This window comes from Acinetobacter sp. P37 (assembly GCF_057480965.1).
Genome location: NZ_JBLIYY010000001.1, coordinates 1 through 57,671, shown reverse-complemented (window position 1 = coordinate 57,671; position 57,671 = coordinate 1). Strand labels below are relative to the sequence as shown.

The window sequence follows — 57,671 nt, the reverse complement described above, 5'->3', positions numbered from 1 at the left end:
GTGTCTAGTGCAGATATCCAAGCGTTGAATAGACATGATTCAAGTTTGAAACCTTTAGGGCCAATTGTAGCGTATACAACAGCATCTCAATGCAAACAATAAAAGCCCGAATAATCGGGCTTCATCTGTACAGTGTTTAGATTGATAGAATCTACTGTTTATTTGCCGACTAAACCTAAAAAGGTACTTTGGGTTTGGCACATTTGAATGGCTTGTTCTTTAGATTGTTTTTTAATACTTTCTTCAAACTGTTTTTTCTGTTCTTTGATTTGCTCTTCGTTTAAGCCCATTTGTTTCGATAAGGCTTCGAGTTGGTCCCAAGATTCTTCGCATTCTTTGGGAATTTGGCTACAAGCACTTAGACTAAGTATGCAGCAGGCGATTAGGCAACTTGTTAATTTATTCATGTTCATTCCTTTAGTTTTTATATCAATCCAGTTTAGTGGTTATCTGCTTTTTATTTGATGCAATATTAGGTTTTATTGTCGTGTGTTTAAAAATTAGACATCACTGAGTTGCCTTGGAGCATAGCATAAAAGCTGTAAATAGCGATGTGGCCAATCCACAAAACCTGATCTGTAAATAAGCGGCATATTTTTGATTAGACCAAAAAAAACAAGGCACTCTGTAAAACAGAATGCCTTGTTTGAACATTGAATGTTCAGACTCTACTGTAGAGGTAGATGCTGGATTTCATTTAATTCCTTACGGCTATAACCGCGCGAAGCGAGTACTTTTTTGATACCGAGGATAACATCTTCATCCGTTGCCTTTGTAAGAGCAGCAATAAGCTGTTCATTGGTTTTACAAGAGCAATCATTTTCAACACAGGCAATTTGATTCTTATGCCCGTTTTGCTGTTCTGTAGCGAACAACTTATGCCAAAAACTCATAGAGCCTTCATTTGCGACCTAACATAGGACGAAATATAACCAATCCAATAAATAAAGCAAGACCACTAAAGTGATATTTTAGCCAGTTGAATGATCATTTTTTCGATTGGACTTTTAGAATCTTTGCCTAATTGATATAGAAAGGCATCCATTACACCGCATGTGGCGAGAAAATAAAGCTTTTTTAGCATATAAAAAAGGAGCTTTTAGAAAGCTCCTTTTATGACAACAACATGTCTTGAAATAATTTGTTTAAATCTTCTCAAGAAACACACCAGACTCTACATGGTGTGTATAAGGGAATTGATCAAACAAGGCAAATTTACTGATTTTATGCGTTTGTGAAAGCAGTTTAAGATTGTCATGTAAAGTATCTGGGTTGCATGAAATATAGATAATGCGTTCAAAACGTTGCAACAGTTTTAGTGTTTCATCATCGATACCTGCACGCGGTGGATCGACAAATACCGTATCGAAGTTATAGCTTGAAATTTCAATCTCAGCTTCTTCAAGGCGGCGGAATGTACGTTCAGCATTGTAGGCTTGGGTAAACTCTTCAGCTGAAAGACGAGCCACTTGGATATTATCAATGCCATTTTGCTCAATATTCCACTGCGCGGCATAAACTGAAGACTTGGCTAATTCGGTTGCCAAAACGCGATTAAAGCGTGTTGAAAGAGGCAGCGTGAAATTACCATTACCACAGTAGAGCTCAAGTAAGTCTTTGTCTGAATGATCGGCAGCCTGACACGCCCATTCCAGCATTTTTTGACATACGCCGGCATTGGGCTGCGTGAAGCTACTTTCGATTTGTTTGTACTGATATTTACGGTCAAACACTTGGAGTTCTTCAATCACATAGTCATCAGTCAAAATCACGCGCTGACCACGACTACGACCATAAATCTTGATATTGAGCTTTGCAGACAGCGCTTTGGCAGCAACTTCCCATTCAGCATTTAGCGGGCAGCGGTAAACCAATGAAACCAGCATTTCACCTTTCAGCGTCGCTAAGAAATGAACCTCAAATAAACGGCTCGATAAGATCTCTTGCGCCTTGAGTTCATTTAATAATATTGGCATTAAATCATTAATGCTTTTATCTGCAATCGGGAAATCTTTAATTTCGACAACTTGTTTTTCATTGTCTGCATTGCGTTCAAACATTGCATAGAACATATCATTTTCAGTATGCCAAATTCGGAATTCCGCTCGCATACGAAAGTTTTGTTCAGCAGAAGGAAAAACTTCTAAAGAGGGAGGGTTATATTCTGAAAATTGAGCCGAAATGCGGGCAACTTTGGCATCAAGTTGTTGCTGATAAGTTGAAGTCATATGCAGTAAAAAATCGCAAACATATTAAAAAAAGTCATGTTAGCAAAATTCACCTTATAAGACTAAATTAATTCCACTTTTGGCTGTATTTATCTGTCGAGAAAATGAGTCTGAATGCGCTAAACAGAATATTTATCTAGGGGTAGTTAAAAAAACGCTCAATCTTTATGGAACATTCATAAAGATTGAGCTAAGTGAGGAACTGATTAGTTGGAGTTCAATTCAGTGTTTAATTCATCGTCATTAAGCTGGCATTACCACCGGCTGCCGCAGTATTGACACTGATTGCCCGCTCAATCACGAAACGCTCTACAGGGATGTCATATTGGCCTGAAGCTAAATGCGTAATGCCAATAATTGCACCTTCACGAGACGCGATGACTTGTTGAATTTTTAATAACTCAGATTTTTCACCATGATGTAAAACCGCATCAAAATTACCATGATAAAGATCAGTGATCACTTTAAATTGGTCCACGAGGATTTTCGGCATGCTATTTAAGTGTTTCAACACAAAAGTATTGTCTGCAAGTACCACGGGTTGACTACCCACCGATAAAATCGCAGCAATTTGATTCAGTTGATCTGCATCATTATTAGCTAATGAAAGCACACCCTTACGTGCCAAAATGGCATATTGGTTGTTTTCACCGGTTGGTCCTTGCAGTTCAAAACTTTGTCCTGCGGCTATGGCCTGTGGTGTTTGAATCGCAATGCCTGAAAAATGCTGCTTCGCCCAAGCGTTAAAAGCTTCATATGCAGGGAAGTGTACAGCTTGTGTTTCTGCCTGAGCCGCATAAGGTGTAGCCAATTTTTTCTCAGAAATTTGATGCATTAAACGGTAAAGATATAAAGGACCGCCAGCTTTTGGACCTGTACCTGATAAGCCTTCGCCGCCAAAGGGTTGTACACCAACCACAGCACCTACAATATTACGGTTAATGTACAGGTTGCCGACTTCTGCATGACCGATGACTTTTTGAATCGTGTCATCAATACGTGTATGCAAGCCCATGGTTAAACCATAACCTTTGGCATTAATTTGTGTTAATAGGTTTTCAATCTCACCATATTTGTAGGTGATTAAATGCAATACTGGCCCAAAAACTTCGCGTTCTAAATCATTTAAATTTGGCAGTTCAATCAAAGTTGGTGCAACGAAAGTTCCCGTACTTAAGGCATTGTCATCAGCATTAAACATGATTTGATGTACTGGATAGCCTTTGCTACGCATCTTCTCAATATGTTTTTCAATATTTTGCTGTGCTTCAAGGTCGATCACTGGGCCAATGTCAGTTGCTAAAAGTGCAGGATTTCCGACACGAAGTTGCTTCATTGCACCTTGTAACATGGTACGGACAACGTCCACATTATCTTCTTGTACACAGAGAATACGTAGGGCAGAACAGCGTTGACCTGCACTGTCATAGGCAGAGTTAACGACATCCAATACCACTTGTTCTGTCAATGCTGATGAGTCAACAATCATGGCATTCTGACCGCCAGTTTCAGCAATCAAAACCACGCTCTCGTCAAATTGGTTTAAGCGCTGTGCCACGGTTTTTTGCAAGATACGTGCGACTTCCGTTGAGCCTGTAAACATGATGCCTTGGACACGTGAGTCCGCGCTGAGTTTGGCACCAATGGTTTCGCCACGGCCAGGAAGGAGTTGCAATACATCAAACGGAACACCTGCTTCCCATAAAATATGTACAGCTTGAGCAGCAATTAGCGGTGTTTGTTCAGCAGGCTTGGCAATCACGGTATTACCTGCAACCAAGGCCGCAGCAATTTGACCTGTGAAAATAGCCAACGGGAAGTTCCACGGGCTAATGCACAGCACAGTACCAAGGGGTTCAATTTGCGTATTTTCAGCTAGATCAATCATTTGAGCCGCATAATAACGTAGAAAATCTACAGCTTCACGGACTTCAGCAATAGCATTGGCGTAGGTTTTACCGCTTTCACGTGACAATAATACCATCAGAGATTGCAATTGTGCTTCCATCAAATCCGCCGCACGGTTTAAGCATGCTGCACGCTGGTCTTTGGCTAAAGTTTTCCATGAAGCTTGGGCATTTACCGCATTATTGAGAGCGATTTCCGCTTGTTCTAAACTGGCTTCGCTGACAGTGCCGACTACATCACTACGGTTTGCAGGGTTCGTAATGTTGATGGGTGCGGTGTGAATTTCATCTAAATTAGCACCCATTGCACTGGCATGCCATTGGGTATGCGCATGCTGTACTGCCGTGGTATTGAGCTGAGATAAGTCGCGATCATTGGCTAAATCGAGTCCTTTTGAGTTGCGACGTTCTGTGCCATACAAATCTTGCGGAAAAGGGATAGAAGGATGCTTCGCTCCAGTGATACCTTCTTTTTCAGCCGTCGCTAATATCGTCTGTCTTGGATTTTCAATTAAATCTTCAATTTTTAAATTTTTATCTGCAATACGGTTGACGAAAGAGGTATTCGCACCATTTTCCAGTAAACGTCGAACCAAATAGGCCAATAAGGTTTCATGGTTACCCACTGGTGCATAAATACGACAAGGCACACCCAGTTTGTTTTCAGACTTCGAACCCACCACTTGTTCATAGAGGGGTTCACCCATGCCGTGAAGGCACTGAAATTCATACTGGCCTGGATAGTAAAGCTCTGGCTGTGCTAATTGGTAGATCGTAGCAACGGTTTGCGCATTGTGTGTTGCAAACTGAGGATAAATTTGCTCAGGTGCTGCTAAAAGTTTTTTAGCACATGCAATATAAGACAGGTCGGTATGAACTTTGCGCGTAAATACCGGATAGTCACTCATACCTTCAATTTGCGCTTTCTTAATTTCGCTGTCCCAGTATGCACCTTTCACTAAGCGGATCATTAAACGTTTTTGGCTACGCTTAGCGAGGTCAATAATATGGTCGACCACATAGAAACAGCGCTTTTGGTAGGCTTGAATCACAAATCCAATACCTTTCCAATCCGCTAATTTAGGCTCAAAACACAGGCGCTCAAGTAGTTCCAAAGAAATTTCTAGGCGGTCAGTTTCTTCAGCATCAATGTTTAGACCAATATTGTAATGCTTGGCTAATACTGCAAGTTCAAGCACTTTGCCATAAAGTTCGTTATGTACACGGTCGATCTGTGACCGTTGGTAGCGTGGGTGTAGGGCAGATAATTTGATCGAAATGCCTGCTCCGTTATAAACATTCTTACCTTCAGAAGCTTGACCAATCGCGTGGATCGCATCGGTATAGTCTTGATAATAACGTTCTGCATCAGGTTCAGTTAATGCTGCTTCACCCAACATGTCATATGAATAGCGGAAGCCTTTGTCTTCTAATACTTCTGCATGTTTAAGCGCTTCATTGATGGTCTCGCCTGTGACAAACTGTTCGCCCATCATACGCATAGCCACGTCGACAGCTTTACGGATAATGCCACGTCCACTGCGTGCTAAAATACCCGTCAATAGACTAGAAAGACTTTTTTGTTGAGGGGTTTCCATTAGTTTACCCGTCAGCATTAAACCCCAAGCAGCAGCATTTACGAACATGAGGCTACTTTGGCCAACATGATCTTTCCAGTTACCTTGGTTGATTTTATCTTTGATCAGTAAATCACGTGTTGCTTTGTCTGGAATACGGAGTAGCGCTTCGGCTAAACACATGAGCGCGATGCCTTCCTGAGAAGACAATGAAAACTCTTGTAGCAAGCCTTGCACAATGCCTGCTTTACCTGTACCGCTTTTACGTTCACGTAATGAATGGGCCAAGTCAAAAGCCAATTGTTGAATTTGATCGCTGATCGGGGAAGGGATTTCACTGTGTGCTAATAAGTTTTCAATGCACTCAGTTTCAGCACGACGCCATGCTGTATTAATCGATTGTTCAAAGCTATTCTTGTCTTTAAATTCAGTGATGTAGTCATCGCTTCCCGTGACTTCAAATACTTTTCCATTCATGTTTCAATTTTCCGTGTCAAAGTTCTATGACGAGCAAATAAATCTTGAGCTTGATCCTTTATTTAATTTATCATCACAGAATATTTAGCAAATAACTCACTATAGTTTTAATAATATTTAGAGAAAAATTCAGATGAGTAGCCCATATTTGAGCTTAGACCGTATAGATATTCGAATTTTAGAGCTGCTGCAAGAAGATGGAAAATTGTCCAATATTAAGCTTGCAGAAATGGTGAATTTATCACCGACTGCGGCGTTGGCACGTGTGCAAAAATTATCGAAAGAAGGCTTTATTTTAGGCTATGAAGCACGTTTAAATCCGGTCTTACTCAACAATGGATTTGTGGTTTTTGTGGAGATTTTACTAGATAAAACCACGCCCAACGTATTGGAAGATTTTTCGGATGCAGTGCGTCAAATTCCAGAAATCGTAGAATGTCACATGATCAGCGGTGGTTTTGATTTTGTGGTGAAAATACGCTGCGCAAATATGGAAGAATTTAGAAAAATTTCAGGGCAGGTGCTTTGGCAATTACCTGGTATCAAGGAAACGCGTAGTTATCCTGTGATGGAAGTGATCAAAGAAAGTATGCAAATTAAGCTGAAACCTGCGGCTCGGCCGAAGTAGCTAATCATCAATAATTGAGTACTAAAAAGGGGCATTTAGCCCCTTTTTAGTGTCAAAAATTTTAGATTTCAGACATTTCTTTTTGATATTGCGCTTCGGCTTTTTCAAAGCGTTCAACCACATCCGCCTCTGGTGCTTTGCCCAATAAGCTCACGACAACGATACTGATTGCAGAGAAAATAAAGCCTGGAATGATTTCGTATAAACCAAGGTGGCCTAAGTAGTTTTTCCACACGATGACAGTCACTGCACCCACGATCATACCAATGATTGCTCCGTTAAGCGTCATACGTTTCCAAAGCAATGAAAGAATAATCAGTGGGCCAAATGCAGCACCGAAACCTGCCCATGCATAAGCCACTAAGCCTAAAACTTTACTTGCAGGGTTCATTGCAAAGGTGATTGCAAATACGGCAATTGCCAAGACCATCGCACGTCCAATCCAAACCAATTCTTTTTGCGATGCATTTTTACGAATAAATCCTTTGTACAAATCTTCCGTCAAGGTGGTTGAGCAAACCAATAACTGACAGCTAAGTGTGCTCATCACCGCAGCTAAAATTGCGGCTAAAATAATCCCAGCAATCCACGGATTGAATAGAATTTTAGTCAACTCCATAAATACCGTTTCAGGGTTGGCATTAACGACACTTGCCAGTTCTGGGTGGACTTGGAAGTAAGCAATACCGATATAACCCACTGCTACAGCACCGCCTAGACACAGGATCATCCATGTCATACCAATGCGTCGTGCATTCGGAATGGATTTAACAGAATCGGCTGCCATAAAGCGAACCAAAATATGCGGCTGACCAAAATAGCCTAAGCCCCATGCCATGCTGGATAAAATCGCAACTGTACTTAAACCTTCAAATAAATTAGAAGCTTGCGGGCGAGCTGTTTCCAAAATAGCAGCAAGATTTTGACTGTTATCACCTAAAGCAAGGTAGGTGATGATCGGTGTGATCAGCAGTGCAAAGATCATCAGACCGGCTTGGAAAGTATCGGTCCAACTAATAGCTAAAAATCCACCAATACAGACATAGCTGATGGTTGCAATTGCACCAATCCACAGTGCTGTTGTGTAGTTCCAACCGAATAAACTTTCGAAAAGTCGTGCGCCAGCCACCATGCCAGAAGCACAGTAAATCGCAAAGAAAACTAAAATCACTACAGCTGAAATGATACGTAAAATCTTTTTACGGTCTGCAAAACGGCTTGTGAAATAATCGGGCAGGGTCAGGGCATTATTTTGATATTCGGTATGAACACGCAAGCGTCCGGCAACGATCAGCCAGTTCAACCAAGCACCGATAATTAAGCCGATTGCAATCCAAGCTTCAGAAAGACCAGATAGATAAATTGCACCAGGGAGACCCATGAGTAGCCAACCACTCATGTCGGATGCACCTGCTGAAAGTGCGGTCACAACACTTCCTAAACTTCGTCCACCTAAAATGTATTCGTCAAAGTTATGCGTAGCTCTGTAGGCATACAAACCAATGGCAAGCATTGCAAGAATATAAAAAATAAAGGTGACTAATGTCGGGTTTAAATGGCTCATAGGCGGTTCGTCCTTAATGAAAGCAAATCATCTCTGTCCTAGATGAAAATTTGTACTTCTGTCGTAAGTCGCAGATTCAAGCACGATTTAAAAATTACACTCTGTAACCTTTAAGCATATTTTATGTATATTTTGTGTAAACACTATTTTTTCTTATTACAAATCGAATTTTTTATTGTACTGCTGAAATGTTGTCCAGAAGGGAATTTAAATTTTGTTAAGTAAATCTACCTAAGACTTTTCATCACAAAAAGAGAACTAATGAAAATATGTAAAAATTACACAATGTTACATATTGAACAAGAAATGTGCATTTGAAATATTTGGTTGCAAATGTGCATCACATCATCTGTAGTGAGATGATTTGAACAGGTCGAATATGAGGTATGCACAGTCTTGGTGCGTAATTAGAGGGAATGCGCAGTGACAACGGTTCAAATGGAAAAAACGAGAATAGAGCATGATTTACTGGGGGATAAGGCAGTCCCGCAGTCATGTTATTACGGCATACACACATTGCGTGCCATCGAAAACTTTCAAATATCAAAGCAGCATGTCGGACAAAATTTAAACTTTGTACGCGCTATTGCTCAGGTAAAAAAAGCGTCAGCAGAAACCAATTATCAATTTAACTTAATACAAGATGATATTCGCCAAGCGATTCAGCAGGCGTGTGATGCATTGATTGATCATCCAGAACAATGGTCGGATTCATTTCCAATTGATATTTATCAAGGTGGAGCAGGCACTTCTATTAACATGAATGCCAATGAAGTCATTGCCAATATTGCCCTTGAGTCGCTCGGAGATGCTAAAGGCAGTTATCAACGGATTCATCCAAACGATCATGTTAATAAGTCGCAATCCACCAATGATGTCTATCCAACAGCGCTGCGTCTAGCAACATTTAGCGCTTTTGATGCTTTATTTGTGGTTTTAAATCAGCTAATTGGAAGCTTACATATTAAAGCCGATGAGTTTAAACATGTCATCAAAATGGGGCGTACACAGTTACAAGATGCTGTTCCGATGACTTTGGGGCAAGAGTTCCGAGCATTTGCAACATTATTAAAAGAAGATTTGAAGTTGATTGAGCAAAATCGACAGCTTCTATTGGAAATTAATTTAGGTGCGACGGCAATTGGCACTGGCGTGAATTCTCCTGCGGGTTATGCAGCGAAGGCCGTTGAAAATCTAGCTCATTTGACCGGTCTAAAATTGCAAGGTGCAGAAGACTATGTCGAAGCAACCAGCGATTGTGGCGTATTTATTTTATTATCAAGTTGCTTAAAACGTTTAGCTGTCAAACTTTCTAAAATCTGTAATGACTTACGTCTTTTAAGTTCGGGGCCACGAACAGGTTTAGCGGAAATTCGTTTACCTGAGTTACAAGCAGGTTCGTCCATTATGCCTGCAAAGGTCAATCCTGTGATCCCTGAAGTGGTCAACCAAATTGCATTTCGAGTGATGGGCAATGATTTAACCATAACTTTAGCCGCAGAAGCAGGGCAATTACAATTAAATGTCATGGAGCCGGTCATTGCATTGTCCATGAATGAATCGATTGAGCTTTTGGTGAATGCCGTAAAAACATTAGATAGCAAATGTATCCAAGGAATTCAGGCAAATGAGCAAGCATGTTTTGATGCTGTGATGCGTAGTGTAGGAATCGTGACCTTACTCGATCCATATTTAGGTCATGCAAAATGTGATGAAATCGGTAAGCAATGTATTGCCGAAAATAAAACCATTCGCCAAGTGGTTTTAGAGCAAGAGCTGTTAACTGTAAGTCAATTGGATGAAATTTTCTCGATTGAAAATTTAGTTTCTGAAGTGACACCATTTAGTATGCCACTCGCTCAAGTGAGTTAAATGCTTATTTAAGACTTTTAAATAGCCCCATGATGAGTAAATGACGAAGGTTAATCCTTCGTTTTTTATTTGAAGAAATCAGTGGTAAAACTAGAGAACTAATCTGAGCAGTGATGTATTAAGTCTCTAATAGGAACTTAATTTCTAAAAGAAAGTATTGGGTTGAAAAGAAAACGCTATATTTGCTTAGGATAGTAATTATAGTTTTATATATAGTCATGAAGGTTTGGATGAAAAATTTAGCGCATAGATAAAGTCAGAAATACTTTAACTTGCCCAAAAAAGGATGTAATCGAAGTACAATAGGTTTTTTATCATGTTGTAGATAGTCAGATGTTTAATAAGTTAGTCGATTTATTCAAAGGCGCTAAAGAGTCGCCTGAGCAACTTTACTTAGAACAACACCACATTCAATATGATGAAACTCAGGGCTATATCATTGAAGGCGTAGTTTTAAATACTTTGTCTGAACGTATGGAATATCTGTCGAATAGAAAAATGACAAATTTCGATGATTTAAAACAGCTCTATGCGACTGCAATGATTATCAATGAAAAAATAGACTTGGAAATTGCAAGTCAACGCTTTGTTGCACGATTAGGCAATACTGAAGAAAATCTGTTGCAGTTTAAACTCTATGTCAAACTATTGAATGATTATTATCGTCAATTCATCCGTGATCGTAAGTAAGTGAATGGACTGCAGTGTTTGAGTTTGATGGGTGCGTTAATGGTACTCATCAATAGAAAATACAATCGCAAATCCATATTGGTTAAAACACTGTATATAGTTGCTTAAATCTCGGAATGTAAAAAGCATCGTGTTAATATGATCACCAAGTGATTAAAACATTAAAAGCTATTTACATCATGTTCCAGCAAGAAATTTCACAACTCAATCTTAAACAGCTCAAAGCTGGCGAAAAGCGGTGGGTCGGAAACTTACAAGGCTCATCTGCTGCATTATTATTTAAAGAAATTAGCAAACAATCGAAACAGTTGTTTGTGATTGTAGCACGTAATAATCAGCATCTCGGGCAGTTAGAAAGTGAGCTGGAATTTTACGGAATTAAGCCGACTATTTTCCCAGATTGGGAAATTTTACCTTATGACCGGCTGTCGCCACATCAAGACATCGTTTCTGAGCGCTTGGCGATTTTGTCCAATATGCCACAGCAAGGTGTGTTGTTGGTTTCAGCAACAACTTTAGCGCAGCGAGTTGCGCCTGCATCTTGGGTATTAGGTGAACACTTTGATATTAAAGTAGGTCAAAAATTTGATATAGAACAACAAAAATTAAGATTAGTACAAGCGGGCTATCACTTGGTGGATACCGTTTATGATCATGGTGAATTTGCAGTACGCGGCAGCATCATGGATATTTACGCTTCGGGGCAAAGTTCACCGATTCGTATTGACTTATTTGATGATGAAATCGATACCCTCAAATTCTTTGATCCTGAAACTCAGCGAACCACCCAAAACTTAGATCATTTTACGGTTTTACCTGCAAAAGAATTTCCATTAAAAGAAGCGCGCTCACTGTTTCGTGATCGATATGCGGAAAATTTTCCGACGGCAAATCCAAAGAAAAACCCAATTTATCAAGATGTACAAGATGGCATAGCTTCACCGGGTATTGAGTTTTATTTTCCGTTATTCTTCTCTGAACAAGCCATGAGAGAGCAAAGTACGCTATTTTCGTACTTACCAGAGAATGGCATTGTCATTACAGATAAAGCTATTGATGACACATTGATTCAGTTTTGGTCAGACATTGTGCGTCGTTATGAAGACCGTCGTCATAATGTCGACCAACCGATTCTGCCGCCAGAGCAGATTTTCCTACAACCAAATCAAGTGTTAGAACAATTAAATCTTTGCCGTCGTATAGTGGCTTCACCTGAGGCTTTTGATGAACGCACTGGCGTGATCAATCTTGCAGCTGAGATTCCACCCCGTTTACCTGTCGATCCAAAACGTGAAAAGCCATTTTCTGCGGTTAAGCAATATATAGATGCGGCAAATTATCCAGTGCTATTGGTGGCTGAAAGCGCAGGTCGACGTGAAACCTTAAAAGATGCATTGCGTCCAAGTTTGGGTGATATCCCGACGGTCGAAAGTTTTGATGATTTTATGCATTCTATGCACGCGATTGCGATCACCAATGCACCCTTAGATCGTGGTTTATTGCTAACTGACAAACTCAGTGTAATTTCTGAAAATCAGCTGTATGAACACCGTGTGGTTCAACGTCGTCGTAAACGCCAACAGGAAGTATCAGAAGAGTTTCTTGTTCGTAGTTTAACCGAGCTAAGTATTGGCGCACCTGTGGTTCATATTGATTATGGTGTGGGGCGATATGCAGGTTTAATTACCTTGAGTATCGATGACCAAGACCATGAGTTTTTGCAGTTAGACTATGCCGATGCAGCTAAGGTGTATGTCCCTGTAACAAACCTGCATTTAATTAGCCGATATAGCGGTGGTGACCCTGATCTAGCACCATTACATAAATTAGGCACAGATGCATGGTCTAAAGCCAAACGCAAAGCTTTAGAGCAGATCCATGATGTGGCGGCAGAACTTTTGCATATTCAAGCACGTCGTCATTCGAAACCGGGTTATGGTTTTGAACTGGATCAGAGCCTCTATATGCAGTTTGCAAGTGGCTTCGCCTATGAAGAAACTTTAGACCAAGCCAATGCTATTGAAGCGACACTGTATGACATGCAACAAGCGAAGCCGATGGATCGCTTGGTTTGTGGTGATGTCGGTTTTGGTAAAACAGAAGTGGCCATGCGTGCTGCATTTGTGGCAGTACAAAATAACAAACAAGTGGCTGTACTTGTTCCAACGACGCTGTTGGCACAGCAGCACTACGAGTCTTTCAAAGACCGTTTTGCGGACTGGCCTGTACGTATTGAAGTCCTATCACGCTTTGGTTCATCAAAATCACATACCAAAACCATTGAAGACCTCGCAGAAGGCAAAGTGGATATTGTGATTGGCACACATAAAATCTTGCAGGAAAGTGTGCAATTTAAAAATCTCGGCCTCATGATCGTGGATGAAGAGCACCGTTTTGGTGTACGTGATAAAGAGCGAATTAAAGCCTTACGTGCCGATGTTGATATGCTAACGCTAACTGCAACGCCTATTCCACGTACGCTGAATATGGCTTTTAGTGGCATGCGTGATCTATCTATTATTGCAACGCCGCCTGCACGTCGACTTGCTGTGAAAACCTTTGTACAAGAGCATACTGGAGATTCGATCAAAGAAGCCATCTTGCGTGAATTGCTACGTGGTGGACAAGTGTATTTCTTACACAACGAAGTCGAGACCATTGAACGTACGGCAGAAACCTTACGGGAATTGGTCCCTGAAGCACGTGTTGCGGTAGCTCATGGTCAAATGCGTGAGCGTGAACTAGAGCAAATCATGCAACAGTTCTATCATAAAGAATATAACGTGCTGGTGTGTTCAACCATTATTGAAACTGGGATTGATGTGCCAAACGCCAATACCATTTTGATTGAACGTGCAGATAAACTGGGGCTGGCGCAGTTGCACCAATTACGTGGTCGTGTCGGCCGATCGCACCATCAAGCATACGCCTATTTACTTGTACCTTCGCTCAAAGGCTTAAAGGGTGATGCTGAAAAACGCCTAGATGCCATTTCGCGTGCATCAACTTTGGGCGCGGGTTTCATGTTGGCTACAGAAGACTTAGAAATTCGTGGTGCAGGTGAGTTGCTGGGTGAACAGCAAAGTGGCTCAATGCAAACCATCGGTTATAGTCTATATATGGAAATGCTTGAAAAAGCCACCAAAGCCATTCAAAAAGGCAAAACACCTAATTTTGACTCACCATTGTCATTAACGGCTGAAATTAGCATGCATATGCCAGCCTTAATTCCAGATGATTATTTGGGTGATGTACATCAACGGTTATTGTTCTACAAACGCATTAGTAATACGGATACTCAAGAGAAACTCGATAACATTCGTATGGAGTTAATTGATCGTTTTGGCTTACCACCACAAGCAGTTAAGCAGTTATTCTCGGTCCATCAGTTGCGTTTAAAAGCGGAACAATTGGGTATTACTAAAATTGATATCAGCTCACATGGCGGCAGTATTGAGTTCTCGCCAGATACACCAGTTCAAGCCATATCCATCATCCAAATGATGCAAAAGCATCCGACTTTCTTCCGAATGGAAGGTGGACAGCGTCTAAAAGTGATGGTCATGCTCGAAGAATATGACAAACGCATTCAATTTATAAATGACTTATTAGACAGTTTACTGAAGGAATTAGCGCCAAATCACTAGATTTGGCGTATAAATTGCTTGTTTAGAATGAGTAGATTTTATGCGTGTTTTTTATATAGAAGAAACGCTTGATTTTTTTGAAAAATTTATTAGAGTCATAAGCAAGCAACGTTTTATTCAAATGCGGTTTATTTGTAATGAAACGTTCTGTACAGAATATTCACACCCATAAGGATGTGATAGTATTAGCCATCATTCTAATTTTGCATCATTTATAAAGATATGTTTAGTTTACATCCACAACTTGCTCAAGATACGTTTTATGTAGGCGACTTTCCTCTGTCAACATGTCGTTTGATGAATGATATGCAATTCCCGTGGCTTATTTTGATTCCACGTGTTCCGGGAATTACAGAGCTTTATGAATTAAGTCAGGCAGACCAAGAGCAGTTTTTACGTGAATCAAGCTGGTTATCAAGCCAATTGTCACGTGTATTCCGTGCAGACAAAATGAATGTAGCTGCATTGGGTAATATGGTTCCACAATTACATTTTCATCATGTTGTTCGTTATCAAAATGATGTGGCTTGGCCGAAACCAGTTTGGGGTACGCCAGCAGTTCCTTATAACAATGATGTCTTGGCACACATGCGCCAAACACTGATGCTTGCACTACGTGGTCAAGGTGATATGCCTTTTGATTGGCGTATGGACTAATCCCGATTTACGGACAATATCAGGATAGTAGAAGAATGAGTGTCCGTATGGGGGCGATCGAGTGCCGTTAGACAATTTAATCAGCAAAGAGCCTAAACAGTTTGAATATTTTCATCGTTTGATGGGATATATCATGCTGTCTTTGGTGATTGTTGTCTATCATTACACTCAGCCAGATACGCAATATCAAATCTATATTCCTGCATTTTTATTTTTTCTGATTTTAGTCGTTCCTAAGTTTTCTCATTGGTTAATTTATCGATATAGCAATCAAGTTAAGCGCAATGTGCTTTTTCTGATCGATATCATAGTAATTGCTGTACTAATGTCTGCAGTACATTTAAGCCTCGTTTTAACCTTTCTTGCGGTTTTTGCGCTGCTATATACAACCATTTATAACAAAATTAATTTCTTAATGATGTCCTTAGCTGGGATTGTTGGTGTCACTGTATTTTATTTATGTAATATTTATATCTTTGGTTTTCAAGAATATTTTGAGTCAACCAGCAGTGAGTTAACCGTTCTAGGTTTTTTGTGTCTTATTACATATTTCAGTGTGGGGACATTTTATCAACACACCCAAGTTCAGTCTTTGAGCAATAAAAAGAACCACTATTATGATCAGATGAATCGTTATATGGAATTCGCTAATCAATTGAGTCGTTATGCGCCAATGCAGCTTTGGCAATCGATTATGAAAGGTGAGTCTGAAGCTAAAATCGAATATAAACGGAAAAAACTCACGATTTTCTTTTCAGATATCCAAGGGTTCACAGAACTTTCTGAAACATTAATCCCAGACGATTTAGCATTTCTACTCAATGACTATTTGAGTCATATGACTGAGATTGCCAAACAGTATGAAGCGACTGTCGATAAATTTATGGGTGATGCAATTCTAATCTTCTTTGGTGATCCACATAGCCAAGGTGTAGAGCAAGATGCAAAAACTTGTTTAGAGATGGCAATGGTCATGCGTCAGCAAATGAAGTTGCTGCGTGAACGCTGGATTAAAATGGGTTATCCGCCGCTACACATTCGTATGGGTATTTCTACAGGGTATTGCCACGTTGGGAACTATGGTGCAGCTCACCGTATGGCATATACCATCGTGGGTCGTGATGCGAATTTGGCTGCACGATTGCAAAGTGCGGCCGAAGTCGATGAAATTTTGATTTCAGACGATACGCATCATTTAGTGAAAAATGACTATTTATGTGCACCTAAAGCACCGATCTTCTTAAAAGGCATCAAAGGCCCAGTACGTACTTGGCAAGTGATGGAAAAATACACCTCACAGAAAACAGATTATCAACGTTGGTTCGACTACGAATATAAAGGCTTTAATCTATTGTTGAACTTAGATGAAGTACAAAACTTTGAATATCCTGAACTAATACATGTTTTAGAACGTATGATTAAACGCTTACAAACTCAGCAAAAAATGACTAACTCTGCTGGTATTGTTAAACTGAATTTAGAAGACGAAGTGATCGAAGAAGTCAAAAAAACTGAGTCTCACTCTTAATTTCACATATACATTATAAAAATTAGATCTAATCGTATTGCCTTAAATTGTAAAAATAACTCAATTCATGTTTTTATCAAAACGACGTCTTTTTTGAAATGTTGTATATATTTATGCATCAAAAAGCCAGTTACGATGAACTGGCTTTTTGATTATAGAAAATTATCTATAAATTAATGATTTTCTGAAGCATGGTTGATGGTATATTTAGGAATTTCAATCTCCAAATCTTCATCTTCAATTTTTACTTGGCATGACAGGCGAGAGTCTGGTTCTAATCCCCAAGCACGATCGAGAAGATCTGCTTCGACATCATCCATTTCATCTAGACCATCAAAACCTTTACGTACGACCACATGGCAAGTGGTGCACGCTTTAGACATATCACATGCATGCTCAATTTTGATGCCGTTTTTTAACATGCTTTCGCAAAGGTTAGCATTTGCTTCGACTTCAAACTCAGCGCCGTTTGGGCAGATTGTTGCGTGAGGCAGTACTTTAATACGTGGCATAATCTTGACCTATAAATTAATTTGAGTTTGACCAGTCATCGAGTTTTGTGCCTTTCAGTGCGGCATCAATGTGCTGATTCATACGAGCTGCAGCAAATGCATCGCTATGTATTTTAAGCTGTTCTACAGCATGTTCAATAGCTTTGATATCTGTCGTTTCCAGTGCAGCATCTAAAACAGTGCGTGCAGCAGTGAGGGAACTATGTTGCTCTTGGCTGAGGAGTTGAGCATCTACTTTAAGTGCTTGATCAAGTGCTTCAAGTTCACGTTTTGCTTCAACTTTGGTTTCTTGAAGATGACGTAAGTTTTTGTCTTCTTCAGCAAACTTATAACCATCAATTAGTAAGCGTTCGGTGTCGGCATCAGATAAACCATAAGATGGTTTGATGTCAATTTGAGCATGTACTCCAGAAGTGGTTTCTTTGGCTGACACCGTGAGTAAACCATCAGCATCGACCTGAAAAGTCACTTCAATGCGTGCTTGACCCGCAGTCATCGGTGGAATTCCACGAAGAACGAAACGACCTAGACTACGGCAATGTTCAACCAGATCACGTTCACCTTGTACAACATGAATCAACATCGCTGTTTGACCATCTTGATAGGTTGTGAATTCTTGGCGACGCGCCACTGGAATGGCTGTATTACGCGAAATAAGGCGCTCAACCAAACCGCCCATGGTTTCTAAACCTAAAGAAAGCGGCGTGACGTCTAAAAGCAATGAACCATCTTTAGAGTTACCAATAAGCTGGTTCGCTGTAATCGACGCGCCAATGGCCACAACTTCATCAGGGTTAATAGTGCAGAGCGGTTCTTGATTGAAGACATCTTGAACAGCTTTTTGTACAGCATACGAGCGAGTAGAACCACCGACCAATACCACATTTTGAATATCGCTAAGCTCAAGCTTGGCATCACGCATGACACGTTTACAAACGCTGATGGTTTTATCCAAAGCAACTTTAATGATTGATTCAAAAGTAGGGCGGTCTAAAGTCAATGATTGATCAAGAACTTTAAGCTCTACAGATTCAGCCTCGGTTAAAGCTTCTTTTGCTTTACGAGCAGAAACGATGAAATGTGCATATTCCGCATCATCTAAAGTTTCAATATTTAGTTGTTTTTTTGCCCATTTTACAATCAGGCGGTCTAAGTCATCACCACCAAGCGCCGTATGGCCACCCGTTGCTAGAACTTCAAAAACACCTTGAGAGAAACGTAAAATTGAAACGTCAAAAGTACCGCCACCTAAATCATAGATCACATAGTTCTGATCGTGTGCCAGATCGGTGTCTTGGTCTAAGCCATAAGCCACTGCAGCAGCAGTCGGTTCATTTAAAAGACGCAGTACATTTAAGCCTGCAAGCTGTGCTGCATCACGCGTTGCTTGACGCTGTGCTTCATCAAAATAGGCAGGCACAGTAATGACAGCACCATTTACTGGATTATTTAAGCTGCTTTCTGCACGGTCTTTGAGTTGTTTTAAAATTTCAGCAGAAATTTCAACGGGTGTTTTACGACCTTGTGCAGTTTCAAAAGCAGGCATTTCATTCCCTTCACCGACTAAGTTGTACGGGTGTTGGAATTTAATATCTGCTTTAGAGCGCCCCATAAAACGTTTTACAGAAACGATGGTGTTTTTAGGATCAGTCGTTAAGAATGCCTTTGCGTCGTCACCATATTGCGTAGTGGATTCGCCATAGTGTGCAATAGAAGGGAGTAACACACGACCATGTTCATCGTTAAGCACTTTCGCTTTACCAGAAAGTACCGTGGCTACTAAAGAGTGTGTAGTCCCAAGATCGATACCAATTGCGATGCGGTGTTCATGCGGCGCACTTGATTGACCAGGTTCTGCAATTTGCAAGAGAGCCATGTGTGTTACATCCTTTGAACGTCAAATATAAAAAATAAATTAAAAATCATCGTCTAAATCAAAGCTATCGTCGTCTAAGAAGCGATCTTCAGCTTTATCGATGTCAGCCATTACTTTTTGGAAGAAGCGTAATTTGCGTACAGTATCACGTGCTTCAGCCCAGTCTTCGTCGTCATAATCAATTTTAAATTCACGAACCAAACCGTCAATCCATTGCTGAACTTCAGTTTTAAGTGAAGTGAGGTCATCAGCAGAGCCTGCCTCATCTAACTGTTCACGAATTTCTAAGGCATCTTGTAGGAACTCAAAATCACTAATCGATTGATCAAGGTGATAATCTTGTTTTTTGAGACTTAAAAGATATGCAGCGCGGCTATCAACATTGGATAAAGCTTTAAATGCTTGATTAATCTCACTAGATTTTATCAGGGCTAGATCTTTGTCTTCGGCTTTATCTGGATGATATTGTTGCTGCAACTTTAAAAATTCAGCTTTTAAAACTGCTAAATCAATATCGAGTGCTACAGGTAAGTTAAACAACTCAAAATGATTCATGGGAGATGGTGTCCGCAATAGAGGTGCAAAAAGTGTTGCTTTAAATGCAATTAAAACAGTGAATTGTACACTGTTTTAATGCGAAAAAGGAGCGTGGAAATGGCTTAAACCGTAAACGATTCGCCGCAGCCACATTCGCCTTTTTTATTTGGGTTATTAAATTCAAAACCTTCGTTTAAACCATTTTTCACATAGTCCATCTCCATACCTTCAAGATAAACTAAGCTTTTTGGATCAACGAATACTTTTACGCCAAACTGATCGAATACTTGGTCATGCGTGTCAATATCATCGACAAACTCAAGTACATAAGCTAAACCAGAACAGCCAGAAGTTTTCACGCCAACGCGAATACCTTCACCCTTACCGCGATTCTTGATGTAATTGCTGATATGAGTTGCAGCATTTTCAGTTAAATGAATCATGAAAACTCCGTTAATCTTTTTTAAAACACGTAAACAATTAAGCTTTTACTTTCTTGCTACGGTAGTCTTCTACAGCAGCTTTGATTGCATCTTCAGCAAGTACAGAGCAGTGTACTTTTACTGGTGGAAGTGCAAGTTCAGTTGCAATATCAATGTTCTTAATTGCTTGGGCTTCATCAAGAGTTTTGCCTTTTAGCCACTCTGTTACTAATGAGCTAGATGCAATTGCTGAACCACATCCGTAAGTTTTGAAGCGAGCTTCTTCAATTACGCCGTTGTCATCAACTTGAATCTGTAGACGCATAACATCGCCACAAGCTGGTGCACCGACCATACCTGTACCAACGTTTTCTGCATTTTTGTCTAAAACACCAACATTACGAGGGTTTTCGTAATGATCAATTACTTTTTCGCTATAAGCCATGATGCTTCTCCAAACCTCGGGGTCAGCCTTAAGATTAATATGGGGGTGAAATTACGTTAATCAATGAGATAGCCTTAAAATAAAAGCTATCTCACCGGGATGAATTAGTGTTCAGCCCATTCTACAGAATTAAGGTCGATACCTTCTTTGTACATGTCCCAAAGCGGTGAAAGATCACGTAGTTTTTCAACTGCTGCTTTGGTAATTTCAAGCACGTGGTCAATATCGGCTTCAGTGGTGTATTTACCAAAGCTGAAACGAATCGAACTGTGAGCCAATTCGTCTGAAAGACCCAATGCACGAAGTACATAAGATGGTTCTAAAGTTGCTGATGTACATGCAGAACCAGAAGATACTGCGCAATCTTTAAGTGCCATCATTAACGATTCACCTTCAACAAAGTTAAAGCTGACGTTTAGATAGTTTGCAACGTTGTATTCTGGGTGACCGTTCAGGAAGACTTGTTCAAGATCTTGCAAGCCATTCCAAAGTTTGTCACGAAGTACACGAATACGAGTTTGTTCAGCATGCAGGTTTTTGCCGGCAAGTTCGAACGCTTCGCCCATACCCACGATTTGGTGAGTCGCTAGCGTACCTGAACGCATGCCACGTTCATGACCGCCACCGTGCATTTGCGCTTTAATTCGTACACGCGGTTGACGACGTACATAAAGAGCACCAATACCTTTAGGACCATAGATTTTGTGGCCAGAGAAACTCATCAAATCAACTTTCATTGTTGAAAGATCAATTTCTACTTTACCAGCAGCTTGCGCAGCATCTACATGGAAATAAGTTTTGTTTGCACGAGTCAATTCACCGATTGCAGCTACATCTGTAGTTGTACCGATTTCATTGTTCACCATCATCAAAGATACAAGAATTGTATCTGGACGAAGGGCAGCTTGAACCATTTCAGGTGTAATTAAACCAGTTTTTGCTTCTGGCTCAAGATAAGTAATTTCGAAGCCTTCTTCTTCAAGCTCGCGGCAAGTATCAAGAATTGCTTTATGTTCAATTTTACTTGTAATAATGTGCTTGCCTTTAGATGCATAGAACTGAGCAATACCTTTAAGCGCAAGGTTGTCAGATTCAGTTGCACCAGAAGTCCAAACGATTTCGCGTGGATCAGCTTTTACTAGATTAGCAACTTGTTCACGTGCATATTCTACTTTTTCTTCTGCCTGCCAGCCGTAAGCATGAGAACGAGAAGCTGCATTACCAAAAGTACCGTCAAACGTTAGACATTCCATCATACGTTCTGCGACTTGAGGGTCTACAGGTGTAGTTGCTGCATAGTCAAGATAAATAGGACGCTTCATGTCAAATACCTGTAACCGATAAAAGGGCTGAATCAAAGTTTGCTGAATTTTGACGAATTGATACGGTTTGAACGTTATCGCGTGCTACAAGGTCAGCAAGGGTGATTTTTGCAAGATAATCGGCAATGTGGTGGGAGAGTTCCTGCCATAAATCGTGAGTCAAGCACATTGCACCATTTTGGCAGTTGCCTTTGTGGTCACAACGGGTTGCATCAACTGTTTCATTTACAGCTTCAATAATTTCCAAAACAGTGATGTCTTCAGCACTACGAGCAAGGTGATAACCACCGTTAGCTCCACGGATGCTGGAAACTAAGCCGTGACGCTTTAATTTTGCAAATAACTGCTCAAGATAGGCCACTGAAATGGTTTGACGAGCTGCAATTTCTGCAAGAGTGATCGTTTGTTCAGTTGGCTGCAAAGCTAGATCAAGTAGAGCAGTCACTGCGTAGCGACCGCGAGTTGTTAAGCGCATGATTCGATACACATGTTAAGTCTAGATGTGCAGATTTTATGAATCCTGACTAAAATAGTCAAGTTTTTTTGAGATTGTTTATTTGTTTTATTTTGTCTGAAAAATTATGTATTTATTTGAACCACATATTATACACTAATAACGTTATTAAAAGAATAGATATTAGACTAAAAGCGATATTAATCCGCTTTTGACGACGTTCGATACGCTTAATACGGTTTTTGTATTGTTTAACTTCAACTTGTAGCGTGTTTATTTTAGAGCGTTGCTGTTCAATTTTTTCTAAAAGTGGGGCAATACGTTTTTTAGATGCAACGATATCGTTTTCTTCGACAGGTTCAGACAACCAGTGTTTCCAGTCAGATAAAATTTTCGGCACACTAAATAAAGAAACCAAATCACGAAATTCATCTTTTAAAACTACATCGCCATCGATACGCATGGTTTTGATGCTTTTGCGATTACCAAATACAAAAATTTTCACCAAATCCATTAGTGTCGTGCGGACATCAAGGTCGATGGCTTTATCTGGAGATTTAGTGTCGAACAGAATGCCGTGCTCAGTAAACTGAACATAAAAGTCAAAATAAGGGATGTAGCTATTTATTTTTAGTGCGACTTTTTGATCAACAAATTTTTTAGCTTGTAATGCTACAACGCGGTCATGTTTTAAAATGAAGGTAAAAATAGTTTCTAAAACAATCAGGGTCATAGTAAGCAACAAATGTGGTTGAGCTTGTGTTTGTTGCGTATCGCTCATAAAAAAAAGTCCTTGTTAAAATCTGAAAGCACTGGAAACTGAGCGTCCTGCTCTAGAGGAACTTAGAATATACCAAAAAGTTGGTAATTCACTAGCTTTGTAGAACAGTTTAATCAATCTATCAAGTTATATGTTTGCTATTATGTTGTTAAAATGAAGAATCATGTGTTGATGTGCACATAAAATAAGCAGGAGAAGTGCGGATTATGGAAAATACAGAAAGCATAATTGACGATGCACAAGAAACATCAGAAAAGCCGGCTAAACCTCGGGTACGGAGTCATTCTGATCGTCGCTCTAAAATGGATTTTCGTAAATATACCAAACAGATATGGTTGGCTGGATTAGGTGCTTTTTCACGTGCTGAGGGAGAGGGAAATAAGCTTTTTGACTCTTTAGTCAAAGTTGGAGAGGAGCTTGAGTCCAAAACCATTGATATTGCAGATCAAACTGTCGAAAAAGTTTCAGAAAAAGCCAAGGAATCTGTAACCGATACGAAAGATAAAGTAGAAAAAATTTTAGATAATGGTGTCAATCATTCTTTAAACCGTTTAGGATTGGTGACTGTAAAGGATTTACAGCACTTAGAAAGGCTTATACTTCAATTACATACTAAAGTTGACCAATTGGCCGAAGAGAATGCCCAACTGAGGGCCGAAATATTAAAAAAATACTAACTTTTTTAATATTATCGAATTTTCAAGGTTTTTTTCGTCAAAAAATTCTATAAAAAGAGGTTGAGGAGTATTGCGTTTAACCCTAAAGCATTGCTATAAAGGCGTTATGGCGTTTTATACAAATTCTTGAACCTTAAATAAACGATATTAAGAGGACGTAATTTTCATGAATAAATCAGAATTAATTGATGCAATTGCCGAAAATGGGGGATTATCTAAGGCCGATGCCGGTAAAGCTTTAGATGCTACAATTGCTGCAGTTACCAATGCATTAAAAGCTGGTGATACAGTTACTTTAGTTGGTTTCGGTACATTCAGCGTAAAAGAACGCGCTGCACGTACTGGTCGTAACCCACAAACTGGTGCGACTTTAGAAATCAAAGCAAGCAAAGTTCCTAGCTTCAAAGCGGGTAAAGGCTTGAAAGATTCTGTAGCTTAATCTTATTAAGCACATGAGACGCGCCATAAATTGGCGCGTTTTTTATTGGTAAATGTGATTAATTGATATATCGCATTCATTCATCTCGGGTTTTCGGTTAAAATTCACCGCAAATAAAATATTGGAATACTTATGGAATCGTTTCGTAAAGTCATTAAGGGTTGGCTGGGCAAGGTCTTGCTCGTTTTGTTTTTGACCCCTTTAGCACTTGTAGGTATTGAAGGATATTTTAGTGGTGGATCTAAAGATGCAGCAAAGACTGTAAACGGTACTGAAATTTCTCAAAAAGAACTCGAAGCACTGACGAACTCATTAAAAGAACAATATCTGACATATGCTCAGGGTGATGAAACATTATTGAATCAAAATTTCATTAGCAATAAAGCGATGGATACTTTGGTTTCACGCCAATTGCTATTGCAACAAGCTGATAAATTAGGCATTAGCTTGAGTGATGCACAAATTGTGCAAATGATTCATCAGCAGCCAAGCTTTCAAGTCAATGGTCAATTTTCTGATGAAGCGTTTGCGCGATACCTCGAATCGATTGGTATGACGAATCGCACATTCATTGATAATTTACGTAAAGACCATGCTTTAAAAATGTTGTCTACAACATTTATGGAATATGCATTGGTGAGTAAGCTTGATATCTTGCAAATTGCGAACTTACAAACGGAACAACGTAGTATTCAGTTGGCAAGCATTAATCTTGAAAATTACAAGAAAAATGTAAAAGTATCTGATGCTGAAATTGCCGCTTATTATGAGCAACATAAAAACAAATTTAAGCAAGCAACTAGTGTTGATGCAGATTTTGTCGTATTAACACCTGCCAATATAACTGCACCTGTAGAAGCTGCAACTGATGCTGAACTGAAAGAAGCGTATAACAGCTTTGTTGAGAATGCACAGAAGTCAGTTAAACCTATCGTTAAGCACATCATGATCACTGCGGACAATCGTTCAGATGCCGAAGCTAAAAAACTGGCTGAAAGTGTTCAAGCTAAAATTAAAGCGGGTTTAAGCTTTAACCAAGCTGCTGCGCAATTCTCTGAAGATCCTGAATCTAAAGCGAAAGGTGGTGAACTGGTTGCTTATGAAAAAGGTGTATTTGGTGATGCATTTGATGCAGCAGTTGAAGGTGCTCAAGCTGGTCAAGTGACTGCTCCAGTGAAAACAGACAGTGGTTATCACTTGATCGAAAAAGTGGCGCCAGCTGTAAAAGTGGCTTCATTTGAACAAGAAAAAGCACGTCTGCAAGCAGAAGTCGCTGCTTCGAAAAAAGCCAATGTTTTTTCTGACACTGTAAACAGCCTCAATGATATGGTGGTGAGTAGTGATGCCCTCGATGTCGTGGGTCAAGAAGTGAAAGGCGTAAAAGTACAATCATTGAATGGCTTAACATTAGCATCGCAACATCCTGTTCTAAGTGATGCAAACGTCAAAGTTAAATTGTTTAACGATGATGTTAAAAATGGTGAACGTAATGTTTCATCGAGCATTCAGTTGAAAAATGGTGATGTAGTTTGGGTGAAAGTGCGTAACTATCACGCTGCAGGTGTTCAAACTTTAGCTGAAGCGAAAGCGCATGTGAAAACTCAGCTGATTGAAAAGAAAGCGTTTGATGCTGCAAAAGCTCAGATTCAAGCGACATTGAAAGAGTTTGCTGCAAAACCTGCTGCTTCAGTCGCGAAAGGCAATTTAAACTTTGAAAATGCGGGTACCTTCACTCGTGCGGATGGTTTGTTGAAACGTGAAATTCAACGTGCTGCATTTAGCGTAAAAGCGCCGAAAGCAGGTCATTGGTCTGTTACTACAACCAATCTACCAAATGAGTTGGTTGTGGTTGCTGTGACTGCAGTGAATAAACAATCTGATGCGGCATTAACGGGTGAGCAGTTAGATGAGTTAAAAAAACTTTATCAACAGCTTCGTGGTCAGCAAGAATTTGATGACTACACACGTTATCTAAAAGATCATGCCAAAATTAAATAATTAAGGTAGCTTTAAAAAAACCAGCTTTCGAGCTGGTTTTTTTTGGCTTAAATTGACAGATATAATTTTTATTTTAAAGATTTGGCAAATGAAATATCGACTCTAGCATCGTAGATTGGTGTTCTCAAAAAAATAATATGAAGAAAAAATAATTCATCACGACAAAGGATTAAGCGGATGACATCTCTGTATATGCCTCAATGTAAACGTTTAAAGAACCCGTTATTGCGATGGATGGATCATTATTTTAAGCACATGATATTGATGCTATTAACGATTAGTGTTGCCAGTAGTATTCAAGCTGCAGAATTGAACTTTCAAAATGTTTTAGAGCAGGAAAGAGCTTGGGCAGGATTGAGCAGCAAAAAAGTCAAAAATAATGAAATTGAGTGGACTTATAGTGAAGGAGGAGATCCACGAAAACCGACGCTGTTGTTGCTGCATGGTTTGTCAGGCACACGTGATAATTGGAACCGCGTTGCCCGTTATTTAACGCCCAACTATCATGTCATTATTCCAGATCTGCCAGCACATGGAGAAACCCTTGTTGCAGATCAATTTGATCTATCAATTCCAAATTTAACTGAAAAATTACGACGATTTATTGATGCTGCAAAGTTAGATCCAAATTTACATATCACAGGGCATTCGATGGGTGGTGCAATTGCCATGCTCTATAGCGCTCAGTATCCCTTAGAAGTGAAATCTTTATTGTTAGTAGATTCGGCTGGTGTCTTTAAGTCGAGCAATACAGTATATCTAAAAGATACGGCAAAGCTTGCAGAGCTAGTGGTCAGAAAAACTGGTGATTTTGATCGCGTGATGAAGATCGTGATGCAATCTCCACCTTTTATTCCACAAGAATTAAAAACTGGGCAAGAAAAGTTGATGATAGTTCAGTCTAAGCAAACCAATAAAATGGTGGAGCAACTGCAAAAAATGGCCACCTTGTATACGCCGGAGTCCTTTGCTTTGGCTGCACGAGGCATTGATGCACCTGTGTTTATTATCTGGGGGAAGCAAGATCAGATTATCAATGTTGAAGTGGCAGAAGAACTGAGACGCTTATTTAAAAAAGCTGAAAAGCCACTGATTTTAGACCATGTTGGTCATATGCCTATCTTAGAAGCGGAGCAGTTAATGGCGCTGCCATATTTAAAGTTTCTTTCAACTGTTCAATGAATAAAATCGGTAAAGTGTGTGAAAAAAAGCGAGAAATATCTCGCTTTTTTAAACTTAATTAGACACGTTAAGTCGATTTAAGTACGTACTTTAATTTCATAGCCCGTGTATTTACGAATATTGATCACACCGGTATCCAAAATCAGATACTGACCTTTAATCCCTTGTAATTTTCCTCGAATAATTGGTGTTTTGTCCAAATTATGCGATTTGATTTTTTCAGGATATTCATCTACCGGGTAGATAAATTGGCGTGGCAACTCATCTTCTAACAGTTCAACAGTTTCATTAAACTCTAAATTTTGGCTAAATTCTTCACGAATGGTCTGAATTTTTGGTGCAAATTCTTCCACCAATTGGTCGCGAATTTCGATCAGGTTGATGGGTTCTGCTTCACCTTTGAGTAATTTACGCCAATCAGTTTTATCGGCCACTTGCGTTCCAAACATGACTTCAAGCTGACCAGATAGACGACGTGAACCAACTTTCATAATAGGCAAAGCTTGCGTCGCACCTTGGTCCAGCCAACGTGTAGGCATTTGACCAAGTCGAGTAATCCCCACTTTTAAGGCACTCGAATTGGCTAAATAGACAATATGCGGTTGAAAGCAAACTTCATGGGCAAAATCATCTTCACGGCAAGTCCCGAGATGATAATGACAGGTTTCAGGCTTCATAATGCACATATCACAAGAAGCCTTAGTTTTCATGCATTTGAAGCAATGACCTTGTGAATACGATTTAGGTGTTTTTGCGCCGCAAGAAATGCAGTAGATATTTCCCGTGGCTTCGATTTCTATTTCTTGGCCAAGGCTAAATGGTAGATCAACTTCTGAGCGATCTAGAATAAATTTATACTCAACATTTGCCTTGTGTGTATGTTGATCAGTTACACTAAGGTCTTTAAGACCTGCATGCATTTTATGGCAAATGCCTTGTAGTTCCATACGAATACTCACTTCATTATTAAGGATGCGGTCAATGGCTGAACAAAATGTCATCACTTCTATGCTAGACGATTTGTCAAAAGAGCAGCCCATTTTAACCGCAATCTGTATTGGTCAGGATCTTGAGCAATACAATCAATTTCATCCAATTCAATGGCAACATTTTAACGTAACTGAGTTTTTAAATCTGCCTTTTACCCAGCGTTTTGACCTTGGATTTGTGATTCTTGATACTGAAACCATGTTGAGTTTGGATCAGCAGCAGAAAACGCAGATGTTGGTAAAATTGCGTGACCTATTTGCCAAACGCATCGTGGTGGTGAGTAAGTTACACGATGAACAATTATTACGTGCTTTAGGCTTTACTCAGCTCATTGATAAAACCACGCATGAAAGTGATTTTGCTTTATGGCAGTTTAATATTTTGACTTATAAACATATTCCAGATTGGTTTAACTCTAAATTTTGGGCAAATCCTGAAAACTGGGATAAATTCCGTTGGTAACAAATACTTAGCCTGCGAGAAATTGCAAAAATTAACAAACATTTATGACAAATCTGTGTTTTCCCACGTATGCTGTAATGAATTTATCTAGGTTTCACTGGGAAAAATAAAATGACAAATTTAAATAATATTGTTGAGATTTTAGCAAAGCAGGCCCTTGGTGGTGCAAACAATCAAAATCAACAAGGTGGTCTGGGTGGTATTTTAGGTTCGGTGCTGGGTCAATTGGGCGCAAATGCAGGCACTCAAAATACCCAAACTAATGCTCAAAACCAAGCAGGTGGTTTAGGTGGAATTTTAGGCTCTGTGTTGGGCCAACTGGGTGGTGCAGCGCAGCCGCAGCAACGTAGTAGCGGTGGTAATGCATCAACCATTTTAGTAGCAGTGTTACCTCTGGTGCTGGCTTGGATTCAAAAACAAGGTGGCCTACAAGGTGCTTTGGATAAATTACGTGGACAGGGCTTGAGCAGTCAGGTTGATGATTGGGTATCTACAGGCCCTGGCGATAATGCCGCTGTGAATAATCAACAAGTACAAAATTTATTTGATGATGCCGAAGTGGAGCAAGTTGCACAAGAAACTCAAACTCAGAAACAAGATGTGTACAGTGCAATTTCAACAGTATTGCCGCAAATTATTGACTCATTGACGCCACAAGCTGGACAAACCAATCAGCAAGAAGCGAATGCTGATATTCAACAAGTGATGAATTTGGTTTCAGGTTTTCTTAAGCGTTAATCACAATATCGTTTGATGGTATTTGATTGAATACAAGCCAATGAACACTGGCTTTTTTATGATTTGAAAAATGATAACAATGTGTCACTAAGATTGTCACTAGGATGGATTAAATAAACGGTTCGACACACTGATTTTTTTGCCAATATAGTGTGATTTTTTTTGACGAATCAAAATGATTTTCGACTGAAACTCTAACTCACCAAACTCTGGTTCAACTTGCACATAATGTAGTTGACCAAACTCATCACGCACACGAGCTTGAGCGGAAAAGCCGGGACGGGCACTACCACTCGAAATTGTTGCAAGGCGGCCAAGCAAGTTAACCGTTTGCTTTTTATATTTGGGCGGAACGACTTGATCCAAACAATGAATCATAAATACCGTAAAGAATATGGCAATAATCAACGCAGGTAGAATGAGATAATAAGCAGGAACGAATTGACCGTCTTTGGCATGGATACAGAACTGAAGTACATAGCCTGCAAAGCTAAAATTCATCAGTAAGAAGAACAAAATAAGGGCTTTGGAAAATTTGACATTCAATAATGCCAATTCTTGTATACGCTGTGGGGCGATTTTCTTTAAAACTTGGCTAGGACTAATATTGATGTAATAGCCAATGGTTTCAACCATGCCCAATAACAGTACGGCCAATAAACTTAAATGAAAGGGAATTAAGTTATAGTCTGTTAAAAATGCGGACATGGTTGTATTCCAGTGTTTATTCTTCTGTGAGGTAGATTCCACCATCAGAATGCACGTTAATATTCACTTTTTCAAGGGCTTGACCTTGGCATGGGCCAGAAATACATTCCCCAGATTCGACCATAAACAGGGCGCCATGTGTTGAGCACTCAATAAATTCTTGGTCACGATCTAGAAACTGATTTTCTAGAAACTCAAGTTCCACGTGCAAGTGTGGGCAGTTATTTTGATAAGCGTAAAACATGCCATCACGTTGGGTGATAAAAATCGTTTCACCTTCAGGCGTTTCGAATGATCGTGCTTCACGTTCAGGCACATCATCCGTCATGCAAATTTTAAACATTAAGCACATTCCTTTTGAAATGATTGTAAAAGCTGAGCATAGTCTTCAACTGCTAGGCGTGGACCAAACTGAGCCACAACTTCACTTGAAATCAAGATGGCAAGTTCAGCAGCCGTTTGATAGTCATGACCTGCATTCAGTGCATACAGGAAAGCACCAGCAAATGCATCACCAGCACCATTGGTATCTACTGCGGTAACTTTACGACCTGGCACGGTAAATGTAGCTGCTTCATTATGAATTAAGGCACCTTTGGCACTTAATGTAATGACAATATGTTTGCTTAGTGATTGCAATTTAGCAAGTGCAGCATCTAATTGATCTGTTTCTGTGTACATCAGCGCTTCTTGTTCATTACAGAACAATAAGTCCACGCCATCATCGAGTAAATCATCTAGACCTTGACGCGCATATTGCACCATTGCTGGATCAGATAAGGTCAATGCAATTTGTACACCATTGGCTTTGGCGATTTGACGTGCTTGTTTTACCGCAAGACGCGCGCTATCTGATGTTGAAAGATAACCTTCGATATATAGCCATTTCGCAGTATTTAAGCTGCCAAAATCAATTTGGCTATCAGTCAATTCCGCAGTAATACCGAGGTAAGTATGCATCGTACGTTCAGAATCAGGGCTGACCAATACCATACATGTGCCAGTTACACCTTCACTGATTGATTGAGTTGCAGTTTGGATGCCAGCGTCGTTTAAACCATTTAGGTAAATTTGACCTAAGTCATCATTGCCGACACGACAACCATAAAATGCAGTTCCGCCTAAAGCACTAAAAGCAACCGTTGTATTTGCTGCAGAACCACCAGAAGCTTGACCTTTATAATCTTGAGTGGCTTTTAGATTGTTATAAAGGGCTGCTTGAGTATCGCCATCTGTCAGTTGCATCGTACCTTTTTGCAGATTGTGTTGAATTAGGAATTCGTCAGAGACTTTAAATTCTTGGTCAATAAGTGCATTACCAATTGCAAAAAGGTCAACAGTTGCCATGTTGTATGTTCACATCAAAAAAATGAAAGTGCTAAGTTTACACGAATGCTCAGGATTGCTGTAGTTTGTTGAAGAAAATTCAATTAAAGGACAAGTGTGTATAAAAATCGGGCAAATCCATTATATTTTTACATTTTTTTTGAATTAGTTGCCGTTTTAATCAGCTTTGCTATTGTGCAAATCGAAAAATTTTACTTTTATAGAGCTATAGGGTGTTCAGACTGAATCAAGATGATTTGGTCATCATAAATAGATAACAGATTAAAAGTGTGAATATATGGAAATTACGATTCGTCCAGCAGAGCAACTTCCTGCTCAAATCGAAAATATTGCTGCTTTGGCGCAGCATGAAGGCTATACATTTATACACCGTTTAATTGAAGAATATCAAAGTGGTAAAAATCGTTTTGACCAAACGGGTGAGCAATTATTGCTTGCTTATGATGGCGATAAATTGATTGCTTGTGGCGGTTTAAATCAGCAATGGGGTGATACTGGTGTAGAAGAACGGATTGGTCGAGTTCGCCGTTTCTATGTGCATCCGCAGTACCGTCAGCATGGCGTGGGTAAGCAGCTATTGGTGGAATTGGAAAAGGGTGCGAAAAAGCATTTTTCTGCACTGTGCTTAAATACAGAACTTAAAAATGCTGCAAAATTCTATCAAAAGCAGAATTATGTCTATGTTGAAAGTCATCCAAATTATAATTATTTTAAATATCTAGTTTAGTTTTAAATCCACAAATAGACAGTAAATGTAGTTAATGAAGCATTCGATATCGGGTGCTTTTTTTATTTGGTAATTCTAAAAAAGAGTGCGTTATTTTAAGCAAAATTTTAAGCAAAAATTCATTTCAGTTATCGAAGATATAAGCATCAAAATAACTGCATAGAGTAATGCATATGCATATGCAAGTGCATGAACTACAAGACTACGTTAAAAAAGTCCCCCAGATTACCGCGCTGTTTTGGTTGACCAAAATTTTTGCGACCACCTTTGGTGAAACCAGTGGTGATGCACTGTCCATGTCCTTAAATTTGGGCTATTTACTCAGTACCTTTATTTTCGCAGGCATATTTATCAGTCTGCTGTATTTTCAAATACAGTCCAAAGCCTATAAACCTTATTTATATTGGGCCACGATTATTGCTAGTACTACGGTCGGTACGACTTTAGCGGATTTTGTAGATCGTTCTTTAGGGATTGGCTACTTGGGGGGTAGTTTGCTGTTACTGAGTTTGGTGCTCGTATCGCTTTTTAGTTGGTATCGAGTCGAAGGCTCGATCAATCCAAGCGTGGTGAATTTGCCGCGAACACAGATCTTTTATTGGTTGACGATTACATTTTCTCAAACGCTAGGTACAGCTTTGGGGGACTGGACTTCCGATAGTGCAGGATTAGGCTATAGCGGTGGTATATGGCTATTTGGTGGTCTAATCGTATTGATGGCGTTGTTGTATTTTTTTAGTCGGGTCTCAAAGACGATTTTATTTTGGGCTACTTTTGTTTTGACACGTCCATTGGGCGCAGTTGTCGGCGATTTTTTAGATAAGCCCATCAGTTCAGGTGGATTGGATCTAAGTCGCTTTATGGCTTCTTTTGTATTGTTATTGGCGATTGTGATTTGCGTCTATTGGTCAACACGAAATGATAGGCAATCCATAAAATCTGTCTAAATGTTTTAGTGCGAAAACAAGTGATTTTTAAAATTAAAGTTCAAGTTGATTAAAACAGTTGGAAATGTTGTTTCGGTGAATCTAGTTGTGATTTTTTAAGGTATACTTTGCCTAATTTAAATGAATAGATTAGGAGCACACATGACTGTAGATGTCACTGAAACCATTTCTCAAACTGTACATCCCGCGTTTCAGTTGATTCGTCAACATCATGTTGAAGCTTTAGACATTTTAGTGTCTGAATATAAACACAAAGTGACTGGTGCAGTGCATTATCACTTAGCCACAAACCATGACGAAAACGTATTTTTAGTTGCCTTCCGTACACAGCCGATGGATTCAAAAGGTGAGGCGCATATTCTTGAGCATACGGCACTGTGTGGCTCAGAAAAGTTCCCTGTACGTGACCCATTCTTTTTAATGATTCGCCGTTCACTCAATACGTTCATGAATGCGTTTACCGCAGCGGATTGGACGGCTTATCCATTTGCAACGCAAAATAAAAAAGATTTCCAAAACTTGTTAGAAGTTTATATGGATGCTGCTTTTGCTGCGAATTTGAACCCGCTTGATTTTGCGCAAGAAGGGATTCGTATTGAGCTAGAAAATGGCGAAGCTGTATATAAAGGCGTGGTATTTAATGAAATGAAAGGTGCAATGAGTTCACCTTCAGATCAGTTGTATCACCAACTTGCCCATCATTTATTCCCAGAAACAACTTATCATTACAACTCAGGCGGTGATCCTAAAGACATTCCTGACTTAAGCTATGAAGAGTTAGTAAGTTTCTACAAATCACATTATCACCCAAGTAATGCCGTGTTCATGACCTTTGGTAATGAGCCTGCATATAATTTACAAGAACAGTTTGAAACGCTTGCTTTGTCAAAATTTGAAAAAGGTCAAACGCTATATTCAAAACCTGAGCGCCGCTTAACTGCGCCTGTAACTGTAACTGAAACGTATGCAGTTGATGCTGAAGACCTCAAAGACAAAACATATCATGTGCTTTCTTGGTTATTGCCTGAAGCAAGTAATATTAAATTACGTTTAGGTATGCGTTTGGTTGAGGGGGTATTGCTTGAAGATTCTGCTTCGCCATTACGTCATTACTTAGAAACCTGTGGTTATGCACAGTCTACTGGTCCATTCATGGGCGTAGATGACTCAAACTATGAAATGACGTTCTACTGTGCAATTCAAGGTTCCAACCCTGAGCATGCAGAACAATTTAAAAATGGCGTGTTTAAAGTATTAGAAGACGTTGCGGCTAAGCCTGTTGATCCAGCTTTAGTTGAGGCGATTTTACATCAGATTGAATTGCATCAGCGTGAAATCAATGGTGATGGTACACCCTATGGCCTAAGCTTAATTCTGAATGGTTTAAGCAGTGCGATTCACCATTCAGACCCTGTAGATGTTTGGGATGTGGATACGGCCATTGAACAAGTGAAGGAAGAGTTGAAAGACCCAATGTGGTTATCTAACTTAATCAAAACCTACTTGCTTGATAATCAACATCGTGTGCAATTAACTTTGGTTCCAGATGCTGAAAAAAATGCTTTGGAAGCGGCAGCAGAAAAAGCACGTTTAAAAGAAATAGATGCGAACTTAACTGAAGCGCAAAAAGCAGAGATTATTGCGCAGACTGAAGCATTGAACATTCGTCAAGATACGCCGGATGATTTGAATCTCTTGCCTAAAGTAGGTTTAGAAGATGTTCCTGCGCAGTTACAGATTGTACAAGGTCAATTACGTGAAATTATCAGTAATGGATTAGATACGCCGTTAAATCTTTACCACGCAGGCACCAATGGTCTCTACTACCAACAAGTTTTGATTCAGATTCCTGATGAAGTGGTGCAATCGCCGTATTTCAATCTCTTATCGATTTTGATGGGTGAAGTTGGTGCAGGTGAATACGACTACTTAGAGCTACAACAGTTGCAAACAGCTGTGAGTGGCGGTTTAGGTATGGGTGCATCGCTGCGTTCAAAAGTGGATGATAAAGGTCAAATTAGTGCTTGGCTAACGTTGACCACTAAATCATTGGTGAATAATCTTGAAGCCATTCGCTTATTGAAATTGGCTTTTGAACAGCTACGTTTTGATGAAAAAAATCGTATCGTAGAGTTATTGCAACAACGTAAAGCACGTTGGCAGTCACGTGTATCTGGTTCTGGTCATAGTTATGCAATGCAAATTGCAGGTCGTCAACATAGTGCATTGGCGCTACGTGATTATCATAATACAGGCCTAGGCGCGCTGAACTGGCTGTCAGAACTTGTCAGCAAAATTGAGCAAGACGACACGGCTTATAATGCCTTGATTGATGAGCTTAAGTTAATTCACAACCGTTTGCTTAAAGCACCAAAACAATTCTTGGTGGTGTGTGAGGAGCATCATTCAGACCGATTGGTTGAAGAAGTTCAAACCATTTGGGATAAAGTGGCGATTGATGATAACCCACATGCTTTAACTCAAGTGAATTTTGCAGATAGCAACAATGACGAAGCTTGGCTCATTCAAGCCAATGTTCAGTTCTGCGCTTCAGCATATCCTGCGGTGGAAGTGTCGCATCCTGATGCAGCACCTTTAATGATTTTGGCGGCTTATTTGCGTAATGGCTTCTTGCATAGCGCGATTCGTGAAAAAGGTGGTGCTTATGGTGGCGGAGCAAGCTATGACGGTAATGCATGTTCATTCCGTTTCTATAGCTACCGTGACCCACGTTTAGCTGAAACGTTTAAAGATTTTGACGCAAGTGTGCAGTGGCTACTGAATGCTGAACAACAACCGCATCAGCTAGAAGAAGCGATTTTGGGTCTAATTGCTAGCATGGATAAACCGGGATCACCAGCGGGTGAAGCTATTACAGCTTGTTATGCTTTATTGCATAAACGCACTCCAGCTTTCCGTCAAATGTTACGTGAACGTCTTTTGAATGTGACTTTGGAAGATCTAAAACGTGTTGCTGTGGCGTATTTGGTTGAACAACAACCGACAAAAGCTGTGGTTGCACCGGTGGCTAAGCGAGATGCTTTGGTTGAGCTTGGTTTCGAAATAAAACAAGTGAATTAAAACAAAAAAGGGGTTTTTATGGCGTTCAAATCTCTTGAGCGTACGACATTGCAACTGAGCCTCATTGCGCTCAGTTCAATGTATGTCAGTACTGTAAATGCACAAAATGCGGATGTGGCTGCTAAGCCTGCAACCGCAGAAGCATGTGTGGCACTTGAGTCAAATGCAGAGCGATTATCGTGTTATGACGCTTTGTTTAAAGTGCAACCTGCTGAAAAGGAAATGTTGGTCTCTGAGCGTCAAGCCGCACAAGAAATTAAGCCTGAACCGACAGAGAAGCTGACTTTGAAAGAAAAAGTCAGTCATGCGTTTACGGACCGTTTATTTGCTGTAGAAGCACCGAACCTCAATCCAAATCTTTCATTATTGGATAGTCGTTGGGAACTGTCTCCAGAAAGTAAATTGGGAACATGGAATATTCGCGGCTATCAACCTGTGTATTTAATGCCGGGATACTGGACTTCAGATAAAAATGAACGTCCATCAAGCCCGAATGAAAACAACACGGTACAAGCCGATCAGGAACAAAACCTGAAATCGATGGAAGCCAAGTTCCAATTGTCATTAAAAACCAAAGCTGTTGAAAACTTATTTGGTGATAATGGCGATATCTGGTTGGGCTATACCCAGTCTTCTCGTTGGCAAGTCTACAATGAAGACGAATCACGACCATTCCGTGAAACCAACTATGAGCCTGAAGCCAGTCTGGTTTTTCGTACCAACTATGAACTCTTGGGTTTGAACTGGCGTATGCTGGGCTTAACTTTTAACCATCAGTCTAATGGACGTTCTGATCCCTTATCGCGGAGTTGGAACCGTGTCATGTTAAATCTTGGATTTGAACGTGACAATTTTGCACTGATGTTAAGACCTTGGTATCGTTTTGAAGAAGATACTAAAGATGATAACAACCCAGATATTACCGATTATGTGGGACGTGGGGATTTAACAGCATTTTATCGTCATAAAGATCATGACTTTAGTTTGATGTTACGTCATTCATTGAAAGGTGGTGATGATTCACATGGTGCTGTGCAGTTCGATTGGACTTTCCCAATCAATGGTAAATTGCGTGGCACAGTTCAATTGTTTGATGGCTATGGTGAAAGCCTGATTGACTATAACCATCGGGCAACCTATGTCGGTGTTGGTGTGTCATTAATGAATTGGTTCTAAAGATTCGAATTTAAAAAAAACCACGCTAAGGCGTGGTTTTTTTTAACTGTGAGAAAATGTACAAATCAACCAATCTGAATCTCAGAAGGTGGGTGTTTTAAGCGACTCTTCTTCGGTGTGGCAATCAGATAAGCCAGTGTTAAGGGGCCAAGTCGGCCTGCGAACATCAACAACATCAGGGCGACTAAACTGGCGGGTTGTAAGTCACTGGTGATGCCACGAGATAGACCAACGGTGCAAGCAGCGGATACCGCTTCGAACAGCAAATCTAAAAAGCGTTTATCAGGTTCGAGAAGCAATAGACTGAAAAAGCCAATGAAAATCAACGTTACTGTAATGAAAATTACCGCTAATGCTTTAAAGGTCGTTTTTTCAGAAACAGAATGGTTAAACACACGCAGTTCGTCTTCACGTCTTAAAAAACTGACAACACTGAGCACAACAATAATAAACGTTCCAACTTTAATGCCACCGGCCGTACTGAGAGAACCACCACCAATAAACATAAGTAACATCGTTACGAGTGATGATGCATCGCTCATGCTTTCCATAGGTAAGCTGTTAAAACCCGAAGAGCGCGGAACAGTTGCATGGAACCACGCGTTGAGGGCTTGGTCACCAAGTGACATCGTGGCTAAGGTCGCAGCATTATTGGCTTCTAATAACCATATGGTGATGAAGGCAAAGACATTTAAACCCGCAATAGTCGATAAAATCAACTTGCTATTGGTACTGAGTTTTTTCCAACTTTTATTGCGCTTAATGTCCATCAGTACCAAAAAGCCAATACCCCCAATGATGTAAAGCATACTGATGGTAAACGTAATGAAATAACGGTCAGCAAAGCTCATTAAACTATTGGGAAATAATGAAAATCCACCATTATTAAATGCTGAAACACTATAAAAGGCAGCATAGAACAGGGCCTGGTTAAAATTGTATTCTTGCATCCAAGCGATGGTCAAAATAACCGTTCCCACCATTTCAAAAAATAGCGAATACAGCAGTACGCCTTTAATAGTCATGGTCACTTTGGCAAGGCTGGTTTGTCCAATGGTTTCTTGAGCCATAATTTGTTGTTTTAGCCCAATTTTAGGGGACAAACTCATAGCGGCCAATATCGCAAAGGTCATAAAACCGAGACCACCGCATTGTAGTAACCCCATAATCACGACTTTACCAAACACCGTATAGGCTTCGCCGACATTCACAACTGAAAGTCCTGTAATGGTCACGGCTGAGGTCGCTGTAAAGAGGGCATTGATCCAACTTAAATCACCATGATGTGAATAAGGGAGTTTTAACAGCAAGGTGCCAATGATAATTAGCCCAAGAAAACCCAATGCCAAAATACTGGGTGGGCTGAGATTAATGGTATTACGCTGTTTATTGTGAAGTTTCATGTTTTTTTACTGTCATCTTGCGTGATTATGTGCAAAAGGAACTCGACGCTGATTACAAAGTTGCTTTAAAGTGTTTAGCCAGTCGACGTAAATGTTCGAGTAAACCTTCAACCACTAAAATATCGCCTGTTTGTAAAATCAGGTTCGGATCTAAACTATATTGAAGCTCGGTGCCACGTTTATGCAAAATCGTCTTCACTTCTGGGACATGATCCATAATTTGATTTAAACGCGTGCCTTGTTGTGATTCTTTAATTTCAACTTTCACCAAATAATGATCATCTTCGAGCACCATGTAGCGACTCACCATCGGATAACTCAGTGACTGCGCAACACGGACGCCCATATCTTCTTCAGGATGGATGATTTTGCTGATGCCTAAATGGGTTAAAATCATGTGATGCGCTTTGGACTTGGCTTTGGCCCAAATTTTGTTGATCCCCATGTTTTTAAGATGGAGCACACATAAGATGCTGGCTTCAATATCTTCACCAATTGCGACTACGACTGCTTCACAATTTTGAATATTGAGTTCTTGTAAAACGTGCTCATCTGTTGCATCAGCAATCACTGCATGGGTCAGTTGGTCCGAAATACTTTCAACAAACTTTTTGTTGCTATCGATTCCAATGACATCGTGTTTTAAACCCATGAGTTCAGTGGCTACAGTTGCGCCAAAACTTCCTAAGCCAATCACAGCGAATTGAGCCATGCCGTATTCCTAAATTATTCTAAAGTTATTGAATATGTTGATGTTAGCTTGTTCAGCCTAGAGCGGCTATGAAAATTTACATAATCCATCTAAATAGAAAAGCTCTAATTTTTAATTTCTTCAGTGTTTTGATAGGCATAAAGTTCAGCAATATTGGGACAATTATCCATAACTTGTTGGTATTTAAAAATTTCATAACCTAATTTGTTTTTTAGAATGTATTGAAATTGATGCTGATCTTCTTTAATGACATTTAGGGTAGCTTTACGAACGAGCTCGGAATTGTTCTTTAAACGGTTTAAGCCATCGCATGAAAATTCACGGATAATGGCTTGAACAGATTCGGGAGCGGTTTGATCACTTAGCTCATCAAAGCGAATATATACAATGTAATTTGGATATTGATTCAACATTTCAGCCTGCGCGGTATAGCCGTAAATATTTTCTAGATTTTGCGTACGTGACTGATTTGGAATTTGTTTCATACTTTGACGAATCTTATCTTCCTCTTGCTTAAGTTGATAAGCCGGATATGCATAAAAATATCCACCTAAACCCACAATGGCGATCATAAATAAGGCATAAATATTCAATTTTAATTATCCATTTTGTTTTATTTTCAATGGATTATAGGGTATGGTGAATTTAACAACAATGACGGCGTTGATGAATTAAATTGATGAATATATTCATTTTGATGTAGAAAAGAATTGATGCAAATAAAAAAGCTGGAATCTAGATTCCAGCTCTTTTATAGAAGTCCTATTTATTTCAAGAAACGTTGATAACCGAGGTTATTGGTAATCTCAACATATGGATAGGTAATATTTTCCAATGTTTCAATTAAACCATCTGGGTTTTGTTTCGCATCTGTTGCTTCCATACCCACCAATACACGACCTTCCGCAGCACCGTGGTTACGGTAGTGGAATAGGGTGATGTTATGTGTAGGTCCAAGACGTTCTAAGAAAGTCAGTAGTGCGCCCGGACGTTCAGGGAATTCCACGCGGAATAGGCGTTCATTTTCAATATCGGCATGACCGCCAATTAAATAACGGATATGCAGTTTAGCCACCTCATCATCAGAAAGATCGTCTACATCGTATTGGAATTTTAAGGTTTCAAAAATTTCCTGACGTTCTTTTTCGCCATTTTTGAGACTGATACCCACAAATACTTGAGCGGCACTTGAGTTGCTTGCGCGGTAGTTAAACTCAGTGATGTTACGGCCTTGTAGCGCGCGGCAGAATTGGAGGAATGAACCTTTTTCTTCTGGAATTGTCACAGCAAAGATCGCTTCTTTGCGTTCACCCAGTTCAGTACGTTCCGCAATGTAGCGCAGACGGTCAAAGTTCATATTGGCGCCGCATACAATCGACACCATATTTTTGCCTTCTAGACCATGCTCTGCAACATACTTCTTGATACCTGCAAGCGCCATTGCACCAGATGGTTCAACAATGCTACGGCATTCATCAAAGGTATCCTTAATGGCTGCACAGATTTCATCTGTATTTACCAGTACAACTTCACGCTCAACAATTGGGCCTGAGTTATCTGATTTTTGTAGCTGAATCACTTCAAATGGTTTTTCACCAATTTGTGCAACTGCTGTACCGTCGGCAAATAAACCTACAGATGGAAGAATGACACGTTCATTAGCTTCAAAGGCTGCTTTTAAACATGCTGATTCGTCATATTCAACAGGAATGACTTTAACATGCGGTGCCACATCACCAAGATAAGCAGCTACACCGGCAATTAGACCGCCACCGCCAACAGCAACAAATACATAGTCTACATCACGCCATTGACGCAAAATTTCGTTGGCAATGGTTCCTTGACCGGCCATAACGAGTTCGTCGTCATAAGGTGGAATAAAGGTCATACCTTCATCTTTTGCACATTGGATTGCATATTTATTGGCTACGTCAAAAGAATCACCATGCAGAACTACTTCACCGCCTAAGCGTTTAACCGCTTGTACTTTAATGTCTGGTGTGGTTTTAGGCATAACAATAATGGCGCGGATACCTAACTTTTTACCAGATAAAGCCACGCCTTGAGCATGGTTACCTGCAGAAGCAGTAATAACGCCACGTTCCAACTGAGATTTCGGTAATTGACTAATACGGTTGTAGGCACCGCGTAGCTTGAAAGAAAAGACAGGTTGTAAATCTTCGCGCTTAAAGCGAATGTTATTGTTTAGTTTTTCACTAATTCGTGGCGCTGCTTCGAGTGGGGTTTCGATTGCAACGTCATAGACCGTTGCCTGTAATATTTGTCGAACCAAACGAGACAGCATGTTAATTTTCCATCTAACAGTTTAAAATAGGGGTTTATTGTAACAAACCCCTGTACATTTGGGCTGAAAAATCAGCGTCTAATGTCAAAAAATAGTTGAGCCAAGTTATGAGTCTGTATGCAACCCAAGATGAAAAGAAACAAGCTGCCGCAAAAGCTGCGTTAAAGCATTTGCCAAAGGGCGGTATTTTGGGTGTTGGTACAGGAAGTACTGTGAACTTCCTCATCGAATTATTGCCAGAGCTTCAACTCGAAGCTGCTGTTGCAAGTTCTGAAGCAACTGCACAACGTTTGAAAAAATTAGGCATTGAAGTGGTTGATATGAACCACGTTGGAGGTTTAGATGCCTATGTAGATGGCGCGGATGAAATCGACCGTCATATGCACATGATTAAAGGCGGCGGCGCAGCGTTGACTCGTGAAAAAATCGTGGCGTCTATTGCGAAAAAATTCGTTTGTATCGTAGATGATTCTAAATGGGTTGATCAGTTGGCACGTGAATTTCCGCTTCCTGTAGAAGTGATTCCAATGGCACGTTCTGCTGTGGCACGTAAAATCGTTTCTTTAGGCGGCGATCCTGTGTACCGTGAAGGCGTAGTAACAGATAACGGTAATGTAATTTTAGACGTACACAACTTAAATATCCTAAATGCATTGGAACTTGAAAAGACTTTGAATGACATTCCAGGTGTAGTGTGTAACGGTATCTTTGCATTAAACAAAGCGGATATTGCTGTTGTTGCGACCGATAACGGTATTGAAGAGCGTACTGCTGTTTAACGAGTTTTATAAAATCCCCCTAAATCCCCCTTTGATAAAGGGGGACTTTTCACCTGAATTTATTTAGGTGATTTTCCCTCCTTTGTAAAAGGAGGGTTAGGGAGGATTTAAAATTAATAAAAAATATGATCCCAAACCTTCCTGAAATTCAAATCACCCGAAAATTACGTGCCACACGCTTAAGGCTGCGTGTAGAACCAACTCAAATTAAATTAACGGTTCCCCAGTTTTGTACACAGCGCCAAGTTCAAGATTTTCTTAAACAATCGGAACAATGGATGATTGAGACATGGCAGAAGCAGCAGGAAAAAACAGGGCAGATTGATAAAACGCTACCAGTAGAATTAAAACTATTCAATTTAGAGCAGCCTCTAAGCATTGTTTATAAAGTACAAAAAAACTCATTCATCTTAGATGAAGAAAAGCATCAGCTTTTCATCAGTGTTCGGCAGCCTGAGCAATATTTAAAAAGCTTTGTGATTGCTTATGCCAAAGAGTATTTACCAATTTATTTAAAGCAAGTGAGCAGTGAAACAGGCTTGAAATATGGTGATTGCTCAATTCGTCAGCCCAAAACTCGCTGGGGCAGCTGTTCTGCAAAGCATGACATTATGTTGAATAGTGGGCTGGTACTTTTTCCGTTGGAAATCACGCGTTATGTGGCTGTACATGAGTTAGCGCATACTAAGCACTTTGATCATAGTCTAAATTTTTGGGCTGAAGTGCAAAAGCATGATATAAATTTTCAGCAGCATCGAAAAATACTAAAAATGACGGCAATGCCTTGGTGGTGGAATATTTGAAGGTTGAAATCTAGAAACTTATGTGTTGTGCTTGTTTTTAAACAAAAAGTTTCTTTTATCTAATAATGATTGAATATATCAGGATTTTTTATTTATATATTTAGTTTAAAGAGAAAATTAAATATAAAAGAGAGCAATGAGAGTGATGAAGCTATTAGGATCTTGTGGTGCTTTGATATTGGTTTGTAGCTTTAATTTTGTTTGTGCTGAGGATTACAGCGGGAAAAATGTACAAAGGTTGAATCCAAAGATTTATAAAGTAGATGATTTAGAAGAAAAGACACTTGAAATGCTAGAAGAAGGATATGTGCCTATATCTACTGAAAAATTAATTGATTATTCCTATAGTAGAAGTATGAGGGATATTCGACAAAAAGCTTTACTTCATGGCTCAGCTATTGCGGTTTTTAGTAGTGAATCTTTAGGCAGTAAGGTTGTTTATGATACCCGTATGCATCAGCCAGAGGCTGCAAGAATTTCTGGTGGTGATAGGGGGGAAATATGATGTCAATAATTTAAATAATATACCGGTAGGCACGATAGAAAGCAGACCAGCCCGATACCAATCTTTAAGTGATCAGTTAAATGTCGTTTATTTTTACAAATTTAATTCAATAACAGGTATTTATCCTACTGAATTATCCCAAAGGGATAAAATTTATAATAGTATTCAATCAGGTGTTATCGCTAAAGTGGTTAAGCTGGGTTCTCCTGCTGAAAATATGATAATGTCGCAAGATATCATTTTAAAAATGAATGATGAAAATATTAATGATGTCAGTGCATTTGTTGAAAGTTCAAACTATTTAAGAGGAAACACGGTAAAGTTTGAAATTTTAAGAAAAGGACAGAAAATACCTGTAGAAATTAGTTTGAAACAGTAATAGTTGCTACAAACAGGGCAGTTGCACCTTTCATCCAACGTAAGTTTAGTTCTTTCTGAAAATATGTTTTCTCTTAACCTGATAAAAAATATCTGTATTGCAATAAACCCTAGTAAAACAGTTCAGAAATCCTAAACTTCCTGTCATACTACGCAGTCATCAAATGGATACTTTGAATAGAGGTAAAGAGCGTGATTTCAGTAGGTATTGTCGGCGGTACAGGTTACACAGGTGTTGAATTACTGCGTATTTTACTGCGACACCCAAATGCGGAAGTGAAAGTTTTAACTTCGCGTACTGAAAATGGCCGCCGTGTGGATGATATGTTCCCAAGTTTGCGTGGACATACAGACCTTTGCTATTCAGATCTAAATATTGAAGAACTAAAACAATGTGACGTTATATTCTTTGCTACGCCTCACGGTGTAGCAATGAAACACGCAGAAGAGTTAGTTGCTGCAAATACTAAAGTGATTGACCTTGCTGCTGACTTCCGCTTGCAAGACTTAGCTCAATTTGAGAAATGGTATGGCCTAGACCATGCATGTCCAGAGCTATTAAAAGAGTCAGTTTATGGTTTGTCTGAATTAAACCGTGAAAAAATTCAAAAGGCTTCAGTGATTGGTAACCCAGGTTGTTACCCAACAACTGTTCAGCTCGGTTTAGCACCAGTATTAAAAGCTGAAGGATTAGTGAAACCTGAAAGCATTATTATTGATGCAAAATCAGGTGTGTCTGGTGCAGGTCGTAAAGCCAGCCTAGGTATGATCTATTCTGAAAATGCAGATAACTTTAAGGCATATGGAGTTGCAGGTCACCGTCATCATCCTGAAATTGTAGAAGCTTTAGAAAATATTTCAGGTCAAAAAGGTGTGTTTAACGAAATTTTATTCGTACCGCATTTGGTACCAATGATTCGTGGCATGCTCAGCACTATCTATATTGATTTGACAGACGCAGGTGCTTCTGCGGATTTACAAAGCATATATGAACAGTTCTATGCCAATGAGCAGTTTGTAGATGTTATGCCTGCAGGTAGCTCACCTGAAACACGTACTGTGCGTGGTGCGAACCAATTACGTATTGCGATTTGCAAACCTCAGCCGAAAAAATTAGTGATTTTGGTTGCTCAAGACAACTTGGTGAAAGGTGCAGCAGGTCAAGCCGTACAAAATATGAACTTGATGTTTAGTTTTGCTGAAAATGCAGGACTTCAAGGCATTGGTTTATTACCATAAGAAACGATTTAAAACTTCACACACATTTAAAACTGGATTTAAATGTGTGCCTTGAGTGAACTAAAAATAAGAGATGACGATGTCGAATACAGAATCTAATTTCAAGTCAGAACCTGAAAACAGTGAAAAAACGCCTTTTATGAAGACGAATATGCCACTGGCGATTGGTGCAGTTGTACTTGCATTGAGCAGCGGTTTTCTCGGATATAGTATCGGTCATCGTCAGGGCTTAACTGTGGTCGGATATGATGCAGATGCAGAGCAACTGGTTGATGTGGTGCAAAAGCAAAAAAATGAATTAGCAGGCCTGAATAAAAGTTTGAATGCGGCAATTCAAGAGCGTGATGTCGCTGTAAGTAATTCAAATGATTTATATTTGGCTGTTAAAAAAGCACGTGATGATCAAGAATTAACCGGTAATTTGGGTGTTTTGTATCGTGAAGTATTGCGCCAACGTGGTGGTATGCCGCTTGCAGTACAACATTTAGCGATTAAACCGTTACCTGAAAATGCGTATGAATACCAACTTGATCTCGTTCAAGTAAGTCCGTCAAAAAGTAATGTGTCTGGAAGTGTTGAGCTGCGTCTAATTAAGGGTACAGAAGTACTTGCAGTGCCTTTAGAAGACAAAAACTTTAACTTTAGCGAAAGTGAGCGACTCACTGGACGTTGGACCATGCCAAAAGGCTTTAGTCCAGACTTTATTGAAGTGCGTTTAAGCGGTTCTAAACCCGTTATTCGCCGTTTTAGCTGGTCGAAAGGTCAGCCTGTTGAAAATCAATCTGCCTTCCTTTCAGAAATTCCTCAAACTGAAGCAAGTGCAAACTAAGTGTGAAACCTAAATCCTATGCGAACCAATAAGCGTCAAACGTGTTTATCTGACATTAAAAATTCATTTTACCAATCTGGTTTAGTGGACTGGCATCTAAACTCGACTCTCAGTCAAGGTATGCAGGATGATGGTGATTCAGACATTCAAGTATTGACTGCGCCACCTGAGTTAAAGCGTCCTCCTATGTATGCTGTCGTTTTAATGAACGATGATTACACCCCAATGGACTTTGTAATTGAAATTTTACAACAATACTTTGCTTTGAATCTTGACCAAGCCACTCAAGTAATGCTAACTGTACATTATGAAGGAAAGGGTGTTGCAGGGGTTTATCCGCGAGACATCGCAGAGACTAAAGCAAATCAGGTCAATAATTACGCTCGGTCGCAAAGTCATCCATTACTTTGTCAGATTGAGCCAAAAGATTAATAAGGGGATTACATGCTCAGTCGTCAATTAGAAGTATCACTACGTTTGGCTGTCAGCATGGCTCGTCAAAAGAGACATGAATTTTTGACGGTAGAACATTTATTATTGGCTTTACTGGATAATGATTCCGCTGTTAATGCATTGAAAGCATGTGGCGCAGACATTATTGTGCTTCGCAAAGAACTTGAAGAATACGTAGAACAACATACCCCTAAGCTTGGCGAAAATAGCGATCAAGCGCCACATCCTACAGAAAGTTTTGATCGTATTTTGCAGCGTGCAATTTTCCATGTGCAATCGAGTGGTAATGACCGCACTGTAGAAGGTGCAGACATTTTAGTTGCGATGTATTCAGAGCGTGATTCATTTGCGGTGTATTTACTTAAACGCCATCAAATCAACCGTTTGACATTAACGCAGTATTTGTCACATGGCACACGTAAAGATGAAGTCCAAGCCGAAGAAGAAATTGAAGAGCTCGATGGTGAAAATACTACGTCTTCAAATTCTGGCCCATTAGAGCTTTATACGACCAATCTCAATGTTGAAGCTCAAAAAGGCAAAACAGATCCACTGATTGGTCGTGAAAAAGAGATTGAACGTACAGCTCAAATTCTATGCCGACGCCGTAAAAATAACCCTCTTTTGGTGGGTGATCCGGGTGTAGGTAAAACTTCGATTGCTGAAGGTTTGGCTTGGCTCATTGTAAATGGCAAAGCTCCTAAACCGCTTGAAAATGCAGAAGTATTTAGTTTAGACATTGGTGCTTTAGTTGCAGGAACTAAATACCGTGGTGATTTTGAAAAGCGTTTAAAACAACTGTTAAATGCATTGAAGAAAAAGCCCGAAGCTATTTTATTTATTGATGAAATTCATATGATCATCGGTGCAGGCTCAAGTATGGGCAGCACGATGGATGCATCAAACCTCATCAAACCAGCTTTGGCGAATGGTACTTTACGTTGTATCGGTTCAACGACTTTCCAAGAATACCGTCAAGTTTTTGAAAAAGATCATGCATTATCTCGTCGTTTCCAAAAAATTGATGTCAATGAACCATCTATTTCAGAAACGATTGATATTCTGCGTGGCTTAAAAGGCAAATTTGAAGAATTCCATCATGTGAAATACGAAGATCAAGCGTTGGTTTCTGCGGTAGAACTATCTGCGAAATTTATCAATGATCGTTTCTTGCCTGATAAAGCCATTGATGTGATTGATGAAGCTGGTGCGCAGCGTCGTTTAAAAGCTGAGCAAGATGATACGGTCATTTCAGTTGAAAACATTGAAGATATCGTTTCGAAAATTGCGCGTATTCCACCGAAAACTGTGTCTAAAGATGACAAGAGCGTCCTTGAAAATCTTGAGCGTGATCTGAAACGTGTGGTGTTCGGTCAGGATGAAGCGATTGAAGCGCTTGCATCTGCGATTAAATTATCTCGTGCAGGTCTAAAAGCACCAGATAAGCCAGTGGGTAATTTTGTCTTTGCTGGTCCTACAGGTGTGGGTAAAACTGAAGTCACTAAGCAATTGGCGAAATTGTTAGGCGTTGAACTTGTACGTTTCGATATGTCGGAATACATGGAACGTCATGCCGTATCTCGTTTAATTGGTGCGCCTCCGGGTTATGTAGGTTTTGATCAAGGTGGTTTGTTGACCGACGCGATTCATAAAAATCCGCATTGCGTACTTTTACTAGACGAAATTGAGAAAGCACATCCAGATGTCTTTAATTTGTTACTTCAAATTATGGATCATGGTTCATTAACGGACAACAATGGTCGTAAGTCTGACTTCCGTAACGTCGTGTTAGTGCTGACTACCAATATTGGTGCAGAATCAATTTCACGTGTGAGCATTGGTTTCATGGATCAAGATAACAGTAATGATAACCAAGACGCGATGAAAAAAGCCTTCTCTCCGGAGTTCCGTAACCGCTTAGATGGTGTTATTCAATTTAAAGCATTGCCAACAACTGTCATTGAAAGTGTGGTTGATAAGTTTTTAACAGAGCTTCAGGCACAGTTAGATGACAAAAAAGTGGTTCTTGAGGTTGACCAAGATGCACGCGAATGGATGGCAGAGCAAGGATACGATCGCTTGATGGGCGCTCGTCCAATGCAGCGTTTAATTCAAGAGCATTTGAAGAAACCTCTTGCTGAAATGATTTTGTTTGGCGAGCTTGCGGAACATGGTGGTAATGTTGGTGTTTCAGTGAAGAAAGAAAATGGCAAAGCTGTGGGCTTAAAACTCGAAGTGTTTGAAGACCAAACCGCTGAACCTGCTTAAGTAATTTAATTAACGAAAAACCCGTGCTTGCACGGGTTTTTTATATTTATTCGACGCTAGATTTGGGTTTCTCAATGATGGACATACCATTAACAAAAGTGCTGACCACATTTGGTTTATTTGCACTGACAGCACTGATGGAAATTTTAGGCTGTTACTTCCCATATTTGATTTTAAATCAGCAAAAATCGCAGTGGTTATGGATTCCAACAGCGCTTGCATTGGCTGCATTTGTTTGGTTATTGACGTTGCATCCAGCAGCTTCGGGTCGTATCTATGCAGCCTATGGCGGAATCTACATTTTCTCTGCATTGCTGTGGTTGCGTTTTGTCGATCACGTAGTTCTAACACGTTGGGATATGCTAGGTGGCGTCATTGTGTTGGTGGGCGCAGCTGTGATTGTATTACAGCCTCAAGGTTTAATTCGTTAAGTTAAACAATGCAAAAGTTAAACCAAGAGCTGTAAGAAATTAGATATTTATTTAAATTTGCACTCTGTATTTTTAATGATAATTTCGTATTGATTGCTACCCGAGCTTAGATCCATTTCAATTTTATATGGATTAACACGTTGAAATTGATGCTCGAATAGTAATTCACAGTTTTGGAGTGAATTATGCTTGATGAGTTGCTTCACCTTATGTTCACCGACTGATTGTTCAAATTGCGCAAAATCAGGGGTGGTGATAATACCATCAATTTCAATCTTATCTGCTGAAACTTCCATTTTTTCCATCAACATATTCTGATCAACTTGATAGGGAAGAGTGCGTGAATCTTCATCACTAATGGCAGCGAGTATTTCGTTTAAACCTGTTTTATTTTTAATTTTAAAATTGCTATCTAAAATCTGATTTTTCACCAAGTATTGATCTAATTCACTTGGTTCACCAGCAAAGCTAAAAGTAGATAAGCTCAATCCAAGAGCCAATAAGCAAATATTTTTTAAACACATAATCTTAATCACTTATAAAAGTTATGGTTTTATTAAAGCATGCAAAAACAAAAAAAGCACCCGAAGGTGCTTTTTTATCTAAGTAAAACCTTAGTCTTTTTTAAGATTTTCGTTAATTAAAAATTCTACAAGTGCTTTTTGTGCATGTAAGCGATTTTCAGCTTCATCCCAAACCACAGCATTTTTGTGGTCAAGCATATTTTCAGAAATTTCTTCGCCACGATGCGCAGGTAAGCAGTGCATAAATAGGCAGTCAGCGTGAGCAAGATCCATCAGGCGTTCATTCACTTGATAATCAGCAAACGCTTTTTCACGAATTTTTTGCTCTTCTTCTTGGCCCATACTTGCCCAAACATCTGTAACGATTAAATCTGCATTAACTGCAGCATCTTCGGCAGAATCAACAAGTTCCACACAGTGTGCAAATTCAGATAGAAATTCTGCTTTAGGTTCATAGCCCTTAGGTGCAGCGATTTTTAATTTAAAGCCCCACATATGAGCAGCTTCAATATATGAGTTACACATATTGTTGCCATCACCAATCCAAGCAACCGTTTTACCTTCAATAGAACCACGGTGTTCAACGAATGTTTGAACATCGGCAAGTAATTGGCAAGGGTGGTGATCATCTGTTAATGCATTGATGACAGGAACTTTTGAATAAGAAGCAAAACGTTCAACAATGTCATGACCAAAAGTACGAATCATCACAATATCAAGCATGCTTGAAATCACGCGTGCAGAATCTTCTACTGGCTCGCCACGCCCTAATTGAGAGTCGCGAGATGAAAGGAAAATTGCACTACCACCAAATTGGCTCATTCCTGCTTCAAACGATACACGTGTACGGGTGCTCGATTTCTCAAAAATCATGCCCATGACTTTACCAACGAAAGGTTGGAAAACTTCATTGTTATGCTGTTTGCGCTTGAGTTCGATACCGCGCTGTACAATTTGATTAAGTTCTAAAGTCGATAAATCGCGTAAAGTTAGAAAGTGACGTAGAGCCATTGTTACTCCACAATAATTGCTGAATCAAAAAACAAAACAACAATTAGTTGTTGGTTGGTTAGAGAAAAAGGAATCGATTAATATACTATAAGAGAGGTAAAATGCAAAAAATCTAGCGCTTTTGGTGACCGTCTAGGAAACGATCGACGCAATAACTGATGTAATTGATGGTTTCTTGATCATTTTCATCAATGGTGATGCCCATGAGAACGCGCCATTCTAAATTTCGCAAAATTCCAAAATAAAATTGAGCCGAAAACAACGGGTTTTCACAATACAGCAAACCGTGTTGATGCGCTTGATTTAAAATTTCTGCAACGGTGTTCTGAATTTGTTTTGGGCCTTGCTCATGAATATAACGTGCTATTTCAGGATTACGTCCTGTTTGTTCTAAGACTAACCGCATAAATGCCGCATTTTCAGGCATCACGATATGCTGATGAAAGTCACTTAAAGTATTGATGAGATAAGCACGAATATCGGTGTCAGGGCTGACTGTAAATGGTAGGCAAATATCTTTGAAAAATAAGCAGCGACGATAGTCACAAATGGCCTTAAATAATCCGTCTTTATTACCAAAATATTTATAGATTGACGCTTTTGAACCACCCGCATGATTCACGATGTCATCTAATGAAACTGCATCAAACCCACGTTTTAAAAAAAGCTCCGTAGCACTTTCTAAAAGCGCAACACATCGTTCATGTCCGCGCCGCGTTTGTGGCTGGTCATGCGTTAAAGGTTCAATGTGTATTAAATCTTGCATAAAGTGATAATATTTAACAAAAAAAGGGCTGATTTGACGATAATTATAGCAAACAATTCAGTACTTTTCTGCTTTGCTCATAAATAAGAGATCTTTGACTAAAGAATAACAACAGATAGGTGACAAGTGAAATATTTGACTAAAGTTTTAGAGTTAATATTCTACAAAGCCATAGAGTTGGAAAAAAATATGGATATACTCAAACTTCGAAAATTAAAGTAAATGCCGTGGAAAGGAATATGACACAACAAACGTCTGCAGGCTTAAGATTTAGACAAGCATTGGAAATCGAAAAACCATTACAAATCATTGGCACAGTAAATGCCTATGCAGCAATGATGGCAAAAGAAGTTGGCTATAAAGCCATATATGTATCTGGTGCAGGTGTTGCGAACTATTCATATGGTTTACCTGACTTAGGCATGACCAGTTTAGACAATGTTTTGGAAGATGTTCGTCGTATTACTGAACGTGTAGATACGCCATTACTTGTCGATATCGATACAGGTTGGGGCGGTGCATTTAATATTGCCCGCAGTGTGAAGCAAATGATTGCAGCAGGTGCAGCAGCGGTTCATATCGAAGACCAAGTCGCACAAAAGCGTTGTGGTCACCGTCCGAACAAAGAAATCGTGTCACAACAAGAAATGGTTGACCGTATTAAAGCGGCTGTTGATGCAAAAACCGATTCAAACTTTGTGGTGATGGCGCGTACAGATGCATTACAAAAAGAAGGTTTGCAAGCAGTGATCGACCGTGCATGTGCCTGTGTAGAAGCAGGTGCAGATGCGATCTTTGCTGAAGCAATGACTGATATTACCATGTACAAAACTGTCTGCGATGCTGTTGGTGTCCCTGTACTGGCAAACATTACAGAGTTTGGTGATACCCCTTACTACACCAAAGAAGAACTAGGCGAGCAGGGTATTGCAATGGTGCTTTACCCATTATCACCAACACGTGCAATGCAAAAAGCGGCACTAGAAGTAATGCATGCGATCCGCAATGAAGGTACACAAGTCAATGTACTGGATAAAATGCAACAACGAAAAGAACTCTATCAATTCCTCGATTATCACACTTTTGAAAACACCTTAGATAAATTGTTCACTGAAGGAAAATAAAAATGGCTGAAGGAAAAGTACTCACGGGCGCAGGACTGCGCGGACAAGTAGCTGGTAAAACTGCATTGTCAACTGTAGGCAAAAGTGGTGCGGGCTTAACCTATCGTGGTTATGACGTTCAAGACTTGGCAGAAAACTGTCAGTTTGAAGAAGTCGCGTACCTGATTTTCTTTGGTGAATTACCAACAACAGAACAGCTTGCAGCATACAAAGCCAAACTCAAATCATTGCGTCAATTACCGCAGGCGTTGAAAGAGGTGTTAGAACGCATTCCTGCTGACTCGCACCCAATGGATGTGATGCGTACAGGCGTTTCAATGCTTGGAAATTTAGAAACTGAAAAATCGTTTGAAGAGCAACAAGATGTTGCAGACCGTATTTTGGCAACACTACCGGCAATCATCTGCTATTGGTACCGTTTCAGCCATGATGGCGTACGTGTAGAAGAAAACACTGATGATGATTCAATCGGCGCACAATTCCTACATTTACTGCGTGGTGAAAAACCAAATGAATTGCATGAGCAAGTGATGAACGTGTCACTGATTCTATATGCAGAGCATGAATTTAATGCCTCTACATTCACAGCGCGTGTATGTGCATCAACATTGTCTGATATGCATTCTTGTATTACAGGTGCAATTGGTTCACTTCGTGGTCCATTACATGGCGGTGCAAACGAAGCTGCAATGGAAATGATTGAAAACTGGACGTCTCCAGAAGAAGCTGAGCGTGAAATGTTGGGTAAACTTGAGCGTAAAGAAAAGATCATGGGCTTTGGTCATGCGATTTACAAAGATAACGATCCACGTAATGGCATTATTAAGAAATGGTCTGAACGCCTAGCAAAAGACGTCGGTGATACTGTACTTTATCCTGTATCAGTGCGCTGTGAAGAAGTGATGTGGCGTGAGAAGAAATTATTCTGTAATGCTGATTTCTTCCATGCATCTGCATATCATTTCATGGATATTGCAACTAAACTGTTTACGCCAATTTTCGTGATGTCGCGTGTAACAGGTTGGGCAGCACACGTGATGGAACAACGTGCGGACAATCGTATTATTCGCCCAAGTGCGGACTATACAGGTCCGGAATTACGTAAAGTTGTGCCGATTGCAGAGCGTTCTGCAGCATAATTTTAAAGTGGAATAAAAAAGCCTCTAAAGAGGCTTTTTTATTATTTGTTATTTAAGTTAATAATCTATTTGGTTAGTAAAACTGGATCTTCAACCCTATATCCTGTTTCAAATGGAATCCCTAGATATTTAACAGTCACTAAATAAAAGGGCTTTTGCATTACACGATAAGTTTTAGAGATTTTTAAACCTTCTTTATACGTCTCAGCCTTTTGTACAGCGCTTTTATACTGCGAATTTTTAACACGATATTGATAAGTCCATTTATCAATGGTTTCATTCGGGTCATACCATGATTTTGCAGTGCCATTCATGGTTGTTAATAACTGTATTCGAGCATTATTGTTATTTACTGGTGTTAATTTGACTAAACGTTTTTTTATTTTCGCGATTTCTTTATTAAACTGGGTACTGTCTTGATCGTAATCAATCCGTTTTGTCTTTGGATTAATATACAAAGACTTCACTGTAATTAATTGCGTCGGCTTTTGGCTATTTAATTGATAATAATATAATTGTGGTAAACGACCACGACCATCTTCAAAATGACGCATTAAATAGATTTTTTGGTCTTTTTTATCAAAACCTAAAACCTCAATGGTTTGAGGGCCGCCTACCGTCGCGAAAGCAGAGCAGGACAGTAGGGTGCTAATTGCGAATGCATTGAAATGACGTAGCTGCATTTTCTTGTCCTGATAAGTAAATTCCTCAATACAGTATGCGATGCAAAATGATATTTAAATATGAAGATTATGTATGTTTTATTCTGCATTTAAGATGTCTAATACACTGTGAGCAACATTTTCAGTTAACTGATCTAAGCGTTCTAAAGCCGTACCCAAAATAAAATAATGATAATTATAAATACGACCATCATGTAAAATTGAAATATAAAATGTTCCTTCGGGTTTTTCTACGGTTGCACTGCCACCGGGTTTGAGTAATCCAGTGCAGGCCACCACGAAGTCCGCATGTAAAAATAGTTGTTGTCCTTGCTCAGCCATCGCTTGAGTCACTTCTGCGGATTCGGCCGTAAATTTTTCTATTAGTAAAGGATCTACTTTTAAAATTTCACGTTTGATCGATGGATCATAGCTCACTAGTCCACCTAATAAGATATCTGCACCACTATTCTTATAAATTGAAAATTGACTACATAAATAACCAGAGCTTGCACTCTCGATAAACGCGATGGTCATGGATTTTTGTTCTAAAGCATCGCAACACTGTTTAAGCATGTGCTTACCCCAAAGTAGAATGATGAATGATCATTAGTATTCTTAAAATTTTAGCATTGATTTCGCTCGCCTGTAATTTCACTAAAAGTCTAAGTTGGTACTGTGTGTGTTGTGGAATTCACGAAAATAGCGTGATTGTTTAGAAGCTGTACGAAAATATGAAATAAAGGTTTCTTCGGAAGGAAAACGATGTTAAAACTTAAAATAAAGAGCGTAACAAAAGTAGGTTTATTTCAATGAAAACGACTGTTAAATATGTAGTATTAAAAAGCCTAGACTATCAATTGGGCACGCCACTTTTTCAAGAAGAATTAGACGCAGATAGCCTGTATTTTGATCAAATTCCGGCTGTAATTCAGTATCAAAATCATCAATTCAAAGTGAAAAGCAAAGAGTTAAAGCGTGTTTATTTGGCGGAAGAAAATGAAGACATGCAAACCATTATTGTGAAAGTACTTGCCGTTTAATTTCGATCAATTTGTAGTATTAAAAATACAGTTCTCATTGAGTTGGGAGCTGTTTTTTTTGTATTTGACAGACTCAAATTTATATATAAATCTAGATTTAAAGGAGATATGTATTTTTAATGACCGCTTGATCGTGTCGTCTTCGCTATTCGACTAACAGCTATTTAATCCCCCAGATATTATTTAGTATAATTTATCTGTTTTTTCATGGGGGGAAGAAATGATGGACTTATTTAAATTTCTAAAAAGCTTTAATACAACGGGCACTTATCTTTTAATTTCAACGATTTCGCTAGTTTGCTTAGTTGTGTATTTCTATTTTATTAATCCAAAATGATCTAAGTTGGTTACCAACATCTTTGGCTTTAAATAAAGATCTTAGTAAATAAAACTAAATAATTAATTTTTATATCAAAAATATTGATATAAAATTTTAGGTAAATTTAAAATAGAGCTGATGGTTTTAATTCATTTGTGTATGGGTAAAGCCAAAACGATAGCAAAGTTTTTCTATGCAAGATGTTATGGAAGAAGAAGCGCCACGTACGAAAGATTTTGGACGTAGGTTTGTTCATCTAGGAATTATATTGTGGAATAAGACCTTACCGGTAGGTTTGTGCAACAAAGCCTTTAACGATATAAAAACTTTAATTTTTTAAAATTGTAAAAAAATAACTTTTAAGACTTTTAGGTTATGTATTTTAATTAAACTTAACAATGGTTTAGCTAGATATTTAAAATGGATAAAATTAATATCTTTAATTTACATTAATTTTTTATTTTTTGAACTATTTCGCACTTTTTAAATTTATACAATTTAGTTAGATTTATAGAACAACAATTCTAAATCGAGCAATCAAAATGCCCAATCTATATGATCATCATGTTTTAAGGCAGATCTATGATTTTATAGTCGAACGGGAAGGATTCGAAAAATTAACACCCTATAACCAAGCTATGGAGTTTTTCAAAGAACTTTCTCAAGGAGATCAATCGGACGTCATACAAACGGAGCCAAATATCCTTTATGGAAAATTTGGGAGCATATCTAAAATCAATCTTAAATTAGTACCCTTATTTCGAGAAAAGGATAAGTTCTTAAAATGGGCTTATGAGCAACTAAACTAACTAAATAACTTACTAAGTATTACTAAAGAGTATGAAATAACAAACTCAAACATTAGGAATAAAAAATGACTAACAATGCCAGTGGTATAGTGAAATGGTTCAATGAAGGTAAGGGATTTGGATTTATACAATCTGATAGTAGTGAAGATTTATTTGCACACTACAGTGAAATAAACATGAGCGGCTATAAAGCACTTAAAGAAGGCCAGCGTGTACAATTTGAAATTACTCAAGGAAAAAAAGGCCGACAAGCTAGCAATATCACAGTTATGTAAGGCAACTGTGTTGGGTTGCTAACCGCAGTTAATAAACATAAAAATTTAGCCGTAAAAATTTTTTTGAGCTTTGTGCACATGGGTACAAGCTTCAAAATACTTATTACAATATTTTTCTTTAGTTTAATCGTTATTTGCTTTGTAGTTCATACGGAAAACAAGGAAATAAGGTTAAGTGAAATGAAACGATTGGTTAAATAATAGACTTCTTTCATAATTCATTTTTTGCTCAGCTCTAAATTATAGATTCCCGCAATTAAATTGAATCTTAAGCCCAGTCTTTTTCCTCGATTACGAT

56 protein-coding genes (1 of these 56 running past the window's edge) are annotated in these 57,671 nt (G+C 39.3%); 30 read left to right on the top strand and 26 right to left on the bottom strand.

Going from position 1 to position 57,671, the window contains the following annotated elements; genetic code table 11:
- Positions 1 to 102, top strand: partial view of a phosphodiester glycosidase family protein gene (locus tag AC25JC_RS00280; protein WP_486923234.1) — the 3' portion only. The gene continues 675 nt to the left of window position 1, outside the view; the window shows 102 of its 777 coding nt (coding positions 676-777); its start codon lies off the left edge, out of view; its stop codon occupies positions 100 to 102.
- Between the two features lie 56 nt (positions 103 to 158).
- Here AC25JC_RS00280 and AC25JC_RS00275 read toward each other — a convergent pair whose 3' ends face one another.
- From AC25JC_RS00275 to putA, 4 genes are all read right to left on the bottom strand, one after another.
- Positions 159 to 407: a hypothetical protein gene (locus AC25JC_RS00275; RefSeq protein WP_486923233.1), complete on the bottom strand. Its 249-nt coding sequence runs from the start codon at positions 405 to 407 to the stop codon at positions 159 to 161.
- Between the two features lie 261 nt (positions 408 to 668).
- On the bottom strand, positions 669 to 893 hold the full coding sequence (locus tag AC25JC_RS00270) for a hypothetical protein (RefSeq protein WP_078193492.1): 225 nt from the start codon (positions 891 to 893) through the stop codon (positions 669 to 671).
- 252 nt (positions 894 to 1,145) lie between these two features.
- Positions 1,146 to 2,228 carry a tRNA (uridine(54)-C5)-methyltransferase TrmA gene (trmA, locus tag AC25JC_RS00265; protein ID WP_180115759.1) on the bottom strand — a complete coding sequence of 361 codons (1,083 nt, stop codon included), beginning with the start codon at positions 2,226 to 2,228 and terminating at the stop codon, positions 1,146 to 1,148.
- Between the two features lie 229 nt (positions 2,229 to 2,457).
- Complete coding sequence (gene putA, locus AC25JC_RS00260) at positions 2,458 to 6,189, bottom strand: trifunctional transcriptional regulator/proline dehydrogenase/L-glutamate gamma-semialdehyde dehydrogenase (protein WP_486923232.1); 3,732 nt, start codon at positions 6,187 to 6,189, stop codon at positions 2,458 to 2,460.
- 133 nt (positions 6,190 to 6,322) lie between these two features.
- Here putA and AC25JC_RS00255 point away from each other — a divergent pair, with 133 nt between their 5' ends.
- Positions 6,323 to 6,817 carry an Lrp/AsnC ligand binding domain-containing protein gene (locus AC25JC_RS00255; protein WP_180007830.1) on the top strand — a complete coding sequence of 165 codons (495 nt, stop codon included), beginning with the start codon at positions 6,323 to 6,325 and terminating at the stop codon, positions 6,815 to 6,817.
- A 61-nt stretch (positions 6,818 to 6,878) separates the two neighbouring features.
- On the opposite strand, the gene putP is transcribed toward AC25JC_RS00255, so the two are convergent.
- Positions 6,879 to 8,381: a sodium/proline symporter PutP gene (putP, locus tag AC25JC_RS00250; protein ID WP_486923231.1), complete on the bottom strand. Its 1,503-nt coding sequence runs from the start codon at positions 8,379 to 8,381 to the stop codon at positions 6,879 to 6,881.
- Between the two features lie 423 nt (positions 8,382 to 8,804).
- Here putP and aspA point away from each other — a divergent pair, with 423 nt between their 5' ends.
- The 5 genes from aspA to AC25JC_RS00225 all read left to right on the top strand — a co-directional run bounded on the left by aspA (position 8,805) and on the right by AC25JC_RS00225 (position 16,775).
- Positions 8,805 to 10,253 (top strand): aspartate ammonia-lyase, encoded by a 1,449-nt coding sequence (aspA, locus tag AC25JC_RS00245; protein ID WP_486923230.1) that lies wholly within the window; start codon positions 8,805 to 8,807, stop codon positions 10,251 to 10,253.
- A 333-nt stretch (positions 10,254 to 10,586) separates the two neighbouring features.
- Positions 10,587 to 10,943 (top strand): hypothetical protein, encoded by a 357-nt coding sequence (locus AC25JC_RS00240; RefSeq protein WP_078193486.1) that lies wholly within the window; start codon positions 10,587 to 10,589, stop codon positions 10,941 to 10,943.
- 179 nt (positions 10,944 to 11,122) lie between these two features.
- Positions 11,123 to 14,590 (top strand): transcription-repair coupling factor, encoded by a 3,468-nt coding sequence (gene mfd / locus AC25JC_RS00235; protein WP_486923345.1) that lies wholly within the window; start codon positions 11,123 to 11,125, stop codon positions 14,588 to 14,590.
- 222 nt (positions 14,591 to 14,812) lie between these two features.
- Positions 14,813 to 15,247, top strand: coding sequence for an HIT domain-containing protein (locus AC25JC_RS00230; RefSeq protein ID WP_067762788.1), 435 nt, complete (start codon positions 14,813 to 14,815; stop codon positions 15,245 to 15,247).
- Between the two features lie 61 nt (positions 15,248 to 15,308).
- On the top strand, positions 15,309 to 16,775 hold the full coding sequence (locus tag AC25JC_RS00225) for an adenylate/guanylate cyclase domain-containing protein (RefSeq protein WP_180119981.1): 1,467 nt from the start codon (positions 15,309 to 15,311) through the stop codon (positions 16,773 to 16,775).
- Positions 16,776 to 16,948: 173 nt separating this feature from the next.
- On the opposite strand, the gene fdx is transcribed toward AC25JC_RS00225, so the two are convergent.
- The 8 genes from fdx to AC25JC_RS00185 all read right to left on the bottom strand — a co-directional run bounded on the left by fdx (position 16,949) and on the right by AC25JC_RS00185 (position 23,124).
- Positions 16,949 to 17,287 (bottom strand): ISC system 2Fe-2S type ferredoxin, encoded by a 339-nt coding sequence (gene fdx, locus AC25JC_RS00220; protein WP_078188671.1) that lies wholly within the window; start codon positions 17,285 to 17,287, stop codon positions 16,949 to 16,951.
- Positions 17,288 to 17,303: 16 nt separating this feature from the next.
- On the bottom strand, positions 17,304 to 19,163 hold the full coding sequence (hscA, locus tag AC25JC_RS00215) for a Fe-S protein assembly chaperone HscA (RefSeq protein ID WP_486923229.1): 1,860 nt from the start codon (positions 19,161 to 19,163) through the stop codon (positions 17,304 to 17,306).
- A gap of 39 nt (positions 19,164 to 19,202) precedes the next feature.
- Positions 19,203 to 19,718 carry a Fe-S protein assembly co-chaperone HscB gene (gene hscB, locus AC25JC_RS00210; protein ID WP_180034816.1) on the bottom strand — a complete coding sequence of 172 codons (516 nt, stop codon included), beginning with the start codon at positions 19,716 to 19,718 and terminating at the stop codon, positions 19,203 to 19,205.
- A 104-nt stretch (positions 19,719 to 19,822) separates the two neighbouring features.
- Entirely contained in the window at positions 19,823 to 20,143 is a 321-nt protein-coding gene (gene iscA / locus AC25JC_RS00205; protein WP_078188668.1) for an iron-sulfur cluster assembly protein IscA, read from the bottom strand.
- A gap of 37 nt (positions 20,144 to 20,180) precedes the next feature.
- Positions 20,181 to 20,567, bottom strand: a complete 387-nt coding sequence (gene iscU, locus AC25JC_RS00200) for a Fe-S cluster assembly scaffold IscU (RefSeq protein ID WP_078188667.1) — start codon at positions 20,565 to 20,567, stop codon at positions 20,181 to 20,183.
- Positions 20,568 to 20,671: 104 nt separating this feature from the next.
- Positions 20,672 to 21,889 (bottom strand): IscS subfamily cysteine desulfurase, encoded by a 1,218-nt coding sequence (locus AC25JC_RS00195; RefSeq protein ID WP_078193480.1) that lies wholly within the window; start codon positions 21,887 to 21,889, stop codon positions 20,672 to 20,674.
- Position 21,890: 1 nt separating this feature from the next.
- On the bottom strand, positions 21,891 to 22,364 hold the full coding sequence (locus tag AC25JC_RS00190; RefSeq protein WP_078188665.1) for an Rrf2 family transcriptional regulator: 474 nt from the start codon (positions 22,362 to 22,364) through the stop codon (positions 21,891 to 21,893).
- 112 nt (positions 22,365 to 22,476) lie between these two features.
- Positions 22,477 to 23,124 (bottom strand): hypothetical protein, encoded by a 648-nt coding sequence (locus tag AC25JC_RS00185; protein ID WP_486923228.1) that lies wholly within the window; start codon positions 23,122 to 23,124, stop codon positions 22,477 to 22,479.
- 206 nt (positions 23,125 to 23,330) lie between these two features.
- On the opposite strand from AC25JC_RS00185, the gene AC25JC_RS00180 reads away from it, so the two are divergent.
- From AC25JC_RS00180 to AC25JC_RS00165, 4 genes are all read left to right on the top strand, one after another.
- On the top strand, positions 23,331 to 23,801 hold the full coding sequence (locus AC25JC_RS00180; RefSeq protein WP_180102241.1) for a phasin family protein: 471 nt from the start codon (positions 23,331 to 23,333) through the stop codon (positions 23,799 to 23,801).
- 166 nt (positions 23,802 to 23,967) lie between these two features.
- Positions 23,968 to 24,240 (top strand): HU family DNA-binding protein, encoded by a 273-nt coding sequence (locus tag AC25JC_RS00175; protein ID WP_078188662.1) that lies wholly within the window; start codon positions 23,968 to 23,970, stop codon positions 24,238 to 24,240.
- Between the two features lie 132 nt (positions 24,241 to 24,372).
- A complete protein-coding gene (locus AC25JC_RS00170) occupies positions 24,373 to 26,238 on the top strand; it encodes a SurA N-terminal domain-containing protein (protein ID WP_486923227.1) in 1,866 nt (621 codons plus the stop codon).
- Positions 26,239 to 26,502: 264 nt separating this feature from the next.
- Positions 26,503 to 27,420 carry an alpha/beta fold hydrolase gene (locus AC25JC_RS00165; RefSeq protein ID WP_486923344.1) on the top strand — a complete coding sequence of 306 codons (918 nt, stop codon included), beginning with the start codon at positions 26,503 to 26,505 and terminating at the stop codon, positions 27,418 to 27,420.
- A gap of 77 nt (positions 27,421 to 27,497) precedes the next feature.
- Here the strand turns inward: AC25JC_RS00165 and AC25JC_RS00160 are convergent, their stop codons facing one another.
- Positions 27,498 to 28,367 carry a DUF2797 domain-containing protein gene (locus tag AC25JC_RS00160; protein ID WP_078189198.1) on the bottom strand — a complete coding sequence of 290 codons (870 nt, stop codon included), beginning with the start codon at positions 28,365 to 28,367 and terminating at the stop codon, positions 27,498 to 27,500.
- Between the two features lie 34 nt (positions 28,368 to 28,401).
- Between AC25JC_RS00160 and AC25JC_RS00155 the strand changes: the two genes are divergently transcribed.
- Both AC25JC_RS00155 and AC25JC_RS00150 read left to right on the top strand, forming a co-directional pair.
- Entirely contained in the window at positions 28,402 to 28,872 is a 471-nt protein-coding gene (locus AC25JC_RS00155) for a DUF6231 family protein (protein ID WP_180114243.1), read from the top strand.
- A gap of 111 nt (positions 28,873 to 28,983) precedes the next feature.
- Positions 28,984 to 29,610: a YidB family protein gene (locus AC25JC_RS00150; RefSeq protein WP_180114242.1), complete on the top strand. Its 627-nt coding sequence runs from the start codon at positions 28,984 to 28,986 to the stop codon at positions 29,608 to 29,610.
- A 99-nt stretch (positions 29,611 to 29,709) separates the two neighbouring features.
- On the opposite strand, the gene AC25JC_RS00145 is transcribed toward AC25JC_RS00150, so the two are convergent.
- Genes AC25JC_RS00145 through AC25JC_RS00135 form a run of 3 tightly spaced genes read right to left on the bottom strand, consistent with a single transcriptional unit; the run spans position 29,710 to position 31,665 of the window.
- A complete protein-coding gene (locus tag AC25JC_RS00145) occupies positions 29,710 to 30,318 on the bottom strand; it encodes an OB-fold-containig protein (RefSeq protein WP_486923226.1) in 609 nt (202 codons plus the stop codon).
- 16 nt (positions 30,319 to 30,334) lie between these two features.
- The gene (locus AC25JC_RS00140) at positions 30,335 to 30,661 is read right to left on the bottom strand and encodes a Rieske (2Fe-2S) protein (RefSeq protein WP_078188656.1); all 327 of its coding nucleotides are present in this window, start codon (positions 30,659 to 30,661) and stop codon (positions 30,335 to 30,337) included.
- The gene (locus AC25JC_RS00135; RefSeq protein WP_486923225.1) at positions 30,661 to 31,665 is read right to left on the bottom strand and encodes an adenosine kinase; all 1,005 of its coding nucleotides are present in this window, start codon (positions 31,663 to 31,665) and stop codon (positions 30,661 to 30,663) included. The genes AC25JC_RS00140 and AC25JC_RS00135 overlap by 1 nt, the downstream gene beginning before the upstream one ends.
- A gap of 277 nt (positions 31,666 to 31,942) precedes the next feature.
- Here AC25JC_RS00135 and AC25JC_RS00130 point away from each other — a divergent pair, with 277 nt between their 5' ends.
- The 4 genes from AC25JC_RS00130 to AC25JC_RS00115 all read left to right on the top strand — a co-directional run bounded on the left by AC25JC_RS00130 (position 31,943) and on the right by AC25JC_RS00115 (position 37,596).
- Positions 31,943 to 32,392 (top strand): GNAT family N-acetyltransferase, encoded by a 450-nt coding sequence (locus tag AC25JC_RS00130; protein ID WP_078188654.1) that lies wholly within the window; start codon positions 31,943 to 31,945, stop codon positions 32,390 to 32,392.
- A gap of 173 nt (positions 32,393 to 32,565) precedes the next feature.
- Positions 32,566 to 33,339, top strand: coding sequence for a COG4705 family protein (locus AC25JC_RS00125; RefSeq protein ID WP_180165942.1), 774 nt, complete (start codon positions 32,566 to 32,568; stop codon positions 33,337 to 33,339).
- A 141-nt stretch (positions 33,340 to 33,480) separates the two neighbouring features.
- A complete protein-coding gene (locus tag AC25JC_RS00120) occupies positions 33,481 to 36,420 on the top strand; it encodes an insulinase family protein (RefSeq protein WP_180022829.1) in 2,940 nt (979 codons plus the stop codon).
- Between the two features lie 18 nt (positions 36,421 to 36,438).
- Positions 36,439 to 37,596, top strand: a complete 1,158-nt coding sequence (locus AC25JC_RS00115; protein WP_180034824.1) for a phospholipase A — start codon at positions 36,439 to 36,441, stop codon at positions 37,594 to 37,596.
- Positions 37,597 to 37,661: 65 nt separating this feature from the next.
- On the opposite strand, the gene AC25JC_RS00110 is transcribed toward AC25JC_RS00115, so the two are convergent.
- From AC25JC_RS00110 to ilvA, 4 genes are all read right to left on the bottom strand, one after another.
- Positions 37,662 to 38,999 carry a TrkH family potassium uptake protein gene (locus AC25JC_RS00110; protein ID WP_168378596.1) on the bottom strand — a complete coding sequence of 446 codons (1,338 nt, stop codon included), beginning with the start codon at positions 38,997 to 38,999 and terminating at the stop codon, positions 37,662 to 37,664.
- Between the two features lie 52 nt (positions 39,000 to 39,051).
- Positions 39,052 to 39,711 (bottom strand): potassium channel family protein, encoded by a 660-nt coding sequence (locus tag AC25JC_RS00105; RefSeq protein ID WP_078188649.1) that lies wholly within the window; start codon positions 39,709 to 39,711, stop codon positions 39,052 to 39,054.
- A 104-nt stretch (positions 39,712 to 39,815) separates the two neighbouring features.
- Complete coding sequence (locus AC25JC_RS00100) at positions 39,816 to 40,304, bottom strand: hypothetical protein (protein ID WP_180115739.1); 489 nt, start codon at positions 40,302 to 40,304, stop codon at positions 39,816 to 39,818.
- Between the two features lie 173 nt (positions 40,305 to 40,477).
- A complete protein-coding gene (ilvA, locus tag AC25JC_RS00095; RefSeq protein ID WP_180023764.1) occupies positions 40,478 to 42,016 on the bottom strand; it encodes a threonine ammonia-lyase, biosynthetic in 1,539 nt (512 codons plus the stop codon).
- A 107-nt stretch (positions 42,017 to 42,123) separates the two neighbouring features.
- Here ilvA and rpiA point away from each other — a divergent pair, with 107 nt between their 5' ends.
- The 9 genes from rpiA to AC25JC_RS00050 all read left to right on the top strand — a co-directional run bounded on the left by rpiA (position 42,124) and on the right by AC25JC_RS00050 (position 49,701).
- The gene (rpiA, locus tag AC25JC_RS00090) at positions 42,124 to 42,795 is read left to right on the top strand and encodes a ribose-5-phosphate isomerase RpiA (protein WP_078188646.1); all 672 of its coding nucleotides are present in this window, start codon (positions 42,124 to 42,126) and stop codon (positions 42,793 to 42,795) included.
- A 125-nt stretch (positions 42,796 to 42,920) separates the two neighbouring features.
- Positions 42,921 to 43,598, top strand: a complete 678-nt coding sequence (locus tag AC25JC_RS00085) for a YgjP family zinc-dependent metalloprotease (RefSeq protein WP_180115738.1) — start codon at positions 42,921 to 42,923, stop codon at positions 43,596 to 43,598.
- A 145-nt stretch (positions 43,599 to 43,743) separates the two neighbouring features.
- Positions 43,744 to 44,103, top strand: coding sequence for a hypothetical protein (locus tag AC25JC_RS00080; RefSeq protein WP_486923224.1), 360 nt, complete (start codon positions 43,744 to 43,746; stop codon positions 44,101 to 44,103).
- A complete protein-coding gene (locus AC25JC_RS00075; RefSeq protein WP_486923223.1) occupies positions 44,084 to 44,482 on the top strand; it encodes a PDZ domain-containing protein in 399 nt (132 codons plus the stop codon). The genes AC25JC_RS00080 and AC25JC_RS00075 overlap by 20 nt, the downstream gene beginning before the upstream one ends.
- Positions 44,483 to 44,673: 191 nt before the next feature.
- Complete coding sequence (gene argC / locus AC25JC_RS00070; RefSeq protein ID WP_180115736.1) at positions 44,674 to 45,720, top strand: N-acetyl-gamma-glutamyl-phosphate reductase; 1,047 nt, start codon at positions 44,674 to 44,676, stop codon at positions 45,718 to 45,720.
- 79 nt (positions 45,721 to 45,799) lie between these two features.
- On the top strand, positions 45,800 to 46,549 hold the full coding sequence (locus tag AC25JC_RS00065; protein WP_486923222.1) for a DUF6776 family protein: 750 nt from the start codon (positions 45,800 to 45,802) through the stop codon (positions 46,547 to 46,549).
- Between the two features lie 18 nt (positions 46,550 to 46,567).
- The gene (gene clpS / locus AC25JC_RS00060; RefSeq protein ID WP_180115734.1) at positions 46,568 to 46,981 is read left to right on the top strand and encodes an ATP-dependent Clp protease adapter ClpS; all 414 of its coding nucleotides are present in this window, start codon (positions 46,568 to 46,570) and stop codon (positions 46,979 to 46,981) included.
- A gap of 12 nt (positions 46,982 to 46,993) precedes the next feature.
- The gene (gene clpA / locus AC25JC_RS00055) at positions 46,994 to 49,270 is read left to right on the top strand and encodes an ATP-dependent Clp protease ATP-binding subunit ClpA (protein WP_180005564.1); all 2,277 of its coding nucleotides are present in this window, start codon (positions 46,994 to 46,996) and stop codon (positions 49,268 to 49,270) included.
- Between the two features lie 77 nt (positions 49,271 to 49,347).
- Positions 49,348 to 49,701 (top strand): YnfA family protein, encoded by a 354-nt coding sequence (locus AC25JC_RS00050; RefSeq protein WP_111883867.1) that lies wholly within the window; start codon positions 49,348 to 49,350, stop codon positions 49,699 to 49,701.
- 47 nt (positions 49,702 to 49,748) lie between these two features.
- Here the strand turns inward: AC25JC_RS00050 and AC25JC_RS00045 are convergent, their stop codons facing one another.
- The 3 genes from AC25JC_RS00045 to AC25JC_RS00035 form a co-directional block, all read right to left on the bottom strand.
- The gene (locus tag AC25JC_RS00045; protein ID WP_486923221.1) at positions 49,749 to 50,225 is read right to left on the bottom strand and encodes a hypothetical protein; all 477 of its coding nucleotides are present in this window, start codon (positions 50,223 to 50,225) and stop codon (positions 49,749 to 49,751) included.
- A gap of 90 nt (positions 50,226 to 50,315) precedes the next feature.
- Complete coding sequence (argF, locus tag AC25JC_RS00040) at positions 50,316 to 51,236, bottom strand: ornithine carbamoyltransferase (RefSeq protein ID WP_078193464.1); 921 nt, start codon at positions 51,234 to 51,236, stop codon at positions 50,316 to 50,318.
- A gap of 112 nt (positions 51,237 to 51,348) precedes the next feature.
- On the bottom strand, positions 51,349 to 52,002 hold the full coding sequence (locus tag AC25JC_RS00035; RefSeq protein ID WP_078188637.1) for a TetR/AcrR family transcriptional regulator: 654 nt from the start codon (positions 52,000 to 52,002) through the stop codon (positions 51,349 to 51,351).
- A 239-nt stretch (positions 52,003 to 52,241) separates the two neighbouring features.
- On the opposite strand from AC25JC_RS00035, the gene prpB reads away from it, so the two are divergent.
- Together prpB and prpC are read left to right on the top strand one after the other, a co-directional pair.
- Positions 52,242 to 53,126 (top strand): methylisocitrate lyase, encoded by an 885-nt coding sequence (prpB, locus tag AC25JC_RS00030; RefSeq protein ID WP_486923220.1) that lies wholly within the window; start codon positions 52,242 to 52,244, stop codon positions 53,124 to 53,126.
- A 2-nt stretch (positions 53,127 to 53,128) separates the two neighbouring features.
- Positions 53,129 to 54,265 (top strand): bifunctional 2-methylcitrate synthase/citrate synthase, encoded by a 1,137-nt coding sequence (gene prpC, locus AC25JC_RS00025; RefSeq protein WP_111883699.1) that lies wholly within the window; start codon positions 53,129 to 53,131, stop codon positions 54,263 to 54,265.
- 65 nt (positions 54,266 to 54,330) lie between these two features.
- Here prpC and AC25JC_RS00020 read toward each other — a convergent pair whose 3' ends face one another.
- Positions 54,331 to 54,948, bottom strand: coding sequence for an aminotransferase (locus tag AC25JC_RS00020; protein WP_180115732.1), 618 nt, complete (start codon positions 54,946 to 54,948; stop codon positions 54,331 to 54,333).
- A gap of 78 nt (positions 54,949 to 55,026) precedes the next feature.
- Entirely contained in the window at positions 55,027 to 55,503 is a 477-nt protein-coding gene (locus AC25JC_RS00015; RefSeq protein WP_168379808.1) for a CinA family protein, read from the bottom strand.
- 236 nt (positions 55,504 to 55,739) lie between these two features.
- Between AC25JC_RS00015 and AC25JC_RS00010 the strand changes: the two genes are divergently transcribed.
- Both AC25JC_RS00010 and AC25JC_RS00005 read left to right on the top strand, forming a co-directional pair.
- Positions 55,740 to 55,970, top strand: coding sequence for a hypothetical protein (locus tag AC25JC_RS00010; protein ID WP_078190858.1), 231 nt, complete (start codon positions 55,740 to 55,742; stop codon positions 55,968 to 55,970).
- Positions 55,971 to 57,163: 1,193 nt separating this feature from the next.
- Complete coding sequence (locus tag AC25JC_RS00005; protein ID WP_111883693.1) at positions 57,164 to 57,373, top strand: cold-shock protein; 210 nt, start codon at positions 57,164 to 57,166, stop codon at positions 57,371 to 57,373.
- The last annotated feature ends 298 nt before the right edge of the window (positions 57,374 to 57,671 follow it).

Excerpts from the sequence above, each read along its gene's own strand:
- hscA (WP_486923229.1), bottom strand. The coding sequence starts at position 19,163 with ATGGCTCTCTTGCAAATTGCAGAACCTGGTCAATCAAGTGCGCCGCAT.
- AC25JC_RS00240 (WP_078193486.1), top strand. The coding sequence starts at position 10,587 with ATGTTTAATAAGTTAGTCGATTTATTCAAAGGCGCTAAAGAGTCGCCT.
- ilvA (WP_180023764.1), bottom strand. The coding sequence starts at position 42,016 with ATGCTGTCTCGTTTGGTTCGACAAATATTACAGGCAACGGTCTATGAC.
- AC25JC_RS00110 (WP_168378596.1), bottom strand. The coding sequence starts at position 38,999 with ATGAAACTTCACAATAAACAGCGTAATACCATTAATCTCAGCCCACCC.
- AC25JC_RS00135 (WP_486923225.1), bottom strand. The coding sequence starts at position 31,665 with ATGGCAACTGTTGACCTTTTTGCAATTGGTAATGCACTTATTGACCAA.
- AC25JC_RS00125 (WP_180165942.1), top strand. The coding sequence starts at position 32,566 with ATGCATATGCAAGTGCATGAACTACAAGACTACGTTAAAAAAGTCCCC.
- AC25JC_RS00195 (WP_078193480.1), bottom strand. The coding sequence starts at position 21,889 with ATGAAGCGTCCTATTTATCTTGACTATGCAGCAACTACACCTGTAGAC.
- AC25JC_RS00275 (WP_486923233.1), bottom strand. The coding sequence starts at position 407 with ATGAATAAATTAACAAGTTGCCTAATCGCCTGCTGCATACTTAGTCTA.
- AC25JC_RS00140 (WP_078188656.1), bottom strand. The coding sequence starts at position 30,661 with ATGTTTAAAATTTGCATGACGGATGATGTGCCTGAACGTGAAGCACGA.
- AC25JC_RS00255 (WP_180007830.1), top strand. The coding sequence starts at position 6,323 with ATGAGTAGCCCATATTTGAGCTTAGACCGTATAGATATTCGAATTTTA.
- AC25JC_RS00150 (WP_180114242.1), top strand. The coding sequence starts at position 28,984 with ATGACAAATTTAAATAATATTGTTGAGATTTTAGCAAAGCAGGCCCTT.
- AC25JC_RS00050 (WP_111883867.1), top strand. The coding sequence starts at position 49,348 with ATGGACATACCATTAACAAAAGTGCTGACCACATTTGGTTTATTTGCA.
- AC25JC_RS00035 (WP_078188637.1), bottom strand. The coding sequence starts at position 52,002 with ATGCAAGATTTAATACACATTGAACCTTTAACGCATGACCAGCCACAA.
- argF (WP_078193464.1), bottom strand. The coding sequence starts at position 51,236 with ATGGCTCTACGTCACTTTCTAACTTTACGCGATTTATCGACTTTAGAA.
- AC25JC_RS00160 (WP_078189198.1), bottom strand. The coding sequence starts at position 28,367 with ATGGAACTACAAGGCATTTGCCATAAAATGCATGCAGGTCTTAAAGAC.
- clpS (WP_180115734.1), top strand. The coding sequence starts at position 46,568 with ATGCGAACCAATAAGCGTCAAACGTGTTTATCTGACATTAAAAATTCA.
- AC25JC_RS00115 (WP_180034824.1), top strand. The coding sequence starts at position 36,439 with ATGGCGTTCAAATCTCTTGAGCGTACGACATTGCAACTGAGCCTCATT.
- AC25JC_RS00080 (WP_486923224.1), top strand. The coding sequence starts at position 43,744 with ATGAAGCTATTAGGATCTTGTGGTGCTTTGATATTGGTTTGTAGCTTT.
- AC25JC_RS00170 (WP_486923227.1), top strand. The coding sequence starts at position 24,373 with ATGGAATCGTTTCGTAAAGTCATTAAGGGTTGGCTGGGCAAGGTCTTG.
- AC25JC_RS00190 (WP_078188665.1), bottom strand. The coding sequence starts at position 22,364 with ATGCGCTTAACAACTCGCGGTCGCTACGCAGTGACTGCTCTACTTGAT.
- hscB (WP_180034816.1), bottom strand. The coding sequence starts at position 19,718 with ATGAATCATTTTGAGTTGTTTAACTTACCTGTAGCACTCGATATTGAT.
- putP (WP_486923231.1), bottom strand. The coding sequence starts at position 8,381 with ATGAGCCATTTAAACCCGACATTAGTCACCTTTATTTTTTATATTCTT.
- AC25JC_RS00045 (WP_486923221.1), bottom strand. The coding sequence starts at position 50,225 with ATGTGTTTAAAAAATATTTGCTTATTGGCTCTTGGATTGAGCTTATCT.
- fdx (WP_078188671.1), bottom strand. The coding sequence starts at position 17,287 with ATGCCACGTATTAAAGTACTGCCTCACGCAACAATCTGCCCAAACGGC.
- AC25JC_RS00270 (WP_078193492.1), bottom strand. The coding sequence starts at position 893 with ATGAGTTTTTGGCATAAGTTGTTCGCTACAGAACAGCAAAACGGGCAT.
- iscU (WP_078188667.1), bottom strand. The coding sequence starts at position 20,567 with ATGGCTTATAGCGAAAAAGTAATTGATCATTACGAAAACCCTCGTAAT.
- rpiA (WP_078188646.1), top strand. The coding sequence starts at position 42,124 with ATGAGTCTGTATGCAACCCAAGATGAAAAGAAACAAGCTGCCGCAAAA.
- AC25JC_RS00085 (WP_180115738.1), top strand. The coding sequence starts at position 42,921 with ATGATCCCAAACCTTCCTGAAATTCAAATCACCCGAAAATTACGTGCC.
- prpC (WP_111883699.1), top strand. The coding sequence starts at position 53,129 with ATGGCTGAAGGAAAAGTACTCACGGGCGCAGGACTGCGCGGACAAGTA.
- AC25JC_RS00010 (WP_078190858.1), top strand. The coding sequence starts at position 55,740 with ATGAAAACGACTGTTAAATATGTAGTATTAAAAAGCCTAGACTATCAA.
- AC25JC_RS00015 (WP_168379808.1), bottom strand. The coding sequence starts at position 55,503 with ATGCTTAAACAGTGTTGCGATGCTTTAGAACAAAAATCCATGACCATC.
- AC25JC_RS00120 (WP_180022829.1), top strand. The coding sequence starts at position 33,481 with ATGACTGTAGATGTCACTGAAACCATTTCTCAAACTGTACATCCCGCG.
- prpB (WP_486923220.1), top strand. The coding sequence starts at position 52,242 with ATGACACAACAAACGTCTGCAGGCTTAAGATTTAGACAAGCATTGGAA.
- AC25JC_RS00230 (WP_067762788.1), top strand. The coding sequence starts at position 14,813 with ATGTTTAGTTTACATCCACAACTTGCTCAAGATACGTTTTATGTAGGC.
- AC25JC_RS00155 (WP_180114243.1), top strand. The coding sequence starts at position 28,402 with ATGGCTGAACAAAATGTCATCACTTCTATGCTAGACGATTTGTCAAAA.
- AC25JC_RS00165 (WP_486923344.1), top strand. The coding sequence starts at position 26,503 with ATGCTATTAACGATTAGTGTTGCCAGTAGTATTCAAGCTGCAGAATTG.
- AC25JC_RS00145 (WP_486923226.1), bottom strand. The coding sequence starts at position 30,318 with ATGTCCGCATTTTTAACAGACTATAACTTAATTCCCTTTCATTTAAGT.
- iscA (WP_078188668.1), bottom strand. The coding sequence starts at position 20,143 with ATGATTCATTTAACTGAAAATGCTGCAACTCATATCAGCAATTACATC.
- AC25JC_RS00020 (WP_180115732.1), bottom strand. The coding sequence starts at position 54,948 with ATGCAGCTACGTCATTTCAATGCATTCGCAATTAGCACCCTACTGTCC.
- AC25JC_RS00185 (WP_486923228.1), bottom strand. The coding sequence starts at position 23,124 with ATGAGCGATACGCAACAAACACAAGCTCAACCACATTTGTTGCTTACT.
- AC25JC_RS00180 (WP_180102241.1), top strand. The coding sequence starts at position 23,331 with ATGGAAAATACAGAAAGCATAATTGACGATGCACAAGAAACATCAGAA.
- AC25JC_RS00065 (WP_486923222.1), top strand. The coding sequence starts at position 45,800 with ATGTCGAATACAGAATCTAATTTCAAGTCAGAACCTGAAAACAGTGAA.
- mfd (WP_486923345.1), top strand. The coding sequence starts at position 11,123 with ATGTTCCAGCAAGAAATTTCACAACTCAATCTTAAACAGCTCAAAGCT.
- putA (WP_486923232.1), bottom strand. The coding sequence starts at position 6,189 with ATGAATGGAAAAGTATTTGAAGTCACGGGAAGCGATGACTACATCACT.
- AC25JC_RS00175 (WP_078188662.1), top strand. The coding sequence starts at position 23,968 with ATGAATAAATCAGAATTAATTGATGCAATTGCCGAAAATGGGGGATTA.
- AC25JC_RS00130 (WP_078188654.1), top strand. The coding sequence starts at position 31,943 with ATGGAAATTACGATTCGTCCAGCAGAGCAACTTCCTGCTCAAATCGAA.
- trmA (WP_180115759.1), bottom strand. The coding sequence starts at position 2,228 with ATGACTTCAACTTATCAGCAACAACTTGATGCCAAAGTTGCCCGCATT.
- AC25JC_RS00005 (WP_111883693.1), top strand. The coding sequence starts at position 57,164 with ATGACTAACAATGCCAGTGGTATAGTGAAATGGTTCAATGAAGGTAAG.
- AC25JC_RS00105 (WP_078188649.1), bottom strand. The coding sequence starts at position 39,711 with ATGGCTCAATTCGCTGTGATTGGCTTAGGAAGTTTTGGCGCAACTGTA.
- clpA (WP_180005564.1), top strand. The coding sequence starts at position 46,994 with ATGCTCAGTCGTCAATTAGAAGTATCACTACGTTTGGCTGTCAGCATG.